The sequence below is a fragment of the Alsobacter sp. R-9 genome (genome assembly GCF_054612375.1).
Genome location: NZ_JBTSWJ010000022.1, coordinates 1 through 45,901 on the forward strand (window position 1 = coordinate 1; position 45,901 = coordinate 45,901).

Here is a 45,901-nt window from a genome sequence, read left to right on the forward strand (position 1 = left end):
GGCCGCGACGTGCTGGACTACGGCGCCGCGGCGCAGGCGCTCGACATCGACCTCGCGGCGGGCCGCGCCACGGGCCTTGAGATCGGCGAGGACACGATCGGCGGCTTCGAGGAGGTGCATGCCGGCTCGGGCGCCGACACCGTCCGCTTCGGCCACGCCATGGTGGCGGTGGCCGGCGGCGAGGGCGACGACACCTTCGACTTCTCCGCCCTCGTCCCCGCCTCGGCCCAGCCCCTCGCCATGCCGACCGGCACGGGCGACGGCGAGGGCGACACGGAATCCCCCTCCACCCTCGCCGACACCGGCACGGGCGACACCGGATCCCCGGGCACGGGCACCGGCGGCACAGGGTCCCTCCAGGCCGCCCTCGCCGAAACGGGCGCAGGCACGGGCGACACCGGCACGGGCAACACCGGCACGGGCGACACCGCCGCCCTCGCCGGCATCCTCGCCAACCTCGAGACCGCCGCCCAGCACAACACCCAACCCCTCACCGTCCAGCAGATCCTCGACTTCGCCGTCGGGGACCGCATCTGCATGGCAGGCTGGACCATCACCGTGCGAGGCGACGAGGACAGCGCCTTCGTCAAGGCGAAGTCCGACGACGGCACGGAACTGCGGCTGGCCGTCAAGCAACTCGACGCAACACTGACTGACGACGCACCGTTCCGCGTCCGCGTCGAGGAGCACGACGGCCACACCGAGACGCTGGTCGAGGTCCACTTTGACGGCCCGACGGAGCCGGACTTCATGATCGCCCTGCAAGGGGTCCATGCCCTCCAGGCCTTTCATGGGTGATCTCGGCGCCCGCGACCTCGCTGGATCGACGGGTAACGGCTCTCCACAGCGAGAGGCGAGCCGGAGGCCTTTGGCTTGACGAAGGGCTCCGGTAGTCTCCCCGCGTGATCTGAAGGGAGCGGGATGATGGCCATCGGGGTGGGCGGTTCGACGCCGGACGCGGAACTGAACGAGATGACGTCGATGCGGGGCGAAGCGCCGCCCATCGGTGTGGAGGAACGCCGCCAGCGACTGGCACGCGCCCGTCGGCTGATGCGCGAACGGGGCCTTCCGGCGATGTGGCTCGACGTCTCCACGAGCCTGACCTACTTCACCGGCCTCAAGCTCCACCGCAGCGAGCGTCTCCATGGCGTGATCCTTCTCGCCGAGGGCGACCCGATCTACGTCAGCCCGGCCTTCGAGGTGGAGAAGCTGCGCACGATGATGAGCATCGACGGTCCGGTCGCGGCGTGGGACGAGCATGAGGACCCGACCGAACTCGTCGTCTCCACGCTGGCGGAGCACGGGATCACCGGAGGGCCGCTTGCGCTCGACGAGGCGACGCCGTTCGCCACGGTCGATCGGCTCAGACGGTCGGGCCCCTCCTTGGATCTCGTCAGTGCCGGGCCCGTCACCACGGGCTGCCGGATCCGAAAGTCGCCTGCGGAACTCGCGTTGATGCAGACCGCCATGTCGATCACCCTGGCTGCCCAGAAGGCCGCGGCGCGCATCCTATGCCCCGGCATCACGACGACCGAGGTCCAGCAGTTTCTCGTGGCTGCCCATCAGCGGCTCGGCGCGGAAGGTCCGCCGGCTTTCAACATCGTGCTCTTCGGCGAGGCCACGGCCTATCCGCACGGCGTGCCGTATCCGCAGACGCTGAAGCCAGGCGACATGGTGCTCGTGGACGTCGGCGCACCGGTCGACGGCTATGTGTCGGACCTGACGCGCACCTACGTCTTCGGCCAGCCCACAGACCGCCAGCGGTCCGTCTGGGACCTCGAGAAGGCGGCGCAGGCAGCCGCCTTCGCTGCGGCCCGGCCAGGTGCGCGATGCGAGGTCCTCGACGATGCCGCGCGCTCGGTGATCGAAGCGGCCGGCTTCGGCCCGGGCTATGCGACGCCGGGCCTTCCGCACCGGACAGGACACGGGATCGGCCTCGACGTCCACGAGGCCCCCTACATCGTTCGAGGCGACGACACGCCGCTCGCAGAGGGCATGACGTTCTCGGTCGAGCCGATGATCTGCCTGTACGGATCGTTCGGCGTGCGGCTCGAAGACCACGTCTACATGACCGCTGAAGGACCGCGTTGGTTCACGCCCCCGGCGACGTCCATCGACGCCCCGTTCGGCATGTCGGCGTGAGGCGCGTTCACCGGGTCCGGAACGTGCCGGGATCCGGCCCGGAAGCGCAGGGAGCTTGAGGCGGATCAGTCATCGCCATGCTCCATTCGGGTAGACTGCCGTTTATCCGTAGAGGAAGCCGGCACACCACCGTGAGGTTCAAATGGCGAGCGGCGTGACGCGCAAGCGGGGAGCCCTGGTGTCCGGGCAGGGTTCCCGGCGCGGCAACGGTACGCGTCCTTCGTCGCGAGGACGTGTCAGGCCTGCAGAACCGCCACCCCCGGAGCGCGAAGCCGCAAGGGAAAGCGAAATCGACCAGCGGGTCCATGGATGGATGGCCCGCCTGACGAACGGTCTCTCGCCGGCCGCTCTCATGGCCGCCTATCTCGACTGGGCCGTCCATCTTTCGGCGTCCCCCGGGAAGCAGGCTGAACTCGTCGAGAAGGCGATGCGCAAATGGGCCCGGCTCTTCGAGTGGCTGGCACGCCGTGCCGTCCAGGGAGGTGCGACACGACCCAGCATCGAGCCCCTGGCGCAGGATCGGCGGTTCTCCGCGCCGGAATGGCAGACCTGGCCCTTCGACTTCGTCCAGCAGGCGTTCCTGCTCCAGCAGCAGTGGTGGCACAACGCCACGACAGACGTCCCCGGCGTATCCCGCAGCCACGAGGCCATGGTGGAATTCGGGGCCCGCCAGTTCCTGGACATGTGGTCACCGGCCAACTTCCTGCCGACGAACCCGGTCGTTCTGAAGCGGACGCTCGAAAGCGGGGGGCGCAACCTCGCCGCAGGGCTCGGAAACCTTGCGGAGGATCTGTCGAGGGCGATCAGCCATGGACCGCCTGTCGGGGCAGATGCTTTCACCGTCGGCCGAACCGTGGCCGTGACACCCGGACGGGTCGTCTTCCGCAACCGCCTGATGGAGCTGATCCAGTACAGCCCGGCGACGCGGACCGTAAGGCCGGAGCCTGTCCTCATCGTCCCGGCCTGGATCATGAAGTACTACATCCTCGATCTTTCCCCGGAGAACTCGCTGATCCGATGGCTGGTCGGAGAGGGCTTCACGGTCTTCGCGATATCCTGGCTGAACCCGGGGGAGGAAGATGCCGACCTCAGGCTGGAGAACTATCGTTCCGACGGCATCATGGCCGCGCTCGAAACCGTCGGCCGCATCGTCCCCGATAGCCGCGTTCATGCCACGGGCTACTGCCTCGGCGGCACGCTGCTGTCGATCGCCGCCGCAGCCATGGCGCGCGACGGCGACGATCGACTCGCCACTGTGTCCTTGTTCGCGGCGCAGCAGGACTTTTCGGAGGCAGGCGAACTGACGCTGTTCATCAGCGAGAGCCAGGTCCATTTCCTGGAGGACCTGATGGCCGCCCAGGGCTATCTCGACAGCCGACAGATGGCGGGCGCCTTTCAGCTGCTGCGCTCGAACGACCTGATCTGGTCGCGGCTGGCGCACGACTACCTCATGGGCGAACGCACGCCGATGACGGACCTGATGGCCTGGAATGCCGACGCGACGCGGATGCCCTATCGCATGCATTCGGAGTATCTGCGCCAGCTGTTTCTCGACAACGATCTCGCCGAAGGCCGCTTCCGCGTGGCGGGAAGGCCGGTCGCGCTCTCCGACATCCGCACTCCCATCTTCTCGCTGGGAACGGAGCACGACCACGTCGCACCATGGCGGTCGACGTTCAAGATCCACCTTCTGACCGACGCTGACGTGACGTTCGCCCTGACCTCGGGTGGACACAACACCGGCGTCGTCTCTCCGCCTGGCGTCCCGGGCCGTCATGTTCGCGTACGTACGAAGCGGGCCGACGACCTCTACGTCGATCCGGACGCGTGGCTGGCGTCGACCGACGCGACGGAAGGCTCATGGTGGCCCGTCTGGGTGAAATGGCTCGCGGAGCATTCCGGCCGAGCCATTGCGCCGCCTCCCATGGGCCTTGCGGACCAGGGCAAGGCCCTTCCTGCCGCTCCGGGAAGCTACGTTTTCGGCTAAGGACGATCCTGGCCAAGCCAGTCGACGATGCGGCACCATGGACCGTCGAGCGTCCGGCGCCCGAGGAAAAGGGCCAGGTGCCCGCAGTCTGCTTCGAGCACCTGAACGTCGTGCTCCGCCGTCCCGACGAGACGTCGTGCCGCAAGGGCCTGTTGCGGCGGGGCTATATCATCGGCAGTACCGACGAGCAGGCACATCGGCGACTCGATCGCCTTCAGCGACAGGGTCCGGCCCAGCGCCGCGAATCGGCCCGTCGCGAGTTCGTTTCGCCGAAAGAGGCGGTCGATGACCTCGCCGAGATAGGCGCCCGGCAGGTCCACGGCGTTGAGGTACCAGTTCTGCACCCGCGCCGCCAATGCTGCCTCAGGCGGCCCGTCGAGTTGAAGCATCGCCTGCATGGCGGCGGCATCGAGCGTCGTGACGCCCCACAGGGCGAGCAGGTGGCGGCCACCGACCGTTGCGGACCGGGAGCTCCCGATCTCCGCAAATGGCGGCAACATGTTGTGGAGGGCCTCCGTGAGGCGGGAGGACGCCACGGCGAAGTCCACGGGAGCACCGGCGAGAACAAGACGCCGGGTTCGTGAGGGGAACCGGGCGGCGAATGCGAGCGAGAGCCAGCCGCCCTGGCAGAGCCCGACGAGATCCACCGGGTTGCCGGCTTCTTCGACGGCCACAAGCAAGTCCGCGAGCAGCGAGTCGATGGTGATCCCCGCCCTCTCCGGGGTAGCGCTCTTCCATTCCGTCAGCCAGACATCGTCGAAGGCCCCGCCCAGCAGCCGTTGCACGATGGAGTGGCCCGGCGCCAGGTCGGCGATCGATGCGTGATGCAAGGCGTACGGGGCGACGACGATCACCGATCCGCGCTTCGGCCTGCTCCGCGCCGGTCGTGCGGCGCGCCTTCGCCCGCGGTCCGGTTCCGGACGATCCGGCGGGGTCCGCCATCGGCGCAACCGCATGGTCTGCAGGTCGAGAACAAGCTCCGATGGCGTGCAGAAGTCCGGAAGGGAGTTGCCTTCGTCCGTCGCGACGAGGGCCTCCTGCATGGCTCCGAGCCACGCCTCGCTGGCTCGCCAGCCGGCCGTTATCGGCGATAGCCACGCATGAAAGGGATCGAGGGGCATCGCTGCGGAAACTCCCGCCTGGCTGAAGGACGCGGGGGACGCCAGCCGAAAGGGTAGTTCATCCCGGGCGGCGTGGAAACGAATGGAGCGCGACAGGACCGGTCAGGACGATGCCGGATGCCGCATGCCGTACGGGCGCAGTAGCCTCAAGTCGATGTCCATGACCATGACGGCAATGGTTCTGCACGGCCCGCGACAACGTCTCGTCCGGGAGGAAAGATCCTTGCCCGAACCCGGCCCCGGAGAGGTCCGTCTGCGGGTCGAGACCTGCGCCGTCTGCCGTACCGACCTCCACGTGGTCGACGGCGAACTCGCCGACCCCGTCTTCCCCATCGTGCCCGGACACGAGATCGTCGGGCGGGTCGATGCGTTGGGGCCCGGCGTCGAGACCTGCATGTCCGGCGCGCGGGTGGGTGTGCCGTGGCTCGGCCACACCTGCGGACATTGCCGCTACTGCGCCAGCGGAGCCGAGAACCTCTGTGACACGCCGGTCTTCACCGGCTTCACCTGCGATGGCGGGTTCGCCACGCATGTGGTGGTGAACCACTCCTTCGCCTTCCCGCTCGACGGCTTCGACGATCCCGTCGCCACGGCCCCGCTGCTGTGCGCGGGCCTGATCGGCTGGCGGTCCCTGCAGGCTGCAGGCGACGCGGCCGAGATCGGTCTCTACGGGTTCGGCGCCGCGGCGCACATCCTGTGTCAGGTGGCTGTCGCCGAGGGCCGGAGGGTGTTCGCATTCACCCGGCCAGGCGACGCGGCATCGCAGGACTTCGCTCGCAGGCTCGGCGCGACATGGGCAGGCGGATCGAACGAGTCCGCGCCGGCCCTGCTCGATGCGGCGATCATCTTCGCGCCGGCGGGAGAGTTGGTGCCGCGGGCTCTGAGCGCCGTTCGAAAGGGTGGTGTCGTCGTTTGCGGCGGCATCCACATGAGTGACATACCCTCGTTCCCCTACGCGATCCTGTGGGGCGAGCGGCGGGTGAGGTCCGTCGCAAACCTCACCCGCGAGGACGCCCGCCAGTTCCTCGACAGGGCCCGACGGACAAGGATCGAAACGACGACGACAACCTATCCACTGGGCCGGGCGAACGAAGCCCTGGACGACCTGCGGCATGGCCGCCTTCAGGGCGCGGCCGTTCTCGTCCCGTGAGATCAATACCGCTCGTGCTGCGAAGGGCGGTTCGGCTGACTGCGATCACGGCCCGCCGGGCGGCTCCTCCCGCTTCGGCACCCAGGCCTGCCCGTCCTTGCGGTAGAACCGCTTCACGGCGCCCCAGGCGATCCGGAATGCCGTTGCCTCGACGTCCGGATCGTCGATCCGCTCGGTCCATGCGCTGTTGAACGCGGCGAGGAAGATCTCCTGGGCATGCAACGGCAGATGGTCGCGCACCGCGGGTGGAAGCTCGCCGATGTGGCGCCAAGGCATCGCGGCTACCCTCCGACTTTCACACCGGACCTCACAGATGAGGACGGAACGCGTCTGCTTCCGGTCCCGCCCCCACCCAGATGCTGCTCTCGGATGTGGGGTTGTTCCTTTCGAACCATTGGTGGCGGCCGATGGCCGTATGCATGGCGACGAGTTCGGCGCCCGAGTTCGTCAGCACGAAGATGGGCGATCCGGAGTTGCCGGGCGCCGAGAAGCACTCGTTGAGCATCAGGCCGGGTTCCGACCTCGATGCCTGCACCAGGCACCGGCGGTGGATCGTCAGGACGTTGCGTGTCCCGGCGCCGTAGCCGGCACGAACGACGCGTCCGGCTCGCGCGAGCCCCTCCAACATCGAAGGCTCCGGATCGCCGACAGGGACGGCTCTCAACCCCGGGGAACGGTCGAGCGTCAGCATGGCCCAGTCGTGCCGCAGCATCGCCCACGCCGACCGCGGACGGAACTCCGGCGCGACCTTGACGGAGCGCGGCGCATAGGTCCGGAAGCCGTCTGGCGTCCTGAAGGACACGCGGATGCTGCCCGAAACCTTGCCGCGGGCTCCCACGACGCAATGGGCGGCCGTCACCACCACGTCCGGACCGATCAGCGTTCCCGTGCACTGGCCTCCCCGGCCGCGGCCGGACACGTCGACACGCGCGATGGCCGAGAACGGCCAGTCGAGGCCGTTCAAGGATACAGCTGGTCCGCCGACCGGGCGATGCGGTGCGCGATCCTGTGCGAGAGTGGACGACGCGCCGGACAGAAATGCGAGGCAGGCGACCGCGACGAGGCGAAGGCATTCCGACACGGCTCCCTCCTCTTCAGCGGCGCACGTCGGACGTCCGGTTCGGTGGATCGAGAACCCGGAACACGCGTCCCTCGTGGGCCCGCAGGTCGATGTCCCGACCCGCGACCGTGGCCTCGACGGGCCCGTGCGTCGAGAGAACACAGGCGGCCTGCTCGACCGGGATCCGGACGATCCTGTCCCGCGAACAGAAGTTCAGGGCCACGATGAAGGTCGAGCGCCCGTAGGCGCGACGATACACAAGCACGTCCCCCTCGGCCGAAATCGCCTCGAATGCCCCTACCTTCAACGCGGGCTCGCGCGACCTCAGCCTGAGGCATCGCCTCGTCATGGCGAGCATCGATCCGTCGTCGGAAGACTGGGCGGACACCGCCAGCCGCGGGTCGGCATCAGCAACGGGCAGCCAGGCCTCGACGCCGGAGAACCCCATGTACGCCGTGGCATCCCATGGCATCGGCGTCCTGAAGGGGTCGCGCCCGCGCGAGGGATCGGCAAGGCCGAAGGAATCCACGAGGCGACCCGGGGACACCTCTCCGTCCATCATCCCGAGCTCGTCACCCTGATAGAGGGTCGGCGTCCCTCGCAAGGTGAGGACAAGCATCATCGCCACACGCGCCTGGGCGAGCCCCAGGCGGCTCGCGACGCGATGCTGATCGTGATTGCCGAGAACCCAGGTGGGCCACGCGCCTTCGGGCAGAGCTGCCTCGTAGCGCTCGATGAGGTCGAGAACACCGCGGGCCTGCCAATCCAGCCACATGAGGTTGAAGTTGAACGGGAGGTCGAAGCCCGACAGGTCGGTGCCGTAGTACCGGCCCAGCCGTTCCACGGGCTGGTAGATCTCCCCGATCAGGACGGGCTCGCCGGGATACCGCGACAAAGTCCGGCGGAAACGCACGGCGATCTCTGCGAGATCCGCCTGGTCGGAGCTGTTCAGCGGGCTCAGGCGCATGAAGTCCGGATCGCCCGGCCGGTGCGCTGGATTCGGGGGATCGTCCCGAAACCCGGGATCCTTGAGGAGGCGGTCGGCGACGTCGACGCGGAAGCCCGAGACACCGCGGTCGAGCCAGAACGCGAGGATGCCATCGAACGCGTCGCGCACATCAGGATTTCGCCAGTTCAGGTCCGGCTGCGCCGGAAGGAAGGAGTGCAGGTAGAATTGTCCGCTTGCGTCGTCGAAGGCCCAGGCCGAACCGCCAGGCTGGCTGAGCCAGTTGTTGGGCGGGCCTCCCGTCGGAGAAGGATCGCGCCAGACGTACCAGTCGCGGTACCGGCTGGTCCGGCTCGAGCGGGAGTCGACGAACCACGGGTGCCGCTCCGACGTGTGGTTGGGCACGAGGTCGATGATGGTCCGGATGCCCGCCCCGGACAATGCCGCCACCAGCTCGTCGAAATCCCGAAGGCTTCCGAACACCCTGTCGACATCGCAGTAGTCGGCGACGTCGTACCCTCCATCCACCATGGGCGAGGGATAGAAGGGCGTGAGCCAGACGGCGTCGATCCCGAGGGAGACGAGATAGTCGAGCCGCTTCAGGATTCCGCGCAGGTCACCGACGCCGTCGTCGTTCCCGTCCTGGAACGATCGGACATAGATCTCGTAGATGACGGCACCTTGCCACCACGGCCGGACGGCGTGAACGCATCGGTCGTCAGTCATCGGGCCGCTCGCCATCCGGACGCGACGGAGCCGGCGAACGTTCGCTGAAGCCGAGACGGTCGAGCCCCGCCCTCACCTCGGGGCACGACATGAAGAGGCTCCAAAGCAGGCCGCTGCGATGGTTCTCGATCATCCCGACGATGGGGCCCTGGTCGATGGCGAGCGTGGTGGGTGCAAACCAGTTCCTCGACTCGCAGAAGGAATCGCGCAGGCCCCGCGGTGTCCACAGCTTCCGGCCAAGACGGCCGGTGAAGGTCCTGAGGGCAAGAAAGGCGTGCTCCGGCGCATACGGGAACGACGAGAGAGCCGCCGTCGGCGAGATCACGCCGAGATCGCAGTCGGGAGCGTGCTGGTTGTACCCGAGATCGTCGTCGCTGGCCGTCAGTCCCCAGCAGTCCGCTCCATATCCTTCGTAACGGCCGGGATTGGCGATGCAGTGCCGCCGGTTGATCTCGACGTGCGCCGTGTTCTGCTCCCAGTAGTGGACGTGCCGGTCGGCGAGCCGCCTGGGATCGAGCCCGAGAAACGAGTAGTGCGCAAAGCAGAGCGGGCCGCCGAAATCGGGTCCCAGCGGGAGGCGCACGCCATAGAAGACATTGCCGTTCCTGAAGGCGGCGCCGCCTTCCCAGCAGGAGCGGTAGACGGCTGTCTCAATCGGATGCGTGGGTGATCCCGCCGCCAGCACGTAGGTCACGAGGCATTCGTTCCAGCCGGCGACAGGGAAGTTCCGCGCCCATCCGACCGTGGGACTCCAGTGCCAGTAGAGGGTCGCCCCGTCGCCGGCGTGCCAGTCCCACTCCACGGCACGCCAGAGGTCGTCGATCGCCGTCCGGAGCCGCGCTTCGGCCATGTCGGGTCGGTCGAAGAAGGCCCTACAGCCCAGGAGGCCCATCATGAGGAACGCCGTCTCCACGATGTCGCCGCCATCGTCATCCGCGCCGAAAGGGATGGCACGGCCGGTCCGTCCGTCGAGGAAGTGGGGAAAGACGCCATGGAAGCGCTCGGCGCTTCCCAGGAAACCGACGACGGCGCGGAGCCTCTCGAGGACCGCGCTCCGCCTGAGCCAGCCCCGCTCGACGCCGGCCAGCAGCCCCATCAAGCCGAACCCCGTCCCCCCCACCGCCACGGCGTCCGGCCCGTAAGTGCCCGGCACGCTGCGATCGAGGGCCATGAAGCTGACCGGGTGGGCATAGTGCCAGAAGTAGCGCAGCGTCTGCCGCTGAACGGCGTCGAGCAACACGTCGTCGGCGGCGTCGGCGGCGGGCAGTCTCAAGGCTGCTGCTCCCCCGTCGTCCCGCCGGCGGATCCGGCATGCTCCCGGTGCGCCGCGCGACCAGACAGCCCTGACGGACGTCGCTGCCTTCGTCTCACGTGATAGACGCGGTCCCAGGCGAGATCGGGCGTGGCGAAGTGCCCGCCTGCGATGATCGCGCTGCGCGGAAGGGCGCAAGACAGGACGCGGAGCGTCTCGCTTCTCTTCCTCGGCTCCAGTGCATTCAGTGCATCGTCCAGCAGAACCCAAGCGGGTGCGAGAAGGACGACGCGGGCGACGGCGAGCAGTTGCTGCTCGCCATGCGTGAGATCTTCCTCCCAGTCCGCCTGACGCCCGAGGGACTGTGCCAGCTCATCCAGGCCGACGCCCGAGAGCGCCGCGCGCACCGCCTCGTCGGCATGCATCGACGGAGGATCGGGATAACAGGCGGCCTCCTTCAGCGGGCCGGCCGGGAGATAAGGGTGAGCCGTCAGCACGATCACATCCGATCGCGCAGGAAGCGAGACCTCGCCCGATCCCTCCCGCAGGAGCCCTGCCATGCACAGGAAGAGCCCGCTCGGGCGTCCTCCCGTCTCGCCGGAGAGAAGGACGCGTTCACCAGGGCGCACCGTGACCTGCTCTTCCCGAAGGGACACGGTCGTTCCCTCCGCCTCGACGGCGAGGTGCGACAGTCGAAGCGTCTCGTTCTCGAAGGGAGACCGGTGGAGCGTGCCGGCCCGGGACGGCACGTCCGCATCATCCTCCATGGCGCGCCGCAACCCGGCCACGCGCCTGTAGGTGGCGCGCCAGTCCGCGATCCGCGCGAAGTTGTCCACGAACCATCGCAGCGCCTGCTGGACCTGGCTGAATGCTCCGACACACATCATCAGGCCGCCCAACGACAGGGTTCCCGAGAAATAGGCCGGAGAGGCTGCGATCACCGGAACGATGAGCGTTCCCCAGCCGTAGGCCGAGGTCACCCATGTCAGCCTGACCAGCGCTCTCGCAAGATCGAGGCTGGTCGCAATGACGGTTCCAAGCGATTGCCCCGCCACGCCGCGCTCTCGCGCTTCGCCACCTGCGAGAGCCACGGAGGTCGCGTTGTGGCCGAGATTGACCAGCAATGCTCGCAACTCGGCTTCCTGTGCGTAGCGTCGCTCATTGAGCCTGATTAGCGGGCGACCCATCAGCCAGGTCAGAATCGAGCCGAGACCCGCGTAACCCAGCGCCCACCACAGCAGGTAGCCCGGCACGACGAAAGCCGCATCGCCGATCGGAACTGCTGCGATCTCGGACAGCGACCAGAGAATTCCCACGAACGACGCGAGCAACAGCGTCGACTGGATCAGGCCCGCGGCGAGATCGGGTGTCAGGTCGCTGAAGTGACGAACGTCCTCGTGGATGCGCTGGTCCGGGTTCAGCCCGATGGAGCCCACCGACTTGAGCCGATGAGCGCGTCCGTCGGCCAGCCAGAGGTCGAGCAGGTCGGTGGTGATCGCCGCGCGCAGGCGGACCTTCATGCGCTCCTGCAGCCAAGTCTGCGCAACGACGGCGACAAGCAGCACAGCGGCAATGCCCGCGAAGACGGCGAGCTGGCGAACGAAGCCGTCGCGGTCGCGCTGCCCGATGGCGTCGAAGAAGGCGCCCTGCCACTCGTTCAGCCGGATCTGCGCCATCATGTTGACGACGAGGACGGCGCAGAGTGAGGCACCCATGATCGCGAGCGGGCGCCATGCGAGAGATCGCAGTCCTCTTGCGGGGCGGGCTGCGGGCTGCCCTGCATCGACGCCGATGCCGGCCGCTTCCGGAGCCGACGTCGTGCTAGCGGCGGGTTGCGCCATGTCGTTTTCGCCGGCCCTACGAAGAGCGATACTGACCGAACCACTCTGCGGCAGACATCGGCGATGATAAAGCCCGTATCATTCCTTGCCGAACTCGTCGGACGGATGACGCTTGCCGAGAAGATCGGACAACTCGTCATGACCGGGCCGCCACCGCCGGACCGGCCGGCGGTCGACCTGCGCGACGCGATCCGCCGCGGCGCCGCCGGAAGCATCCTGAACGTCACGGGCCGACCCGTGCTCGACGAGTTGCAGGCGATCGCACGCCAGGAGAGCAGGCTCGGCATTCCTCTCCTGACGTGCCTTGACGTCCTGCACGGCTACCGCAGCATCTTCCCCATTCCCCTGGCGGAGGTGGCGACGCTCGACCCGGCATTGTGGGAGCGCACGGCGGCCGCAGCCGCCGCCGAAGCCCGCCGGGACGGGATCGTCATGACCTTCGCTCCGATGCTGGACGTCTGCCGCGATCCGCGCTGGGGGCGGATGGCCGAGGGGCCGGGCGAGGACCCCTGGCTTGCCGCACGCTACGCGGACGCCAAGGTGAAGGGCTTCCAGGGCATCGACGGCGCGCGGCTGCGGCAGCCCACGGGTCTCGCCGCGACGGCCAAGCACTTCGTCGCCTATGGCGCCGTCACCGCGGGACGCGAGTACGCGTCCGTGGACGTGTCCCGCCGAACGCTCGACGAGGTCTACCTGCCGCCGTTCCGCGCGGCCGTGTCTGCGGGGGTCGTGGCCGTCATGCCGGCCTTCGTCGATCTCGCCGGCGAACCCATGACCAGCAGCGCGTTGCTCGGTGACCTCCTGAGGACGGCCTGGGGCTTCGACGGAGTGATCGTCAGCGATTACGGCGCAGTGGCCGAGCTCGTCGCTCACGGCGTGGCCGAGGACCTGACGCATGCGGCGGCACTCGCACTCTCGGCCGGCGTGGACATCGACATGATGAGCCCGGCCTATGCCACGGGCCTTCCCGTCGCGCTGGAAAAGGGGCTGGTATTGCCCTCCGACATCGACGCGGCCGTGATGCGTGTCCTGACGCTGAAGTGGCGGCTTGGGCTGTTCGACGGAGAACGCGGACCCACGGCTCTGTCCTGCAACGACGATGACGGCCTTGATCTCCCCCGCGAGGCCGCACGCCGCAGTTTCGTGCTGCTAAAGGACGACCGCGGTGCCCTGCCGCTCGGCCAGCACGGGGATCCGATCGCCCTCATCGATCCCTGGCTGGACCGGTCAGACATGCTGGGACCATGGCCGGCCATCGGCGCCGGCGATGCGATCGACCTTGGGGGAGCACTCGCGAAAGCCTTCCCGCACAGGACGGTCTTCGCCGTCCCCTGTGCGCTGGCCGGTTCGGACGAAGAGCTGCGTTCGGCCTTGCGCGGGAGCGGCGTGGTTGTCCTGCGGCTTGGCGAAACCACGGTCATGAGCGGCGAGGGCGCGAGCCGCGCCTTTCCCGTCATCCCGGACAGCCAGTTGGCCGTCGCGCACCGTGTCCTGGCCATGGGGCTTCCCACCGTCGTTCTGCTGTCGTGCGGTCGACCGCTCATCGCGCCGGACCTGCTGGACTCGGCCGCGGCGATACTGGTCTGCTGGTTTCCCGGATCGTCGGGCGCAGAAGCTCTCGCCGACGTCCTGTCCGGCCGAAGCGAGCCCGAGGGGCGCCTGCCCGTCACCTGGCCCCATGCGATCGGCCAGATTCCGATCCATTCCTCGCCTCGTCCCGCCGGCAGGCCGGCGGATGAGCGCGACCGCTTCACGAGCCGCTACATCGACGCGCCAACGGCCCCCCGCTTCTGGTTCGGCCACGGGCTTGGCTTCACCCGCTTTGCCCTCGAGCGCCTCGACGTGATGCCGGACAGGGTCGGGCTCGGGGAATCCTTCGTCGTGACGGCCCATGTCCGCAATCTCGGCGGCCGGACCGGGCGCACGGTCGTCTTCGTCTTCATCCGGGACCGGACAGCGCACATCGCCCGCCCAGTCCTCGAACTCCGCGGGATGATTCCCGTGACCCTCGAACCGCATGCCGGGGCGGATGTGGGCATCCGCCTGCGCTCCGACGAACTCGCGCCGCTCGGCGGACGCGGCGACCAGCGTCCTGAACCGGGCGACTTCGACATCCTCGCGGGGTTCAGTGCCGAGCCATCGGGTCTCAAGGCCATCCGGCTGGTGCTGAGCGACCTCTCCGGGGGCTCCGTGAAGCAGGAACGCCGCCATGATGCCTGAACTACCGTTTCCCGTGCTTGTCGCCGATGTCGGCGGGACGAATTCCCGCTTCGCCATCGTCGAAGAACCCGGAGGCATGCCGGGACACGTTTGGCGCACAGAGACCACGGCGTTCGCAACCGTGGACGCGGCGCTTGCCGCGGCAAGGCGGGCGCTGGCGCCGGCATCGTTCCGAAGCGCAATGCTGGCGATCGCCGGGCGGGTGGGACAGGGGGTACCGAAGCTGACCAACGGCAGCTGGACGTTCGATCCGGAGGCGATCGGGAGAACGGGCAGCCTGAGCGGCGTGACCGTGCTGAACGACTACCTGCCCGTTGCGGCAGCCGTCGGTGTTCCGGGACGGGCCGGGCTGGTCACCATCGGAAAGCCGCAGCCGGCGTCCGAAGGACCGACCCTCGCATGCGGTCCCGGAACCGGCTTCGGCGCTGCGCTCGCACGCCCTGTCGGCGATCTCGTCGTCCTCGAACCGACGGAAGCAGGCCACATGGATTTCGGTGCCTGCGATCCGGAGGAGTTCGCCATATGGCCTCGGCTGGACCGCGTGCGCGGGCGAATCACGGCAGAGTCCGTCCTGGCGGGACCTGGGCTCGTGCGGCTGTACCGCGCGCTGTGCGTTCTGGACGAGACGGGAACGTCAGGAACCACTGCCGCGGATGTCGCTGGGGCCGCGCGGGCCGGAGATCCCTCGGCCCGTCGCGCCGTCGAGGAATGGGCGCGGCTGCTCGGCCGTTTCGTCGGCGACCTGGCGCTCCTGTTCGGGGCGACCGGTGGGGTGTTCCTGTCTGGCGGGATCGCCCCGCGGCTGATCGACGTGCTCGAGGGGGGCGCGTTCCGGAACGCCTTCGAGCGAAAGGCTCCGTTCGCGGACCTCATGATGCAGATCCCGACACATGTGGTCGTCGAGCCCGACCCGGCATTGTCCGGCCTTGCCCGCATCGCCTCCGCTCCGGGGCGTTTCCTGTTCACGGCGCGTCACTGGCGAGCCTGAGATGACGCCTCGGGACGCCGGCAGGTCCGCTTCTCGCGCGAGTTGACGCGCATCAACGTCCGGAGCGGTCGACCGGACGATGATGAACCGTCGCTTCCCGACCCAAGGGGGCTTACATGCTGCGCGGGTTGCTCGCCGGTGCCCTGACGGCCACCGTTCTCGCAACGGGCGTCGTTGCGCAGACGACGTACGGACAGTTCTCGTCCCGGGGGCGCGAGCAGGAGCAGGAGCTGATCGTCCCCACTCTCGGGGACATCATGCTCGGCATCCAGCTCCGCCACATCAAGCTCTGGTACGCCGGGCGCTCCGGCAGCTGGGATCTTGCAGAGTACGAGTTGCGCCACCTGCTGCAGGGGCTGGGTCGCGCGGCGCTTCTTTACGCCAACATCCCGGTCGAGCAGATCCAGGCGGTCGATGCCCCCATGCTCGAGCTCCAGTCGGCCATCAAGGCCCGTGACGCCGGGCGGTTCGTTCGCGTCTACCGAGACGTCACCTCGGCCTGCAACGCCTGTCATCAGGCCGGAGCGGTCGGATACATCCGGATCCAGACGCCGTCGGCGTCGCCCTTCACGAACCAGTTCTATCCGGGCCGCCCTTGAGCGTCCGCGGCCTGCAGAGGACGCACCGACGCCGAAGGAGGTCATGTCCTCCGGCGGCATGAGAATCGAGGCCGTTGAGGCGACTCGCCGAAGTGCGGCCGCGGAGCCGGCCCTCGGGGCCCCCGAAGTCCAGCGGTCAGAGGCATGCCGAACCTTTCGAGCGACACCGTGCCGGCCCGCTTCTGGGACCGGACGCCCGCGGACGCGTTCTCTGACCTGGCGAGCCGGCCTGAAGGCCTGAGCGACGCCGAGGCACAGGCGCGGCTGGCGTCCTTCGGTCCCAATGCGACGATCCGGACGGCGCGTCGCATGATCGGCACCAAGATCGTGCGGCGGCTGGCCGAACCGCTCATTACGATCCTGCTCGTGGCCGCCGCCATTTCCGGTGCGACCGGCGATCTAGCCAGCTGCGCCATCATCGTCGTCATCGTTCTGGTCTCCGTCGGGCTCGACGTGCTCCAGGAGCATCGTGCCGAACGAGCGGTCGATGCGCTGCGGCGATCGATCGCCGTAAGGGCGCGCATCCGCCGTGATGGCCGATACACGGAGCGACCGGTGGAGGATGTCGTCCCCGGCGACGTGATTTCGCTCGAACCGGGCGACCTCGTTCCTGCGGACGGCATCGTGCTGGAAAGCCGGAACGGGATGGTCAACGAAGCGCTCCTGACCGGCGAGCCGTACCCGGTCGAGAAGAGGGTTGGCCCCAGCGATGCCGAAGAGCCCTCGGAGGCGTTTGATGCCCTGTTCGGCGGAACGGCGCTTGTGTCCGGCAGGCTGACCATGCTGGTTGTGGCGACGGGCGCGCGCACACGCTTCGGCGGCATCGCGTCGGCGCTCGAAGCCGACGAGCCGCCAACGGCCTTCGAGCGCGGCCTGCACCAGCTCGGCGTTCTCATCCTGAGGCTGACGACCCTGCTGGTCCTGTTCGTCCTGCTCGCGCACCTCGCCTTCCACCGTCCGGCGCTCGAAGCCTTCATGTTCGCGGTGGCCCTCGCGGTTGGCCTGACTCCCGAGCTCCTGCCGATGGTGACGACCGTCACCCTGTCCCGCGGAGCTCTCCGGATGGCGCGCAAGAGGGTGATCGTGAAACGGCTCGCGGCCATCCATGACTTCGGCGCCATCGACGTGCTGTGCACGGACAAGACCGGCACCCTGACGGAGGCGCGCATCGCGCTGGTCGGCCATCCCGGCCCGGACGGGCTCCCGAACGACGGAGTGCTCGCCCTCGCTGCGCTCAACAGCCGTCTTTCCTCCGGGCTTTCGAGCGCCCTCGATGCCGCCATTCTCGACGCGGCCCGGCAGCGCGATCCTGGGAAATGGTCCAGGGTGGCCGAGTTGCCTTTCGACTTCGAGCGTCGACGCGCGACCGTGCTCGCGCGCTGCGATGACAGGCAACTTCTCGTCGTCAAGGGCGCGCCCGAGGAGGTTCTAGCCCTCTGCGTAGCCGTGGGGGAGGCAGGCGGCGCCGTTGCTCCGCTGAACGACGCGACCCGCGAGCGCCTCACGGCCCTTCACGACGCGAGGGCGTCGGAGGGACAGCGGCTGCTTGGCGTGGCTTTCCGCGAGATGCCGGCGGACCCGGGCACGATCGCGGCGGCGGACGAGCGCGATCTGGTGTTTGCCGGCTGGTGTGCCTTCATCGATCCGCCGAAGGCGAGCGCCGCCGCAGCCGTGGCCCGGCTCGAAAGGCTCGGCGTGCGGGTCAAGATCGTCTCGGGCGATGCGGCACCGGTCGTCCGCCATCTCGTCCAGACGCTTGGGCTTCCGGCCGAGGGCCTGCTCACCGGCGCCGAGATCGCCACGATGAGCGATGCCGCCCTCGCCGCGCGCGCCCAGTCCGTCGATCTCTACGCACGCGTGTCTCCCGATCAGAAGATGCGGGTCATCCGGGCCCTTCGGGCGCGGGGACACACGATCGGCTTCATGGGAGACGGCATCAACGACGCGCCCGCGATCAAGGCGGCGGATTGCGGCCTGTCCGTCGACGGAGCCACCGACGTGGCGCGGGCTGCCGCAGACCTGATCCTCCTCGAGCCCGATCTCGGCGTGCTGGCGGACGGTGTGGAGGAAGGACGACGCACCTACGCGAACATCACGAAGTATGTCCGCATGGGCACGAGTTCGAACTTCGGCAACATGCTCTCGATGGCCCTTGCCTCGCTGGCGATCCCGTTCCTGCCGCTGACGGCCGTGCAGATCCTGCTCAACAACCTCCTCTACGACCTTTCGGAGACAGGAATCCCGTTCGATGACGTGGATGCGTCCGAGACGGCCGCGCCGCATGCATGGGACATGGCCGCCGTGCTGCGCTTCACGCTCGTCATGGGCCCGCTTTCGTCCCTGTTCGACGCGGCGACCTTCGGCCTCCTGCTCTTCGGGTTCTCCGCATCCCCGGGAGAATTCCGGACGGCTTGGTTCGTGGAATCCATCGCCACGCAGGTCCTCGTCATCTTCCTGATCCGCACCGCAGGCAGGCCTTGGGCCAGCCGCCCGCATCCGGCCCTTGTCGCGACCTCGCTCGGCGCAATTTCGGCGGGACTTTTCGCCGCCCTGGGACCGGCAGCGCCCTATCTCGGCTTCGCTCCCCTGCCGCTGAAGCTTCTCGGCGCCATTGCCGCACTCGTGGTCGCCTATCTCTGCGCGGCCGAGCTCCTGAAGGGATTCGCCATGCGCGCAAGGAACCGTCATTCCAGGCGCGCCCGGGTTCAGCTGCCCTCGAGGCGGTCGCGTCGGACATGAAGGCGCACCCCGGAGGGCGCGGGTGGCTCGAACCGGAGATTCGCGACCCCAGCCCTCTCGGGGCCGGGTCCGTGGGACCTTGCGCCAGCTCTGCCGGTTCTCCTTGCTCAGCGTTCGATCACGACCTTCAGCGTGGTCGCCCGGTGGTCGCGCCACCATGAGAGGGCCTCTTCGGCCCGATCGAAAGGCACGACCTGCGTGATGAGGTCGTCCGGGTTGCGCTCCGTCGTCTCGAGGAAGGAGATGACGGCGTCGAAGTCCTCGCGCAGCGCATTCCGTGAACCCATGATGTCGAGCTCCTTCAGGTTGAAGAGCTTCGTGTCGTAGGCGACCTCCGCCTTGCTGTAGCCGATGTAGACGATGCGACCCGAGAAACAGGCGATGTCCACCGCCTGGCGGAACGTGAGGGGCAGGCCGACGGCCTCGATGACGACATCGGCGCCGTGGCCGTCCGTCAGCGCCGCGACGCGTGCCGCGACATCCTCGGCGGCGGCATCGATCGTCTCCGCCGCGCCCCAGGCCCTTGCGAGGGCCTGCTTGGCGACACCGACGTCGACCGCCGTCACACGCGCACCCCGCGCCGCGGCGCCGGCGATGGCCCCCATGCCGATCATCCCGCAGCCCAGCACCACGACATGATCGTCGGGCCCCACGCGGCCGCGCGCCACCGCATGGAAGCCCACGGAAAGCGGCTCCACCAGGGCGAGATGGCGCGGCGCCAGCCGGTCATTGAGGATCAGCTTGGAGTGATGGACGACGATCTGCTCGGCGAGTCCGCCGTCCTGCTGCACGCCCAGCGTCCGGTTGAAGCGGCAGGCATTGAACCGCCCGCGCCGGCACGACGAACAGGCGCCGCAGGTGGTGTAGGGGATGACGATCGCCCGGTGCCCCGGTGAGAAGGCCGGCGGCACCGCGGCGCCGGCCTCGACGATCTCGCATCCGAGTTCATGGCCGGGAATGCGAGGAAGGGACACCAGCGGGTTCGCGCCCGTGAACGTCGCCATGTCGCTGCCACACAGGCCGACATGCCGGACGGCGAGGAGGACCTCCTCCGGCCCCGGTCGCGGCGCGGGGATGTCATGGAAGGACGTCCGGCCGACGTCGTCGATCTTGAGCGCGCGCATCACTGGTCCTCCGGGCAGGGCGGCCTGACCGCGTCACGGTCGGGCGCGTCGTCGGCAATCGGGCCGCGCCCGCGGAACCTCTCCCAGAGGGACGGAGGAGCCCGTCTCGTCCCTTCATGTCCTGGGCCACGGTGTCCGGCCGGCTCGTGCCCATGACTACCGTCTTCGATACCGGGTGGGCCAGCGCAAACTGGATGTCGGCCGCTGGCCCGCAACGACATCAGGCGTCATCGCGGGGTTCGGCCGGTCGAGAGAACTGCCCGCGACCGCAATCATCAGTGTCCGGCGGCCAATCCTGGAGATGCCCCGGGGCGCATGGACGACGCTAGCACCTGAGGACCAGCTTGGATCTGCTGGCCCGGCCCTCGTCGATATCCCGGAACGCCTGCGGCCCATCCGCCAACCCGCGTTCCTCGAACCAGCCGAGCCGCCCGAGCCACCCCTTCGCAAGAGCTTCGACCGTCTGCACGAAGTCGACCGGAGTGTAGCAGTAGGATCCGGTCAGGGTGATCTCCTGCAGCGTGAGCTTCCGGATATCGAGCCCCTGATGTCCGGGAAGAAGCCCGATGTGGACGATCACGCCTCCGGGCCGAACCATCGACGAGGCGGCCGCCCGCGTTGCATCGGCGCCGACGGCATCGATGACGAGATCGATGCTGTTGGGTTCGGGGTCGTCTTCGCCCGGGCGATACGTGTCAAAGCCCTCCTCGGACGCGATCGAATGACGCCTGAGCGGGTTCGACTCGCCCAGCGTGACTTGCCTCGCGCCGAAGTGGCGCACCACGAGCGCTGCCGCGAGGCCGATGGCGCCGCCGCCGATCACCACGACCCTGCATGCCGCGAGCGGCTGGTGCAGTCGCTCGATCCCCAGACGGACCGCGTGCCAGGACACCGCGACGGGTTCGGCGAGGGCGGCCTGCGCAATGGGCATGTCGTCGGCAATGGGCACGACATTGCGCTCGGGGATCCGGACCAGTTCGGCGAACGCCCCTTCCCTTGGCGGCATGGAAATGATCTGGCGGGTGGGCGACAGATGCCAGCGGCCCTCGATCGCGTAGGGGCACGCGGGGTCGATGACCAGAGGATTGATCGTCACGCGCTGGCCAGCCCGCGGGCCGCGGACGATGTGGCCCGCCGCCTCATGGCCGAGGATGAGCGGCGGCGGACGGCGGCTGTCATGCCCGTGATAGGCATGCATGTCCGAGCCGCAGATGCCGACGGCCTCGACGCGCACCAGGACCTCGCCCGCGTCAGGGACCGGCTCCGGGACTTCCTGCAGTTCGAGTGCGTTGGGACCCAGATAGACCAGGGCTCTCATCGAGCGCTCCGTCATTTCGCGGTAAAGCCGCCGTCGACGGCGAGGGTCTGGCCGGTCACGTAGGCCGACGCGTCGGACGCGAGGAACACCGTGGCGCCGTCGAGGTCAGACAGGTGACCGTTGCGGCCGATGGCCGTCTGCGCCGCCAGCTTCGCGGCGCGCTCTGCGTCGGCGAAGACAGGTCCAGTCAGCGGCGTGGGGAAGAAGCCGGGGGCGATGGCGTTGCAGGTGACGCCGTGCCGCGACCACTCCTCGGCGATCGCGCGCGTGAGTTGCACCACGCCGCCCTTGGCCGCGCCATAGGGCGCCGAGTTCGGCATCGCTCGGAAGCTCTGCAGGGATGCGATCGTGATGATGCGACCCCAGCCTCTCCGCGCCATCGCAGGAGCGAGGGCCTGCGTCAGCAGGAATGGGGCGCGCAGGTGCACGGCGAGATGCAGGTCGAAGGCAGCGGCATCGACCTGCGCAAAGGGTTGCCGCAGGTTCATCCCGGCTGCATGCACGAGGATGTCGGCACTGCGTCCCTGCGCATCGAGGGCATCTGCCACCCGGCGTCCGCAATCGTCCGCCGCCATGTCGGCGACGATCGCACTGGCCGAAAGCCCTTCTCCCACCAGTTCCGCCACCGTGAGATCGAGTTCGGCTTGACGGCGCGCGGCAACAACGACATGCGCGCCCGCCATCGCGAGCGCCCGCGCCATCCGGGCGCCGATGCCGCTGTTGCCGCCCGTGATCACGGCGGTGCGACCGGTGATGTCGAAGAGGGCCGCCAGCCGAAACATGGTCGTCACGCCTCGACCGGCTTGCCCAGGTCGACGTTGTGACCCGGCGCATACTTGGCCATGCGCACGTCCGACGTCCGCGCGTGCGCCTCCATCCCCTCGAGCCGGGAGATCCGGGCCGAGACGGGAGCGACGGCCTTGCAGGCGTCGCGGGTCATCCGCTGCCATGTCAGGGGCTTCAGGAACTTGTGCACCGACAGGCCAGCCGAGTACCGCGCGGCGAACTTGGTCGGGAGGATGTGGTTGGGTCCCGACACCTTGTCGCCGAAGGCGACGTTGGTCTCCTCGCCCAGGAACAGCGACCCGTAGTTGGTGAGATGCTGGTGCCACCACTCAAGGTCGGCGCATTGCACCTCGAGATGCTCACAGGCATAGGCGTCGGACAACGTCACGACCTCCTCGCGCGTATCGCACAGGACGACCTCGCCGTAGTCGCGCCATGCGGCGCCGGCGGCATCGCGCGCCGTCGGCGGGAGCTCGTCGATCAGCAGCGGCACCAGCCGCATCACCTCCTCGGCGACGCGACGCGACGTGGTGAGAAGCCACGCCGGGCTCTCGTGGCCGTGCTCGGCCTGGCCGACGAGATCGGTCGCGACGATCAGCGGATCGGCGGTGTCGTCGGCGATCACCTGCACTTCGGACGGGCCGGCGAAGACGTCGATCCCGACCTTGCCGAACAACATGCGCTTGGCCTCGGCGACGAACTTGTTGCCCGGGCCGACGATGATGTCGGCGGGCTTCCCCGTGAAGAGGCCGAAGGTCATGGCCGCGATGGCCTGCACGCCGCCGAGGCACATGATCACGTCGGCCCCGGCGATCGTCATCGCATAAAGCACGTGGGGGTGGATGTTGCCGCCCCGGAACGGGGCGGAACAGGCCACGACGGTCTTGACGCCGGCGGCCTTGGCTGTCGCCACCGACATGTAGGCGGACGCGATGTGGGCGTACCGGCCGGTCGGGACGTAGCAGCCGGCCGTGTTCACGGGCACCAGCTTCTGCCCCAGCATCAGGCCGGGACTGATCTCGATGGAAAAATCCCTCACCGACTCGCGCTGGGCCTCGGCGAACCGCCGCACCTGCGAGGCGGCCAGCGCGATGTCGTCCTTCACGGCCTGCGGCACGTCGCGGGTCAGGGCGGCGATCGTCTCCGGATCGAGCACGATCGGTCCGTCCCACTTGTCGAGCTTCAACGCATAGTCGTGCACGGCCTGCTCGCCCCCCGCCTCGATGGCCGCGAGCATCTCGGTCACCACCTTGCGGGCGGCGTCGGTCTCGGTCTCCGGCGTCTTGTCGGCGCGCTTCAGATAGGTGATGGCCATCGGGCGGGTCCTTGCGTGCGCTGAATGGAGGTTGGAGGTCCGGACGGCCGGCGCCGCCCGGACCCTCGACTCACTTCTTGTCGAATTCCGTCGCGAAGGCCCTCAGCTTCGGGTCCGCCGCCACCTTCTTCATGAACTCGTCGGTGATGTAGCTCTTCGCGTCCGGGTTGGACGGAATGGTGCCGACGTCGGTGATGAAGGTGCCGATCTCGGTGAACCAGCCGTCGACGGCCGAGGCGCCCGAGCCTCGGCTCATGAGCTTGAGCTGCTCGTCCAGACCGAAGGTGGGCCGCAGCGCGAACTCCTGGTCCATGGCGCGCGGCGTCACCTCGAGCCCGCCCTGCTTGTAGAAGTCCAGCGCGAGAGTGCGCGCCTCGGCGGGATTGGCCTTGGCCCAGGACCAGCCGCGCAGGAAGACGGCGAGGAACTTGGCGACGTCGTCGGGACGCTCCTTGGCGAAGTCGGCCCGGACGATCAGCGCACCGGGAACTATGGCGCCGGCGTCCGCTCCCGAGCACAGGTACTTCGCGCCTGCCCGGTCCTCGAGCGTGTAGGTGTTCGGCGCCCAGACCCCGGCGATGTCACCGTTGTTGGAGGTCAGCGCCGTGATGATCTGCGCCTGGCCGAGGTTGACGAACTGCATGTCGTTGGCGGCCAGCCCCATCTTCACGAGGCACTTGCGGGAGGCGTAGTCCACCGTGGAGTTGGTGGTCAGCAGCAGGCGCTGACCCTTCAGGCTCTGCGGGTTGGCCTTGATCGCGTCGAACTTGTCGCCGCGCACCATCATCGCGTTCGTCTTGGACTCGTCGTTGGTGATGCCGATGGTCAGGATGTTGAAGCGGGCCGCGCCGAGGACGGCGGGAACCGAACCCGTCCCGCCGACGTCCCACGACTTGGAGGGCGCGGCCGCGATCTGGGGCGCACCGGCGGGGAAGGTGGTGAAGTTCGGTGCCAGCCCGACATCCTTCCACCAGCCCTTCACGGTCGCGTAGTGGAACGGCAGGGCCCAGTAAAGCGAGGGCTGGTAGCTGACGCCGATGGCGGTCTGCGCCTGGGCCGAAGCCGGCAATGTCGCGGCCAGCATCGTGGCCATGGCCACGCCTTGAAGAATGCGCTTCATGTCTCACTCCCTCCGTGGTTATCGGGCCTCGCGGACGGCGTCCGCCCGGCGTGTTGCACCCGCTCCGGTGTCTCCCGGAACGACGGTCTCGATGGCGTCGCGGACGATCTCCGCGATCAGGTCGCACTCGTCATCGGTCAGCGTGACCGGCGTGCGGATGTCGCAGAGCGTCGACAGCACGCGGTGGGTCCGGGCGAGGTCGCCCTGCTCGCCGGCATAGGCCCAGTGGCGCGGCGCACTGGTGAAGCCGACCTGCCGTTCCGCGCCGAACCACTTGATGGGCAGCCCCCTGGCCTTCGCGGCGTCGAGGACGGCCGTGATCTCGACCGGCGACAGGGATGGCAGCGAGAACTGGACCGACGTCGGCGAATACCGCGCGTGGGTCGATCGCGGCGGGAGGAACACCAGCTGCGATCGGGCCAACCCGGACGCGATGCGATCGTGGATCTCGTTCCAGCGGGCCGCGCGGCGCGGCAGTTCCGCCAGTTGGGGTCGCAAGAGCGCTGCGGCGAGCGCAGTCATGCGCATGCTGAAGTTCGGCACACGCTCGGCCACGGCCTCCAGGGCTGCAGAACCGGGACTGCTCAGGTGCTGGCCGTGCAGCATGTAGCTGCCCGAATGCAGGATGGCGGTGGCCGCCATGCCCTCGTCGTCCGTGACGAGGAACCCGCCCTCGCCCGCATTGAGATGCTTGTAGGTCTGAGCCGAGAAGGCCGCCGCGGCTCCGAACGTCCCGATGGCCTTGCCGCGCCAGCTGGCGCAGAGCGCGTGGGCGCAGTCCTCGACCAGGGTGAGGCCGAGGTCGCCGCAGGCCTGCATGACCCGGTCCATGTCGGCGATGTGCCCGCGCATGTGGGACAGCATCAGCACCTTCGCGCCGGACTGCCCGGCCTTGCGCCGCAGGTCGTCGATGTCGATGACGTAGTCCGTGCCGACCTCGACGATCACCGGCCGCGCCGCCGCGTGGAGAATGGAGCCGGGGACGGGCGCGAGAGTGAAGCCATTGATGAGCACCGCGTCGCCCGGCTGCACGCCCGCCACCTTCAGCGCGAGGAAGAGTGCGCCGCCGCCGGAGTTCAGTGCGACGCAGTAGCGACGGCCGACGAAGGCGGCGAACTCCAGTTCCAGTTGCGACGCATCGAGCTGGTCCGCGCCCATCTCGCCGTATCGAAACAGCCGGCCGGAGCGCATGAGCTCGTTCGCGCGCGCGATGCCCGCCTCCGGAATGGGTTCCGGCTCGGTCAGGTCACGCTGGAGGCGGGGACGGTCGTGCATCGTCAGCTGCCCTGGGACGCCTTTTCCTCGCGCAGCGATTTCCAGATCTGGGTGCGCAGATGGACGAAGGACTCGAGGTCCATCACGTCCTCGATCCGTGCATGCCGGTCCCAGTTCTCCGCCTCCCGGACCGACTTGATGTCGAGCACTTCCTTGATGCGGCCCGGCCGCCTCGTCATGATCGCCACCCGATCGGCCAGATAGACCGCCTCCTCCACCGCGTGCGTGATGAACAGCACGGTGCGTGGATTGCGACGGGCGAGGCGCACGAGCTCCTCCTGCATCACCACCCGCGTCTGCGCGTCGAGCGCGCCGAACGGCTCGTCCATCAGCAGCACGCTCGGGTCGAGCACGTAGGCCCGCGCTATCGCCACGCGCTGCTGCATGCCGCCCGACAGCTGATGCGGGAACGCGTCGGCATGCGACTCGAGGTTCATCAGCTTCAGCGCGCCGGCCACCAGATCGGTCCGTTCGCCGGCAGGGAGCCCCTTGTTGCGCAGGCCGAGCTCGATGTTCTCGCTGACGGTCTTCCACGGGAACAGCGCGAACTGCTGGAACACCACGGCCCGGTCCGGTCCCGGGGCCGTCACCACCTTCCCGTTGACGCTCACGGTCCCGGCGCTCGCCGACTCGAACCCGGCCACCATCCGCAGGCAGGTCGTCTTGCCACAGCCCGAAGGGCCTACGATGGCGACGAACTCCTTCTCGCCGATGTCGAGATTGATGTCGTCGAGCGCCTTGAAGCCGGCGCCGGCTCCACCGAAGACCTTGTCCACGTTCCTGAACTGGATCGATCCCATCGTGCGCAGTCCTTACGCTTCGAGGCCGCGGCGGCGGCGCAGCCAGGCTTCGCCCTGACGCAGCAGGACGTCGATGAGCATTCCCACCACCCCGATGGCGATCATCCCGGCCATGACCGTGGACGTGGCCACATTTCCCTGGGCCTGGACCATCATGAAGCCGACACCCGCGGCGGCGACGATGAGTTCAGCGCCGACGAGCGACTGCCAGCCGAGGCCGGCCGAGACGCGCAGTCCGGAGATGATGGACGGCAGGGACGCTGGCAGCAGCACTTCCAGGATGGTCCGGGTGTTGCCGGTGCCGAGCATGCGGGCAGCCTCGATGTAGCGAGGCTCGACGAAGCGTGCGCCGCGGTACGCGTTGATCAGGCAGGGCGGGAACGCCCCTGCGAAGATGATCATCACCGGACCGCCAATTCCGGTACCGAACCACAGCGCGGCAAACGGCACCCATGCGATGGGGGCAATGAAGCGCAGCCCGTCGAAGATCGGCGTCACGATGTCATCGAGCAGCCTGAACCATCCCATCATCAGCCCGAGCGGGATGCCGATGACCGCGGCGAGGAGGACACCGTAGGCATAGCGCTGGAAGCTGGATGCGAGATGCTGCGGCAGGGTCGCGCCAGCGAAGGGCTGGCTCAGCAGTGTGACGAACCGGGTGGCAACCTCCAGCGGACTGGGAAGGAACTGCCGGGGCACGAGGCCGGATACGGAGAGGAACGTCCACAGGCCGAGGAAGAGGGCCACCCCGAGGGCGCCCCACGCGATGCTCTGGAGGAGTGACAGGTTCCTGGACTGCATGGGTCAGTCCCTCGCCGCCACGTTCCAGGACAGCGCGCGCCGCTCGACCCTCGCGAGCAGCCAGGTCGTCGCCCATCCAAGCAACCCGACCGTCACCATCCCGACGAGGATCATGCCGGGGTAGATGTCCTGCTGCGCCATGTTCAGGACGAACCCCACGCCGACCAGCGCGCCGACCAGCTCAGCCGCGACCAGGGTGGTCCAGCTGGCCTGCAGGGACAGGCGCAGGCCCGTGAAGATCATCGGCGACGCCGCCGGCATGATGACCTCGCGGATCATGCGATGGCGCGGCGTACCGAGCATGGAGGCCGCCTCGAGGATCGGGCGGTCGATGTTGCGGACGCCGGCGAAGCTGTTGATGACCGAGGGGACGAAGGCGGAGAACCAGATCACCATGATCTTGGCCGCATCCCCGAGTCCGAGCCAGAGAATCGCCAGCGGGATCCATGCGAGCGGCGGGATCGGCCTGATGACGAGGAAGACGGGGTTGATCATCGCCTCCACGCGACGGTCCCACCCCATCCACAGCCCGAGCGGGACCCCCGTCGCGATCGCGACCGCAAAGCCCAGCGCCACGAGCTTCAGGCTTTGCAGCGCATGGGAGACGAGGTTGGCCCCGGCATAGCCACGCGTGCTGATCTGCGTCAGCGAGCGCCAGAACTCAGCCGGCGAGGGAAAGCGCGCGCCGCTCACAGTCCCGGTAACCGTGGTCAGGACGAACCACGTCGCGACCAGCGCGACGACGGTTGCGATCCCCACCAACTGACGGCGGCCGACGCTCACGAACCCTCCCTCGTCGCTCGTTATGAGAGCGCTTTCATCGACGCTCGCAGGAACTGCGCGGCTTGTCAATCCGAGGGACCCGTGCGCTAAACGTCGGCTTACCCTTGTTGCCTATGAAAAAACTTTCATCCATGATGACTCCATGAGCGCACCCCGGAAGCCAAGGCTGATCGATGTCGCGCGGGATGCCGGGGTTTCGCCGGCGACCGTGTCGCGCGCCATCGCCCAGCCCGAACTGCTTTCGCGCGACACTCTGGCCCGCGTCCGCGAGAGTGCCCAGCGGCTCGGCTACAGTCCCGACGCCGCGGCCCGTGCGCTGGCCTCCGGCCGGTCGATGACGATCGGCGCGGTGATGCCGACGCTCGACAACGCGATTTTCTCCCGCGCGCTGCAGGCGATGCAGCTGACACTTGCGGCCGAAGGGTACCAGTTGCTCGTTGCGTCGCACGACTACAGCGAGCGGGCAGAGGCCGAGGCCGTGAGAACCCTCCTGTCGCGGGGCGTCGACGGCCTGATGCTGGTCGGCGCCGAACGTGCCCCGGAGACGCACCGCTTGCTGCAGTCGGCGGGCGTGCCCGTCGTGCTGACGTGGTGCGGCAGGCCCGACACGCCGGCTGTCGTCATCGACAACGAGCGGGCGGGAGCGCTGGCCGCCGAACATCTGGTCTCCCTCGGCCACCGTCGGATCGGAATGATCAGCGGCCAGCACCAGTTCAACGACCGGCAGCGGGCGCGGATGAAGGGAGCGCGCGACTTCCTCGAGCGCGTGGGCATCGGACTGCCGCAGGCTCTGACATGCCAGCAGCCCACGTCCATCGCCGGCGGTCGCAACGGATGCGCTGTGCTGCTGGGGCTCGCCGACCCCCCAACCGCCGTCATCGGCGGGATCGACCTCATCGCGATCGGCTGCATCGTCGAAGCCCAGGCGCGCGGCATCGTCGTGCCCGACAACCTGTCCGTTGCGGGGATCGACGATCTGGACATGTCGGCCCACCTGTCGCCGCCTTTGACCACCGTCCACGTCCCGACGGCGCAGATCGGGACCGAGGCTGCGCGCAAGCTGGTCGACGTGCTGCAGGGGCATCCGACGGAGCAGACGACGACCCTTCCTGTCGAACTCGTCGTGCGACGCTCGACGGCCGGACCTCATCCACGGGGCGTTCGGTCAGGCAAGCGCTAGCGGTCAGGCCGGGCCCCGCATCCGACGAACTGAAGCGAGACGGGCGTTGCCTTCACGGGCACGCTTGTCGCGAGACGTGGCATCCCGCGACCTTGTTCGTTCCATTGCCGAGCGAGACGGCGCCCATTGCCGGGCGAGCGGTTGGGCCCGAGTTGGGACGCGTTCTCGACCCCAGGAACCCATTGCCAAGGCTCCGCTCATCCTGCACGTGTATGTCTCCCGTGCAGGGCGGAGTTTGCGATGGTCTCGTTCCGGGTCCCGCAGTGCGCGCAGTTGGCCTCAAGCTGCAGCGTCGGTCGGCATCCCGATGACTGGGAGCAACCTCGCGAGCCACTCTGCAGGCACACCAATCAGGTCAATGACCGGGGTGTTGGCTCTCCCTACCCCGCACTGCAACACGTTCCGGTCCGGGGGGTACAGGCCCCGTTCTGATCACGCCAGCCTTGGAGGATCGCATGTCGACGCGCCGTGAATTCGTTCAGGCCCTCCCCGCCCTCGGGGCAGCCTTCGCCGTGGGTTCGACGATCACCCTGAACGAGGGGGCGGCACAGTCGACGCCGGCGCCTCTCAAGGGCCATTTCCATCCCAAGGGGAAGGCACCGTCGAAGCACACGCTCGAGGTGCTGCGGAAGGCACGCGAAGGCCTGCCCTTCGGTGACCGCCGCGACTTCGAGGAGCAGCAGAGAGGGCTGATCGCGAAGATGCCGGAGATGAAGATCCGGGCGGACGCGGGGCATGTGGCCTGGGACATGGAGCAGTTCCAGTTCATCGACACGCAGGACGACTTCGACAGCATCCATCCGTCCCTCCTCCGCATCGCCAAGCTCAACAACAACTACGGTCTCTACGAGGTCATCCCCGGCATCTACCAGGTGCGCGGCTTCGACCTGTCGGACCTGACGTTCGTGCGCGGCAAGACCGGATGGATCGTGTTCGATCCGCTGGTCAGTGCCGAGACAGCGCGCGCCGCGTGGAAGCTCTTCCAGGATCACGTGGGCCAGGGACTTCCGGTCTCCGCGGTGATCTACTCGCACACGCACGGCGATCACTGGGGCGGCGTGCGGGGCATCCTGCGCGAGGAAGACGTGCGCAGCGGCAAGATCCCCGTCATCGCGCCCGTCGACTTCATGGCGCACACGGTCGCGGAGAACGTGTACGCCGGCAACGCCATGAACCGGCGGCTGTTCTACCAGTACGGCCTCCTGCTGCCGGTCGCTCCGCACGGCTTCGTCAGCCAGGGCCTCGGCGCCCGTGTCTCGGCCGGCGCCACCGGCCTGATCGCGCCGACGCGCCTGGTCGAGAAGCCGATCGAGGCGTTCGAGGTCGACGGCGTGCGGATGATCTTCCAGAACACGCCAAACACCGAAGCGCCTCGCGAGATGAACACCTACATCCCGGACATGAAGGCGCTGTGGATGGCCGAGAACGTCATCGCCTCGCTCCACAACATCTACACGCTGCGCGGTGCGCAGGTGCGCGATCCGCTCAACTGGTCCAAGTACATCGCGGAGGCCCTCTACCGGTTCGGCGTCACGGCCGAGGTGATGTTCGCCTCGCACCACTGGCCGCGCTGGGGCAACGCCCGGATCCAGGAGGTGATGCGGGCACAGCGTGACCTCTACGCCCACATGAACAACCAGGTCCTGCACCTCGCCAACCAGGGCGTGACGATCAACCAGATCCACAACGTCTACCGCCTGCCGCCGAGCATCCAGGCCAAGTGGGAGTGTCGCGGCTACCATGGCTCGCCCGAGCACAACAGCCGTGGCGTGGTCCAGCGCTACCTCGGCTTCTGGGACTGCAATCCGGCGACCCTGATTCCCTTGTCGCCGGATGCCTCGGCCCCTCTCTACGTGGAGATGATGGGCGGGCCGGCCGCCATCATGGCGAAGGCCCGGTCCCTGCATGACGAAGGCAAGTACCTGCTCGCGCAGGAGATCATGAACAAGCTCGTCCAGGCGCAGCCTGACAACCAGGACGCCAAGGACCTCCTTGCCGACATCTTCGAGCAGATCGGCTACCAGCAGGAGAACCCTGGCCTCCGGAACAGCTTCCTGTCCGGCGCCTACGAGCTCCGCACGGGGATCCCGCAGGGAGAAACGGCCAGTTCCAGCAGCCCGGACGTGATCCGCGCGATGTCGACGGAGCTCTTCCTCAATTTCCTCGCCATCCGGATGGACAGCAGGAAGGCGGAGGGACTGCGCTTCACCATCAATCTCGTCACGCCCGACAATGGCGAGAAGTTCCTGATCGAGCTCGAGAACGCGACGCTCACCAACATCGCGGGCTTCCAGGCGAGCACACCCGACCTCACGCTGACCATCAACAGGTCCGACCTCGAGCAGACGATGATGGGCGCCAAGACCCTCGAGAGCCAGATCGCGGACGGAACGGCGAAGGTGCAGGGCGACGTCACAGTCCTCGCGAAGCTCGCGGCGACGATGGTGGACTTCGATCCCCGCTTCGAAGTGATGCCCGGCACGGCGGCCAAGTCGTCGTCGGTCCATCATGCGCAGGCCTATCAGGCCGTCCCGGAGAAGATCATCGCGGAGTAGGGAGATCGGGGCCGATTGGACGCCGTGAAGCCGAGGAGCGATCCGGCCCGGCCTCCGTTCGCTGTTCCTCCGCCCGCCGGGAACGTCCGGGGCCTCCCTCGCCCGGCTACCCGATGCACTTCCGGAGCCATGAGAGGGGCTGCCCGGATCCCGGGGGTGTCCGGTTCGAGCGGGTGGGATTCGTGCCGTGATGTGATTTAGTACCTACGCGCGTCGACGGAGAAGGACGGGACAGATGCAGATTCGGTTCATGGCACTCGTTTTTCTCCTGGGCACCGCGATGCCCGCGCGGGCGGAGTTGCCCGAGTGCTCATGTGGCGACTTCGACAAGCTGCAGCAGGAACTCGACAATGCGACCACGCTGCGCGACCGCCACAAGGCGAAGGCGGAGGAACTCGAGAAGCGACGGGCCGCCGGCGAGTCGTCCTTCAGTCTGAGCGAAGCCTACGCGAGGTGGGAGCAGGATATCGAGAAGGGCGCAGGAGCCGGCATCAAGGCGACCGTGTCGACGCAGGCAAAGGCCATTGCCTACGTCCCTGCCGGGAACGCGCTCATCGAGAACGGCTCCATCACCGGGTGGACGTCTCCCGTCATGAAGGATGGCGCTCCGACGAACGTGTACGATGCCGCCAAGGCGAAGGCCATCGAGGCCGACTTCAAGGCCAGGGGCATCGACCTGTGCGAGTTCTCCAATCCCGACGCGGTCCGCCAGGCAGCCGAGCAGACCAGCTTCTGCAAGGGCGTCGCCGACATCACGCGGGCGCATGAGGAGAGCCACCGCGCCACCTGCCGCAAGATGGGGTTCATCGCCTTCTACCTCCGTGATGCGGCCCAGCTCGCCCGTGACGAGGTCACGGCCTATGACGGCCAGATCGCCGCGCTCCAGCAGGCGCTCGGCAAGGCCCTGAAAGGCGCGGAGGTCGAGTTCGAGGATGTCTCGAACATCACCTATTCCGGCCAGATGGCGACCTTCCAGTACAAGTTCGCCGTCGAGAAAACACGGGGCGCCATTCCCGACAATGACGGGAAGAGCTGGAACCTCAACCTCAAGGGTGTCCACCGGACCACCCCCGGCAGCATCCGCGTCGCGGGGATGAACTGCACCATGACGTCGTTCACCCGCAACGTCGACATGTCTCTCGCGGCGTCGGGCAAGGAGGCGAAGATCACGTTCAACGCCTTCGGCCCCACGCCGAAGATCTCGATCGCCTGCGGCCGCGGAGGTGGCGGCGGGGGCGGAGCGGGAACCGATCCCAGCGGCGAGGCCATCGCCATGCCGCTCAAGCTGAGCTCGACCGTCACCACGGACCTTTCGAAGAGCAAGGCCGCGACAATGATGAAGGGCATGATGACCGTAACGGGGACGCAACAGACGACGCTGAGGATCATCTGTCCGGCGAAGTGAACGCCGGATGGTGAGTTGCGCCGGTCGGGCCGATCCTCAGGGCAGCCTTGCCAGTCGGCATCGCTCACTCGGGCGGCCGCGAGTGGCGACGGCTGAGGCTGCGGGACGTCGCTCAGGCCTGGGCGCCGTGGGCGTGGGTGGGATCGGCGAGCGTCTCGATCACCTTGCACTCCGGAGACGGCTTCGGACCGATCATGGAGGAGGCGGTGCGGACAGGGTTCGGCGCCGCGAGCGACGTGCTTCTGCCGGCGCTCGTGACGGGCACCGTAGGCGACGCCATCGCGCGGCGGGCGGCCTAGCCGTTTCCCGCGCAGGATTGCGGACGCCGCGCATGAGGCGGAAGCGAGACCACGGTCCCGCTTCCGCCACTCGTGCCGGGATCAGGCGAGGACCACGCCGTGGTCCTTGGCCACCTTCCAGAAGGCGTCGGCGATGTCGGCGACCGGATCGACGGGTACGTAGGAGGCTTCTCCGCCGGGGTTCCAGCCCACCCACTTGTCGTCACCTGTCACGACAAGCTGGTTCTTGTTGTAGGCTTCCAGCGTGTTCTTCAGCCCTTGACCTGTGACCCAGACGTCCGACGACGTGGAGTCGACGTCATGCAGGGTGGACCAGAAGTCGGTCTTGCCGGTCAGGCCGCTCGTGAAGGCCCAGGTCTTGGTGCTCGACGTGTACTTGTAGTCGCTGGAATCCAGCACCCCGTCGGAGAGGGGCGACCCGCCATATGCCTTGAGCCAGGCTGCCGCCTCGCCGACGAGATCGCCGACCGGGTTCGGCGTCCCGCTTGGGGTCTGCCCGGGATCCTTGTCGCCGTTGTAGATGTTCAGTTGCGCCACGATTGCCTGCTTCAGCAGGATCTGCCGGACATCGCTGCCAGTGCTGTCGCTGGACGACACCAGGGCGAGGGCCGCCTGCTGTCCTGTGACGAAGAAGGTCGTCTCGTTGCCATCGGCGACGCCGTTCCCGTTCGCATCGCCGATCAGCACGCCACCGCTGGTCTTCGAACTCCACGACGAGAGATGGGTCGACCAGTAGCCGGCGGTCCGGCCGGTGACCCCCTGCAGGAAGCCGAAGTAGTTCGCAGCGTCCGTATCCGTATCCGTCGCCACGTGGCCCGCCAGGTCAGTGTAGCCGCCCGTGACCGTCGCCACGTTCGTGTGCTGGCCCGTCTGCCAGGGCGCGGAGATCGTCAGCGTGTAGCTGTCGCCCGTGGTGGACGCGTCGTGATCGTCTGCCTTCAGGCTGGGGATCGTGATCGACTTGCCGTCGGGGCCGAGGTTGTAGGTGTCGTCCGACAGGACGACGTTCTTGAGTTCCACGTTGCTCAGGTTCTGCACCACGAACTTGAACATCACCGGCGCCTGCGTCTTCGCCATGGCACCCGGCGCGGTATCCGCATCGACCCAGCTTTTGCCACCGTCGACCGACACGTATTTCTCGACGTCCAGGTCGACGTTGACCCCGAAATAGCTGCTGCCGTCGGCGGCCGAGGCCGTGGCGACGTGCCCTGCCGCATCCGTGTACGACACCTTGGCCGTACCCGTGTTGCTGTACGCCCCGATACCGGCGGTTCCGGTCGCCTTGTAGATCCAGGTCTCGCCGACCTCCAGGGTGTGGTCGCCGTCATCGCCGCTGGCATAGACGGGCTGGGCCGACAGCTTGTCGTCGGTGACCTTCACGTCCGCCTCGGCAATGCCGACGTTGCCGGTGTTGGTCACCTTGTAGGTCCAGCCGATCGCATCGCCGGCGACGACCACCAGACCGTCCCCGACGTTGTCCGGGTTCGAGCCGGCGCCGAAGTCGACGGTGTCCTTCACGATCGAGACCTTCGGGGCCGCGACGGTGTAGCTGCTGCCGTCGGAGGCCGTGGCCGTGGCCACGTGGCCCGCGGAGTCCGTGAAGGAAACCTTGACGGTGCCCGTGTTGCTGTACGGCTCCGTGCCAGCGGTTCCGCTCGCCGTGTACGTCCAGGTCTCGCCGACCTCCAGGGTGTGATCGCCGTCGTCGCCGCTGGCATAGACGGGCTGGGCCGACAGCTTGTCGTCGGTGACCTTCACGTCGGCCTCGGCAATGGCGACGTTGCCGGTGTTGGTCACCTTGTAGGTCCAGCCGATCGCGTCGCCCGCGACGACCACCAGATCGTCCCCGACGTTGTCAGGGTTCGAGCCGGCGCCGAAGTCGACGGTGTCTTTCACGATCGAGACCTTCGGGGCCGCGACGGTGTAGCTGCTGCCGTCGGAGGCCGTGGCCGTGGCCACGTGGCCCGCGGAGTCCGTGAAGGACACCTTGACGATTCCCGTGTTGCTGTAGGGCTCCGTGCCGGCGGTTCCGCTCGCCGTATACGTCCAGGTCTCGCCGACATCGAGCATGTTGTTGCCATTATCGCCGCTGGCATAGACGGGATCAGACGACAGCTTGTCGTCGGTGACCTTCACGTCCGCCTCGGCAATGCCGACGTTGCCGGTGTTGGTCACCTTGTAGGTCCAGCCGATCGCATCGCCGGCGACGACCACCAGACCGTCCCCGACGTTGTCCGGGTTCGAGCCGGCGCCGAAGTCGACGGTGTCCTTCACGATCGAGACCTCGGGATCGGCCCCGAAGTAGGACGACGAGTCCTGGGCCGTGACGTGCTGGGTCACCCCTTTCGCATCGGCATAGTCTCCCGCGACAGTCACCTGATTGGTGTAGCTGCCCAGTCTTGCGACCCCCGTGAGCTGGTAAGTCCAGGCCTCCGTCGTGTCGAGCTTGCCGTTTCCGTTGTCGTCGCCACTCACATACGTGGCGCTCAGGTCGTCCGCCTGATCTGGCGTACCCTTGTTGTCAGTCACGGTGACATTCGAGAGGGCCGCATTTCCCTCATTCGAGACGGTGTAGGTCCAGGTCACTGGCTCGTTGACATTAATGAAGCCGGCGTCGTCCTTGGCCGTGCCGGCCGGTGCTGCCGAATCCGTCGTCTTCTTGTCGACCCCGATGGCGCCGACGATCTCCTGGCCAAACGTGCCGAAGCCGGCCCATTCCTCATAGCCGGCATCGGCGGAATAGCCCTGGCCGTCGACAGTCCCGAACGAGGAATAGAGATAGACGTAGGCCGTATCGCTCAAGCCGGCGAAGTTGGACTCCGGCACGTAGACGAAGAGATCGGCCTTCCCGCTCCCTGCAGGCGCATCTGCGCCGGCATTCAGGTCGACGCGGTTGTCCACGGTGGACGTATCCATGTTGTAGACGAGGTTTTGCATCTGCAGCGTGGGCAAGTCGTCGATGGTGCCCGTATCTGCCGTATAGATCTTGAAGCTCTGGAGAGAGACGAGGCCCGTCGCCGAATTCGGCTCGTTGGCGTCGAGCTTGAAGGCGAAATAGTCCGTCGTGCCGATGGTCACCTTGGTCAGGCCGCCGAGTTGGATCGCCTGGGTGAAGGAATCCCGTGTGTCGTCCAACGGGAGCGGCGAGGCATCGGTATTGAAGCCCTGCTCGAAGCCGTCCTTGTTCTTGCCGGTCTCCTCGATGCTCAGGAACGGACTGAAGACGCCGCTCCCGCTCGGCACGCCATCATTCACGGTCTCGAAGATCGCGCCGTTGATGGTCTGTGACTGGATCTGCGTCGTGTCGGTCAGGTCGTAGATGCTCATTTCCCCACTCCTTGTAGCGGTGGCTTCAACTCACTCACTGCGCACGCACCGCACCGGGACGCGGGGGGTTGCCCCGGGGCGGACAGGTCATTGCGTTCGGAACGCGGTCCGGATCTGGTCCTCGAGGGGCTTGACGAAGTAGGACAGCACCGTGCGCGAGGACGTCTGGACGTAGACCTCGACCGGCATGCCAGGGACCAGGCGCATCTGCAGCCGGTCGAGCGTCCTGTCGGCCTCGGACGAGAGAGCGACACGCGCGGTGTAGTAGGTCGAGCCGCTTCGCTGGTCGGTCGCGACGTCGGCCGAGACGGTCACGACGCTGCCGTCGAGTTCGGGCGTCGTGCGCTGGCTGAACGCGGAGAACCGCAGAAACGCGGGCTGGCCGGCGCGGACGTTGTTGATGTCGTGCGGTGCGATCTTCGCCTCGACGGTGAGACGATCCGCCTCGGGCACGATCAGCATGACCGGCTCGCCCGCGTTGATGACCCCGCCCACCGTATGGACGGCGAGCTGGTGCACGACACCGTCCTGGGGTGCGCGCAGGTCGACGCGCTTCAGCTGGTCCTCGGCGGCGACCTTCCGCTCGCCGAGCTCTGCGATCTTGCCCTGGACGTCGCGGATTTCCTTGGCAACCTCGCTGCGCAGGTCCTGGTCGATCTGCAGGATCTGGAGGGCCGTCTCGCTGATCTTCTCGCGCGCCTGCGCCGCGGAGGCGATCAGCTGCCCGCGCTCGCCTTCCAGCCGCACCGCTTCGCGCTCGAGTTGCGTCAGCCGGGGCAACTGGACGAGGTTCCTGGCATAGAGGTCCCGGACGCCGGCCAGTTCGGACTGGATGATCGTCAGTTCGCGCCCCTTGGCCTCGATCTGGTTGGAGAGCCCTTCCACCTCCTGCTTGAGCCCCGTGGAGCGGTCCCGAAGCTGCGCCTTCTGGCCCTCTCGCGCATCGTGTCGCAGTCGCAGCAGAACGGACTCGCCCATCAGGAGCTGGGCCACCTCGTCGTCGGCGGCCCGCGGCACGAGGGCGGCTGGAACCGCGAGGGCATCCCGCCCGTCACGCTCCGCCTCGAGCCGGGCAAGGCGGGCCTGGAGTTCGTTCAGGCTCTTCACGACGATCGCGAGGCTGGCGCGCGTGATGGTGTCGTCGAGGCGCAGCACCACGTCGCCGGCGCGCACCCTGTCGCCGTCCCGCACACGCAGGTCGCCGACGATACCGCCCGTCGGGTGCTGCACCTTCTTCACGGCCGTGTCGACCACGACCTGGCCGGCCGCGACGACGGCTCCCGAGAACTCGGTGGTCGCCGCCCAGCCGCCGACGGCGCCGAAGAGGAGCGCGACAGCGGACACGCCGACGATCAAGTGGCGGCGCATGCTCCTGCCGAGAAGCACTTCCGCAGAATGGGCGGTGGCGAGCGTCATGCTGGGACTCCCTGGTTCACGGGCGCCGGGGCGCGGCCGGCGCGGGCCGACATGGACGCTGGCCAAGACGTCGTGTCCGCCTTCGCGGGTTCGTCCGGGATGGCCGACTTCGGACCGAAGGCGACGGCATGACCGTTCCTGAGGGCCAGCATCATGTTGCATCCGGCCAGCGCCGCCGGACGGTGGGCGATGACGACCACGATCCCGCGGCGCGCCCGCACGCCCAGGATCGCCTGTGTCAGCGCCGTCTCCCCTTCCGGGTCGAGGTTCGAGTTGGGCTCGTCCAGAACGACGAGGAAAGGATCCCGGTAGAGGGCGCGGGCCAGGGCGATCCGCTGCCGCTGGCCTGCCGACAGCGCGCCGCCGCCCTCGCCGATCGCCGTGTCGTAGCCGTCCGGCATCGAGAGGATCAGCTCGTGCACGCCTGCGGCCTGCGCCGCGCTCACGACGTCCTCGTCCTTGGCGGCGGGGTCGAACCGGGCGATGTTCTGCGCCACCGTGCCGGCGAAGAGCTCGACGTCCTGCGGCAGGTACCCAACGTGCCGGCCGAGCTGGCTGACGTTCCACTGGTCCAGCGCGGCCCCGTCGAGGCGCACCTTCCCTCTCTTCGGCGCCCAGACGCCGACCAGGAGGCGCGCCAGCGTCGACTTTCCGGAGCCACTGGGCCCGATGACGCCGAGGCCGTCACCGGCCTTGAGCGAGAAGTCGAGGTCGTGCAGCACGGGCCGATCAAGATGGGGAGGGCCGGCCAGAAGCAGGCTCACGGCGAGGGAGTGGCGCGGCGCGGGAAGGCTTGTGCGCGGCTCGGTCTGCGCATGTCCGTCGAGGATCTTCGACAGGCGCCGCCAACTCTGTCGCGCCGCGAGGAAGCTCTTCCAGTGGGCGATGGCCAGTTCCACCGGTGCCAGCGCCCGGCTGGAGATGATGGACGCGGCGATGATGATCCCGCCTGTTGCGCGTCCCTCGATCACGAGCCACGCGCCAATGGCCAGCACGCCGGACTGCAAGGCCATCCGGATCACCTTGGAAAGCCCGCCGAGCGTCGTGCCGACATCCGTGGCCCGCATCTGGGCGTTGCGGCAGGTATCGTTCTGGCGGGCCCAGCGGTCCTGCATGGCTTCCAGCATGCCCATGGCGTGGACCGCTTCCGCGTTGCGCCGCGCCTGCTCCAGCGAGGCCATCCGCTGACCGCCGGCCTTGGCCGCCGCCAGCGTGGCGCCGCGCGAGCCGAACTCGGCCAGCAGGGCAAGTCCGAAGAGCACCGCCCCGCCACCCAGGGCGGCGACGCCGATCAGCGGATGGAAGGCGAAGCAGATCGCCACGTAGAACGGAACCCACGGAAGGTCGAAGAGCGCGGACGGGCCGCCACCGGCGAGGAAGCCCCGCACCTGGTCGAGGTCGCGGACGGGCTGCAGGCCGTCGGCCAGGGCGCGCCCCGAGAGCGGCATCGTCATCACGGCGTGGAGGGCCCGGGGCGCGAGCCGTGCGTCCACGATCGCTCCGATCCGGTGGAGCAGACGATTGCGCGTGACGTCGATCAGTCCCTGGAAGCCATAGAGAAGCGCGGCCACCACGCACAGGCCAACCAGCGTCGGCAGGCTATGGCTGGGGATGACCCGGTCATAGACCTCGAGCATGAAGAACGAGCTGGTGAGATAGAGGATATTGACCGCGGCGCTCAGAACCGCCGCGACGATGAAGTACGTCCTCAGGCCTGCGAAGCCGATGCCGTCGATGGTGGTTGGACTGGACGAGCGCATGGAAGAGCCTTGTTCTGGGACGACGCGGCCCGCCGGTCAGCGAGCGGCAGGGGCCGCGCGCGGGCGGTTTCAGCCGACGGCGGCGTGACCCGACGTTCTGCGGATTGATGCGTGTCCTGACACCGTGACCTTCGCGGGTTCCGGCGACGCCGGTGTCGAAACTGCCTGCTCGCGGGTTCGCCGGGCTGGAACGCCGAGCGGGACCAACGCCGGGATGGACAGCAGGGGCGCCAGACCGTGGGCGCCGACGAACCCGCCCAAGCCGATGCACACGGCCGGGATCGCGCCCCTGGCGGCGAGGATGAGGGGCATGGGAAGCTGTCTCATGGATGACTCCGCGAAAGACCCAGCGGTGCCCCGGCGAGGGCCCGCGCCGGCCATCAGGGGATGGCCTTCGAGAAGGATCGGAAGTTGTGGGCCGGCTCAGCCCGGCTTGCCGGGCGGACTCGCCGGCGGTCTCGCCACGCGAGCCGGCAGGCCGCTCGAGAGCGCTTCCAGCGACCTGCCGACCTGGGCCGTGTAGTCGTCCGTGGCTCTGGTCACGAAGGCCTGCCACGTCGCCAGGGCTTCAGCGGTTCCCCGGGTCTCGGCAAGGTCTCGCGGCAGGCGCATGTCGGCCTGCCAGCGCCGGGCCGCGAACGACAGCCATGACTGGGCCATCTGGAGGCCCGCCCGCAGGGGGCGGGGATCGAACGGCTGGAAGGCCGCTCCGTCACCCTGTCGACCGGCGTTTGCTCGGGACATCCCGGCCCGCTTTCCTTGATGCAAAGGCTCGTTGCGATCGTCCGTGACCATGGATCTTGCGCCCCCGACGCACAGATGCCGGCTTTGCTGCTCGATCATCTGGCTGAAGCATATGCAGGCAAGCGCACGAACTTGAAGGTAGCGAATTGTTAAGATTTGTTCGGTGCGGGCCGGGGCATGCTCCGGTCGCGCCGGGCCGGCTGCGCTTCCGCACAGCCGAAGCTGCCGGCCCGTGCCTTCGCCATGCGGCTCTCGTGGCAGCGGACGGCGCGGTTGTGATGCATCAACGCCAAATTCGGCACGCTGATGAAAACTTGAACATGATGATTGAGCCGAAGGCGGCGGGCTGGCGTTTCAGCAGAGGGGGTTCCGGTGCCGAGGCATGCAACGATCCTCATCGTGGATGACGAACCCGAGGTCCGGCAGATCCTGCGCCAAGGGCTGGAAGCGGAAGGCTATTATGTCGTGGAGGCCGGGAGCAGTTCGGCACTTCTCGCCGCCCTTTCCGCGACGCGGGTCGACCTGATCACGCTCGACCTCAATCTCGGGCAGCAGGATGGATTGGAACTGGCCCGCGAGATCCGCAGGATCCGGAACGTCCCGATCATCATGATCACGGGGCGTGGGTCCCCGCTCGATCGCGTGGTCGGGCTCGAGCACGGCGCGGACGACTACATCGTCAAGCCATTTCACATCCGGGAGGTCGTGATCCGGATCCGGACCACGCTCGAACGGTACGCATCTGCCCTCCTGCCTGACACCGATGAAGCGGCACGACGATACGCCTTCGACGGCTATGTGCTGGATGCGGGCGCGCGGGAGTTGCGTTCGTTGATCGGCGGACTGGTCGATCTCACGGAAACCGAACTGCATCTCGTCGAACTCTTCGTTCGCAACCCGGCGCGGGTTCTGTCTCGCGACGAGATCTGGCAGGCGGTGCGAGGGCGCGACTGGTCGCCGCTCGACCGCACGCTCGACGGCCACATCGCACGCCTGAGGCGGAAGATCGAAGCGGGGGAGGAACAGGAGCCCCGCATGATCAAGAGCGTCCGGGGCGTCGGCTACGTCCTCGCGGCGGAAGTGCGTCAGCTTCGGCCCTCCACGACGCCCCACGCGCCGCTGGAGGCTGCCGTCGGGCCGGACGGCGCCACCACGAAGGCGGAAGGCGAGATCGAGGTTTGGCAAGGGCCCTGACGCGGCTCATCCACTACTGCGCAACGCTGAACCTCCATCTCGAACGGATACCGTTGCCTTTCTGCGTCTTCTCGCGAAGCCGACCGCTTCTGTCGGATCCGCCGGTCCAGCAAGGTTTCCGAGCCCAGGCCTCCGGCCAGACATGGGTGAAGGCCGAAATGGATCAAGTGCAACTCGTCCCGTAGGATGAGCTCGAGCTTGACAGCTCGCCGGTTTGGGAGATGGGCAGGCGAAGGATCGGCTTTCCGCATCGGCACCTGGACAGCCGTCCCTTCCGGCTGTCGTGACGCTCGCTCGGGGTCGTTCATTCGCGTGACCCGATCAAGGGGGCAGCAGCCATGTCGACCTTGCGAGAGGCCGGGTCCGCAACGCCTTCCGAGACCGAGTTGCCGACGGGCCCGGGTTCCTCCAGGCCGCAAGGGCCGACCTCTGCGCCTGCCGAGGAAGCGGGATCTCCCCCCGCACCGTCCGAGGAGAGCGCCCGTTGGAAGCTCATCGTCTCGGCAGCGAATGTCGGGTTGTTCGACTGGGACCTGAAGACCGATCGCGTCGTCTACTCACCCGAGTGGAAGCGTCAGATCGGATACTCGGAGGAGGAGATCTCCAACCGGTTCGACGAGTGGGAAAGCCGCGTCCATCCCGACGACCTCGAGCCGACGTTGAGGCAGGTCCGGTCGTTCATCGCGAACCCGGGTTCGCGACACGAAGTCGAGTTTCGCTTTCGCCACCGGGACGGACGGTACCTCTGGATCTACACGATCGCCGACGTCTTGCCCGACCGGGACGGCAAGCCCACCCACCTGCTCGGCTGCCACATCGACATCACCGAACGCAGGATGACCGAGGCGGCGCTGCGCGACCTCAACGCGACGCTCGAGCAGAGGGTGGGGGATCGCACGAAGGCGCTGCAGCAAAGCGAAGAGCTCAACCGCCAGACCCTGCAGGCGCTGCCCTCGCACATCGCCGTGCTGGATCGCGAGGGCCGCATCATCGCCACCAACCAGGCCTGGGATACCTTCGCGATGGCGAACGGAGCCAAGGCCAACCCCTTGGTCGCCGTGGGGGCCAATTACCTCGATGTCTGCCGGCGCGCCGCCGTGACCGACCGCACGGCCGTCGACGCTCTGTCCGGCCTGGAGGCCGTGATGAGTGGCCGGTCGGCCCACTTTGCGATGGACTATACCTGCAACAGCCCGACCCGGAACCGGTGGTTCGCCATGACGGCCGTGCCGCTCCGCGACGCGGAGGGGGGCGGCGCCGTCGTCACGCACTCCGACATCACCAAGCGGGTCGAGGCCGAGCGTGCACTCGCCGAAAGCCAGTGGCTGCTCGCCGAAGCCCAGCGTGGAGCTCATTTCGGCAGCTGGAGGTGGGATCTGGAAACGGGCGAGGTCCGATGGTCTCCCGAATTGTACGCGCTCTATGGGCTGGACCCGAAGAACTACACCCCTTCGATCGACTCCTTCAGGCGCTTCGTTCACCCCGACGATCGGGCGATGGTGGCCGAGACGATCAAGAAGATCGTCCGTCTCGGGGCGCCGATCGAGTTCGACTTCCGCATCGTCACGGAGTCCGGCGGGGTCCGCGTTCTTCTGACGAAGGGCGAGGTGACCCAGCTTGACGACCGGGGCAGGCCGCGCGTGATGACCGGCATCAACCTGGACATCACGGCCCGCAAGGATGTCGAGAAGGCCCTCGCCCTGAGCGAAGAGCGGCTCCGTCTGGCGACGACGGCCGGGAAGATCGGCATCTTCACGATCGACGTGCAAACGAGGACCTTGCAGTACTCGGCCGGCCTCTCGGACATCGCCGGCTCACCCGGCCTCCGCGATGAACGGATCGAGGATGCCCTCCTCCGGATCCATCCGGACGACCAGGAGCGTTTGCGACGCAGCTTCAAGGCGGCTCTCGATCCCGGCGGAACCGGCCGGCTGGACATGGAGCTGCGGGTGGCGCGCCCGGAAGGAGAGGTGCGCTGGCTGGTCCTGAACGGGCAGGTCGCCTTCGATTCTCGTCCCACGGGGCGCCAGCCCGTGCGGATCGTCGGGACATTCCACGACGTCACGGAGCGCAAGCGCGCAGACGAGGCCCTCGCCCAGGCGAACGAGGCGCTCGAGGCCCGCGTGGCAGAACGCACGCAGCAGTATGAGAGCGAGATGAAGTTGCGCGAGCACACGCAAGCCGAGCTTGCACAGGCGCAGCGCGTGGAGGCCCTCGGCCAGCTGACCGGAGGCATCGCACACGACTTCAACAACCTCCTGACCGTCGTCTCCGGAAACCTCGAGCTCGCGGAGGCGAGGATTTCGGACGAGACCGCGCGGCGGTTCGTGCAGCAGGCCATCGAGGCCGTCCAGATGGGCGCCAGCCTGAACCGGAGGCTCCTGTCCTTCGCGCGGCGCCGGAATCTCGAGCCCCAGAGGCTCGTCCTGAACGACCGCGTGACGGAGATGCAAAGGCTTCTCCAGCGCACGCTCGGGGAAGAGATCGCGCTCGTCAACAGGCTCCAAGGAACCCTTTGGCCACTGCTCGCCGATCCCGGGGAAGTCGACAGCGCCATCATCAACATCGCGATCAACGCGCGCGACGCGATGCCCCTCGGGGGAATGCTGACGATCTCCACGGGCAACGAGCGGCTCGGCAGCGAGCTGGCTCGCAAGGCAGGCGTCAAGGAGGGCGACTATGTCTGCCTGACGCTGACCGACACCGGCCAGGGCATGCCGCCGGAGGTGCTGCAGCGCGCGATCGAACCGTTCTTCACGACCAAGGACACCGGCAAGGGCACCGGTCTCGGCCTTAGCAGCGTCTACGGCTTTGTCCGCCAGTCGGGCGGAGTGCTGGACATATCGAGCGAGGTGGGAAGGGGCACGACAGTGAAGATCCTGCTGCCCCGCGCCCCTGATGGGCAGACGGCCGCGCGAACGGGTTCGCCGACCGAGCGCGTGCCGACGGGCGACGGCGAGCTGATCCTGGTGGTCGAGGACAACGATCAGGTTCGGGCGGTGACGCTGGGTCGGCTCGAGGCCCTCGGATATGCCGTGATCGAGGCCCGATCCGGGCCCGAGGCGATCGCGGCGCTGGGCACAGACGCTCCCGTTTCCCTCGTCTTCAGCGACGTGCTGATGCCGGGCGGGATGTCGGGTTACGACGTGGCGCGCTGGGTGCGGAAGGAGAGGCCCGACCTCAAGGTGCTGCTGACCTCTGGCAACCATGAATCCATTCGGCGGGAGCCCGTCGACACCACGGGACGTCGCGTTCTTGCCAAGCCCTACACGTACGCGCAGCTCGGCCGGGCCGTCCATGAGGCTCTCGGAGGATGAGCTTCGGCAGCGCCGGTTCCTCCGCGACACCCTTTCATCGTCGTGACGACGTCATGGACGCGGCACACGAACGCATGACGGAGAGTCTGCCGTAAGCCTCGCCGCCCCGCGGCCTAAACGGACATTCATCCGCCTCCAACCCGCCCCGGCCGCCGGGCCGGGAAAACGCGTGCGGGCTTTGGAGGCAGGCACCGACGGCGCGGCCCGCTCGTCCTGCACGAAGCCGGAAATCGCACCGCGCACCTGCGCCGGATGAATGCCCAAGCCGGCCATCCCCATCCGGGTCGACGACGCCGGTGCCCGCCGACCGGCCGCGAACCTGAACCTCACGGCCTCGGAGGTGAGCCCGCAGGCGTTCGAGGTCCTCCGCTGGATCGTCCAGAAACGCCGCTGACAGTATCATCTTGCCGGCCTCCCTGGTTCGAGTCCCACGTGCTCTTTGCTTCGACCTGCGCTTCCGCCCTGCGGCTCGGGTTCACGCCACGATCGCACCACGGGAGACGGCCGCCCTTGATCTTTCGCAGCACTAGGGTCCGGACTCAATTGATCCAGTAAGCACAAGTGGCGGCGATGAGTGCGCCTGCGAGGTAGTTGCGTGCGAGTTTGTCGTA

Annotated in this window: 33 protein-coding genes and 1 pseudogene; 15 read left to right on the plus strand and 19 right to left on the minus strand. The window is 67.9% G+C overall.

Features of this window, described 5'->3' with window-relative positions:
* The 3 genes and pseudogenes from ACX9GQ_RS23635 to ACX9GQ_RS23645 form a co-directional block, all read left to right on the plus strand.
* Nucleotides 1–798, plus strand: a pseudogene (locus ACX9GQ_RS23635) (hypothetical protein); the annotation flags it as partial.
* A gap of 126 nt (nt 799–924) precedes the next feature.
* On the plus strand, nt 925–2,142 hold the full coding sequence (locus tag ACX9GQ_RS23640; protein ID WP_459632071.1) for a M24 family metallopeptidase: 1,218 nt from the start codon (nt 925–927) through the stop codon (nt 2,140–2,142).
* 142 nt (nt 2,143–2,284) lie between these two features.
* Nucleotides 2,285–4,129 (plus strand): PHA/PHB synthase family protein, encoded by a 1,845-nt coding sequence (locus ACX9GQ_RS23645; protein ID WP_459632072.1) that lies wholly within the window; start codon nt 2,285–2,287, stop codon nt 4,127–4,129.
* On the opposite strand, the gene ACX9GQ_RS23650 is transcribed toward ACX9GQ_RS23645, so the two are convergent.
* The gene (locus tag ACX9GQ_RS23650; RefSeq protein ID WP_459632073.1) at nt 4,126–4,983 is read right to left on the minus strand and encodes an alpha/beta fold hydrolase; all 858 of its coding nucleotides are present in this window, start codon (nt 4,981–4,983) and stop codon (nt 4,126–4,128) included. The two genes, ACX9GQ_RS23645 and ACX9GQ_RS23650, sit on opposite strands and share 4 nt — an antisense overlap.
* 433 nt (nt 4,984–5,416) lie before the next feature.
* Here ACX9GQ_RS23650 and ACX9GQ_RS23655 point away from each other — a divergent pair, with 433 nt between their 5' ends.
* Nucleotides 5,417–6,400, plus strand: a complete 984-nt coding sequence (locus ACX9GQ_RS23655) for a zinc-dependent alcohol dehydrogenase family protein (protein ID WP_459632102.1) — start codon at nt 5,417–5,419, stop codon at nt 6,398–6,400.
* Nucleotides 6,401–6,445: 45 nt separating this feature from the next.
* Here the strand turns inward: ACX9GQ_RS23655 and ACX9GQ_RS23660 are convergent, their stop codons facing one another.
* The 5 genes from ACX9GQ_RS23660 to ACX9GQ_RS23680 form a co-directional block, all read right to left on the minus strand.
* Entirely contained in the window at nt 6,446–6,676 is a 231-nt protein-coding gene (locus ACX9GQ_RS23660) for a ChaB family protein (RefSeq protein WP_459632074.1), read from the minus strand.
* Nucleotides 6,677–6,707: 31 nt separating this feature from the next.
* Nucleotides 6,708–7,364 carry a trypsin-like serine peptidase gene (locus ACX9GQ_RS23665; RefSeq protein WP_459632075.1) on the minus strand — a complete coding sequence of 219 codons (657 nt, stop codon included), beginning with the start codon at nt 7,362–7,364 and terminating at the stop codon, nt 6,708–6,710.
* Nucleotides 7,365–7,494: 130 nt separating this feature from the next.
* Nucleotides 7,495–9,132 carry an alpha-amylase family glycosyl hydrolase gene (locus ACX9GQ_RS23670; protein WP_459632076.1) on the minus strand — a complete coding sequence of 546 codons (1,638 nt, stop codon included), beginning with the start codon at nt 9,130–9,132 and terminating at the stop codon, nt 7,495–7,497.
* Nucleotides 9,125–10,405: a glucoamylase family protein gene (locus tag ACX9GQ_RS23675; protein ID WP_459632077.1), complete on the minus strand. Its 1,281-nt coding sequence runs from the start codon at nt 10,403–10,405 to the stop codon at nt 9,125–9,127. Before ACX9GQ_RS23675 ends, ACX9GQ_RS23670 begins: the two co-directional genes overlap by 8 nt.
* Nucleotides 10,402–12,225 (minus strand): ABC transporter ATP-binding protein/permease, encoded by a 1,824-nt coding sequence (locus ACX9GQ_RS23680; RefSeq protein WP_459632078.1) that lies wholly within the window; start codon nt 12,223–12,225, stop codon nt 10,402–10,404. Before ACX9GQ_RS23680 ends, ACX9GQ_RS23675 begins: the two co-directional genes overlap by 4 nt.
* Before the next feature lie 63 nt (nt 12,226–12,288).
* Here ACX9GQ_RS23680 and ACX9GQ_RS23685 point away from each other — a divergent pair, with 63 nt between their 5' ends.
* The 4 genes from ACX9GQ_RS23685 (at nt 12,289) to mgtA (ending at nt 18,771) form a co-directional block, all read left to right on the plus strand.
* Nucleotides 12,289–14,445 carry a glycoside hydrolase family 3 N-terminal domain-containing protein gene (locus tag ACX9GQ_RS23685; RefSeq protein WP_459632079.1) on the plus strand — a complete coding sequence of 719 codons (2,157 nt, stop codon included), beginning with the start codon at nt 12,289–12,291 and terminating at the stop codon, nt 14,443–14,445.
* On the plus strand, nt 14,435–15,433 hold the full coding sequence (locus tag ACX9GQ_RS23690; protein ID WP_459632080.1) for a glucokinase: 999 nt from the start codon (nt 14,435–14,437) through the stop codon (nt 15,431–15,433). Before ACX9GQ_RS23685 ends, ACX9GQ_RS23690 begins: the two co-directional genes overlap by 11 nt.
* Nucleotides 15,434–15,549: 116 nt before the next feature.
* Nucleotides 15,550–16,032, plus strand: coding sequence for a hypothetical protein (locus ACX9GQ_RS23695; protein WP_459632081.1), 483 nt, complete (start codon nt 15,550–15,552; stop codon nt 16,030–16,032).
* Nucleotides 16,033–16,176: 144 nt separating this feature from the next.
* The gene (mgtA, locus tag ACX9GQ_RS23700; protein WP_459632082.1) at nt 16,177–18,771 is read left to right on the plus strand and encodes a magnesium-translocating P-type ATPase; all 2,595 of its coding nucleotides are present in this window, start codon (nt 16,177–16,179) and stop codon (nt 18,769–18,771) included.
* A gap of 107 nt (nt 18,772–18,878) precedes the next feature.
* Here mgtA and ACX9GQ_RS23705 read toward each other — a convergent pair whose 3' ends face one another.
* The 9 genes from ACX9GQ_RS23705 to ACX9GQ_RS23745 all read right to left on the minus strand — a co-directional run bounded on the left by ACX9GQ_RS23705 (nt 18,879) and on the right by ACX9GQ_RS23745 (nt 28,093).
* Entirely contained in the window at nt 18,879–19,895 is a 1,017-nt protein-coding gene (locus ACX9GQ_RS23705) for a zinc-binding alcohol dehydrogenase family protein (protein WP_459632083.1), read from the minus strand.
* Between the two features lie 325 nt (nt 19,896–20,220).
* Nucleotides 20,221–21,228 (minus strand): alcohol dehydrogenase catalytic domain-containing protein, encoded by a 1,008-nt coding sequence (locus ACX9GQ_RS23710; protein WP_459632084.1) that lies wholly within the window; start codon nt 21,226–21,228, stop codon nt 20,221–20,223.
* On the minus strand, nt 21,225–21,995 hold the full coding sequence (locus tag ACX9GQ_RS23715) for an SDR family NAD(P)-dependent oxidoreductase (protein ID WP_459632103.1): 771 nt from the start codon (nt 21,993–21,995) through the stop codon (nt 21,225–21,227). Before ACX9GQ_RS23715 ends, ACX9GQ_RS23710 begins: the two co-directional genes overlap by 4 nt.
* Nucleotides 21,996–22,000: 5 nt before the next feature.
* Nucleotides 22,001–23,314 (minus strand): sulfopropanediol 3-dehydrogenase, encoded by a 1,314-nt coding sequence (gene hpsN, locus ACX9GQ_RS23720; RefSeq protein WP_459632085.1) that lies wholly within the window; start codon nt 23,312–23,314, stop codon nt 22,001–22,003.
* Between the two features lie 70 nt (nt 23,315–23,384).
* Complete coding sequence (locus ACX9GQ_RS23725) at nt 23,385–24,434, minus strand: ABC transporter substrate-binding protein (RefSeq protein WP_459632086.1); 1,050 nt, start codon at nt 24,432–24,434, stop codon at nt 23,385–23,387.
* A gap of 18 nt (nt 24,435–24,452) precedes the next feature.
* The gene (locus tag ACX9GQ_RS23730; protein ID WP_459632087.1) at nt 24,453–25,709 is read right to left on the minus strand and encodes a DegT/DnrJ/EryC1/StrS family aminotransferase; all 1,257 of its coding nucleotides are present in this window, start codon (nt 25,707–25,709) and stop codon (nt 24,453–24,455) included.
* Between the two features lie 2 nt (nt 25,710–25,711).
* Nucleotides 25,712–26,509, minus strand: coding sequence for an ABC transporter ATP-binding protein (locus ACX9GQ_RS23735; protein WP_459632088.1), 798 nt, complete (start codon nt 26,507–26,509; stop codon nt 25,712–25,714).
* A gap of 12 nt (nt 26,510–26,521) precedes the next feature.
* Complete coding sequence (locus ACX9GQ_RS23740) at nt 26,522–27,310, minus strand: ABC transporter permease (protein ID WP_459632089.1); 789 nt, start codon at nt 27,308–27,310, stop codon at nt 26,522–26,524.
* Nucleotides 27,311–27,313: 3 nt separating this feature from the next.
* Nucleotides 27,314–28,093, minus strand: a complete 780-nt coding sequence (locus ACX9GQ_RS23745) for an ABC transporter permease (RefSeq protein ID WP_459632090.1) — start codon at nt 28,091–28,093, stop codon at nt 27,314–27,316.
* 142 nt (nt 28,094–28,235) lie between these two features.
* Between ACX9GQ_RS23745 and ACX9GQ_RS23750 the strand changes: the two genes are divergently transcribed.
* From ACX9GQ_RS23750 to ACX9GQ_RS23765, 4 genes are all read left to right on the plus strand, one after another.
* Nucleotides 28,236–29,273, plus strand: a complete 1,038-nt coding sequence (locus ACX9GQ_RS23750; RefSeq protein WP_459632091.1) for a LacI family DNA-binding transcriptional regulator — start codon at nt 28,236–28,238, stop codon at nt 29,271–29,273.
* Between the two features lie 455 nt (nt 29,274–29,728).
* Nucleotides 29,729–31,828, plus strand: coding sequence for an alkyl/aryl-sulfatase (locus ACX9GQ_RS23755; protein WP_459632092.1), 2,100 nt, complete (start codon nt 29,729–29,731; stop codon nt 31,826–31,828).
* 250 nt (nt 31,829–32,078) lie between these two features.
* On the plus strand, nt 32,079–33,233 hold the full coding sequence (locus ACX9GQ_RS23760) for a hypothetical protein (RefSeq protein WP_459632093.1): 1,155 nt from the start codon (nt 32,079–32,081) through the stop codon (nt 33,231–33,233).
* Nucleotides 33,234–33,280: 47 nt separating this feature from the next.
* Nucleotides 33,281–33,532 (plus strand): hypothetical protein, encoded by a 252-nt coding sequence (locus ACX9GQ_RS23765; protein WP_459632094.1) that lies wholly within the window; start codon nt 33,281–33,283, stop codon nt 33,530–33,532.
* Between the two features lie 81 nt (nt 33,533–33,613).
* Here ACX9GQ_RS23765 and ACX9GQ_RS23770 read toward each other — a convergent pair whose 3' ends face one another.
* The 4 genes from ACX9GQ_RS23770 to ACX9GQ_RS23785 form a co-directional block, all read right to left on the minus strand.
* Nucleotides 33,614–36,859, minus strand: coding sequence for a DUF7507 domain-containing protein (locus ACX9GQ_RS23770; protein ID WP_459632095.1), 3,246 nt, complete (start codon nt 36,857–36,859; stop codon nt 33,614–33,616).
* An 87-nt stretch (nt 36,860–36,946) separates the two neighbouring features.
* Nucleotides 36,947–38,275, minus strand: coding sequence for an HlyD family type I secretion periplasmic adaptor subunit (locus tag ACX9GQ_RS23775; protein WP_459632096.1), 1,329 nt, complete (start codon nt 38,273–38,275; stop codon nt 36,947–36,949).
* Complete coding sequence (locus ACX9GQ_RS23780; protein ID WP_459632097.1) at nt 38,272–40,035, minus strand: type I secretion system permease/ATPase; 1,764 nt, start codon at nt 40,033–40,035, stop codon at nt 38,272–38,274. Before ACX9GQ_RS23780 ends, ACX9GQ_RS23775 begins: the two co-directional genes overlap by 4 nt.
* 423 nt (nt 40,036–40,458) lie before the next feature.
* Nucleotides 40,459–40,779: a hypothetical protein gene (locus tag ACX9GQ_RS23785; protein WP_459632098.1), complete on the minus strand. Its 321-nt coding sequence runs from the start codon at nt 40,777–40,779 to the stop codon at nt 40,459–40,461.
* A gap of 372 nt (nt 40,780–41,151) precedes the next feature.
* Here ACX9GQ_RS23785 and ACX9GQ_RS23790 point away from each other — a divergent pair, with 372 nt between their 5' ends.
* The 3 genes from ACX9GQ_RS23790 (at nt 41,152) to ACX9GQ_RS23800 (ending at nt 45,684) form a co-directional block, all read left to right on the plus strand.
* Nucleotides 41,152–41,973 carry a response regulator transcription factor gene (locus tag ACX9GQ_RS23790; protein ID WP_459632099.1) on the plus strand — a complete coding sequence of 274 codons (822 nt, stop codon included), beginning with the start codon at nt 41,152–41,154 and terminating at the stop codon, nt 41,971–41,973.
* Between the two features lie 338 nt (nt 41,974–42,311).
* A complete protein-coding gene (locus tag ACX9GQ_RS23795; RefSeq protein ID WP_459632100.1) occupies nt 42,312–45,290 on the plus strand; it encodes a PAS domain-containing hybrid sensor histidine kinase/response regulator in 2,979 nt (992 codons plus the stop codon).
* Nucleotides 45,291–45,546: 256 nt separating this feature from the next.
* Nucleotides 45,547–45,684 (plus strand): hypothetical protein, encoded by a 138-nt coding sequence (locus tag ACX9GQ_RS23800; RefSeq protein ID WP_459632101.1) that lies wholly within the window; start codon nt 45,547–45,549, stop codon nt 45,682–45,684.
* The last annotated feature ends 217 nt before the right edge of the window (nt 45,685–45,901 follow it).

Excerpts from the sequence above, each read along its gene's own strand:
- ACX9GQ_RS23640 (WP_459632071.1), top strand. The coding sequence starts at position 925 with ATGGCCATCGGGGTGGGCGGTTCGACGCCGGACGCGGAACTGAACGAG.
- ACX9GQ_RS23645 (WP_459632072.1), top strand. The coding sequence starts at position 2,285 with ATGGCGAGCGGCGTGACGCGCAAGCGGGGAGCCCTGGTGTCCGGGCAG.
- ACX9GQ_RS23655 (WP_459632102.1), top strand. The coding sequence starts at position 5,417 with ATGACGGCAATGGTTCTGCACGGCCCGCGACAACGTCTCGTCCGGGAG.
- ACX9GQ_RS23660 (WP_459632074.1), bottom strand. The coding sequence starts at position 6,676 with ATGCCTTGGCGCCACATCGGCGAGCTTCCACCCGCGGTGCGCGACCAT.
- ACX9GQ_RS23670 (WP_459632076.1), bottom strand. The coding sequence starts at position 9,132 with ATGACTGACGACCGATGCGTTCACGCCGTCCGGCCGTGGTGGCAAGGT.
- ACX9GQ_RS23680 (WP_459632078.1), bottom strand. The coding sequence starts at position 12,225 with ATGGCGCAACCCGCCGCTAGCACGACGTCGGCTCCGGAAGCGGCCGGC.
- ACX9GQ_RS23685 (WP_459632079.1), top strand. The coding sequence starts at position 12,289 with ATGATAAAGCCCGTATCATTCCTTGCCGAACTCGTCGGACGGATGACG.
- ACX9GQ_RS23690 (WP_459632080.1), top strand. The coding sequence starts at position 14,435 with ATGATGCCTGAACTACCGTTTCCCGTGCTTGTCGCCGATGTCGGCGGG.
- ACX9GQ_RS23695 (WP_459632081.1), top strand. The coding sequence starts at position 15,550 with ATGCTGCGCGGGTTGCTCGCCGGTGCCCTGACGGCCACCGTTCTCGCA.
- mgtA (WP_459632082.1), top strand. The coding sequence starts at position 16,177 with ATGCCGAACCTTTCGAGCGACACCGTGCCGGCCCGCTTCTGGGACCGG.
- ACX9GQ_RS23705 (WP_459632083.1), bottom strand. The coding sequence starts at position 19,895 with ATGCGCGCGCTCAAGATCGACGACGTCGGCCGGACGTCCTTCCATGAC.
- ACX9GQ_RS23710 (WP_459632084.1), bottom strand. The coding sequence starts at position 21,228 with ATGACGGAGCGCTCGATGAGAGCCCTGGTCTATCTGGGTCCCAACGCA.
- ACX9GQ_RS23715 (WP_459632103.1), bottom strand. The coding sequence starts at position 21,995 with ATGTTTCGGCTGGCGGCCCTCTTCGACATCACCGGTCGCACCGCCGTG.
- hpsN (WP_459632085.1), bottom strand. The coding sequence starts at position 23,314 with ATGGCCATCACCTATCTGAAGCGCGCCGACAAGACGCCGGAGACCGAG.
- ACX9GQ_RS23725 (WP_459632086.1), bottom strand. The coding sequence starts at position 24,434 with ATGAAGCGCATTCTTCAAGGCGTGGCCATGGCCACGATGCTGGCCGCG.
- ACX9GQ_RS23730 (WP_459632087.1), bottom strand. The coding sequence starts at position 25,709 with ATGCACGACCGTCCCCGCCTCCAGCGTGACCTGACCGAGCCGGAACCC.
- ACX9GQ_RS23735 (WP_459632088.1), bottom strand. The coding sequence starts at position 26,509 with ATGGGATCGATCCAGTTCAGGAACGTGGACAAGGTCTTCGGTGGAGCC.
- ACX9GQ_RS23740 (WP_459632089.1), bottom strand. The coding sequence starts at position 27,310 with ATGCAGTCCAGGAACCTGTCACTCCTCCAGAGCATCGCGTGGGGCGCC.
- ACX9GQ_RS23750 (WP_459632091.1), top strand. The coding sequence starts at position 28,236 with ATGAGCGCACCCCGGAAGCCAAGGCTGATCGATGTCGCGCGGGATGCC.
- ACX9GQ_RS23755 (WP_459632092.1), top strand. The coding sequence starts at position 29,729 with ATGTCGACGCGCCGTGAATTCGTTCAGGCCCTCCCCGCCCTCGGGGCA.
- ACX9GQ_RS23760 (WP_459632093.1), top strand. The coding sequence starts at position 32,079 with ATGGCACTCGTTTTTCTCCTGGGCACCGCGATGCCCGCGCGGGCGGAG.
- ACX9GQ_RS23770 (WP_459632095.1), bottom strand. The coding sequence starts at position 36,859 with ATGAGCATCTACGACCTGACCGACACGACGCAGATCCAGTCACAGACC.
- ACX9GQ_RS23775 (WP_459632096.1), bottom strand. The coding sequence starts at position 38,275 with ATGACGCTCGCCACCGCCCATTCTGCGGAAGTGCTTCTCGGCAGGAGC.
- ACX9GQ_RS23780 (WP_459632097.1), bottom strand. The coding sequence starts at position 40,035 with ATGCGCTCGTCCAGTCCAACCACCATCGACGGCATCGGCTTCGCAGGC.
- ACX9GQ_RS23785 (WP_459632098.1), bottom strand. The coding sequence starts at position 40,779 with ATGTCCCGAGCAAACGCCGGTCGACAGGGTGACGGAGCGGCCTTCCAG.
- ACX9GQ_RS23795 (WP_459632100.1), top strand. The coding sequence starts at position 42,312 with ATGTCGACCTTGCGAGAGGCCGGGTCCGCAACGCCTTCCGAGACCGAG.
- ACX9GQ_RS23800 (WP_459632101.1), top strand. The coding sequence starts at position 45,547 with ATGCCCAAGCCGGCCATCCCCATCCGGGTCGACGACGCCGGTGCCCGC.